Source organism: Rathayibacter sp. AY1F4 (assembly GCF_002931775.1).
Lineage (GTDB): Bacteria > Actinomycetota > Actinomycetes > Actinomycetales > Microbacteriaceae > Rathayibacter.
Genome location: NZ_PSVE01000024.1, coordinates 18,640 through 59,047, shown reverse-complemented (window position 1 = coordinate 59,047; position 40,408 = coordinate 18,640). Strand labels below are relative to the sequence as shown.

Here is a 40,408-nt window from a genome sequence, read left to right as displayed (position 1 = left end):
CCTCTGTGACCCCCTCCCTCCCCACCGCGCCGCGGGGGAGACGCCCCGCGGCGCGGTGGGGAGGGAGGGGGTCACAGAGGTCAGAACTCCCCGAGCCAGGCTTCCTGTGCCTTCTCCAGGGCGTCGTCGACCGACTGGTCGCCGGTGAGGGCGCCCTGCAGCTGCTCGTCGAACTCGCGCATCAGCTGCTCGGCGACCGGGAGCCCGACGAACTCGTTCGCCGGGTAGCCCGCCGAGTAGATGTCGAAGGCCTGCTTGTAGAGGTCGTCGCTCTGCGAGAAGTCCGGCGTCGACGTCGTGTTGCCGGGGAACGCGTTCGCGAGGGTGGAGAGGGTCGAGTTGGTCTCGGAGCTCATCAGGAACGAGACGAGCTTCGCGGCCTCGGCCGGGTGCTCGCTCGCGGCGGAGACGCCCAGACCCCAGGAGGCGTAGGGGATGCCGCGCTCGCCGCTGAAGCCGTCCTCGGCCGGGATGGCCGAGATGCTGAACGTCAGATCGGGGTTGGACTCGCGGATCGACTCGATGTGCGAGAGCGAGTCGATCATCATGCCGACACGGCCGTTCGTGAACTCCTCGACCTTGTCCTGCTCCTTCATCGTCGCTGCCCCGGGCGCGATGACGCCGTCCTCGTTCAGCTGGGCGATGTAGTCGATCGCGCTGGTGACGTCGTCGTTGGTCAGGTCAGGAGCGCCGTCCTTCAGCATGCTGCCGCCGGACGCCCACACCCATGACATGACGTCGTTCTGGATGCCGTTCGGAGCGTCGCTGGAGAGGGGGAGGACCCAGCCGCTCGTGTTGTCGCCGAGAGCGGTGATCGCCTTCGCCGCGGACTCGAACTCGCTGCGGGTCGAGGGCGGAGCGGTGACGCCGGCCTCCGCGAGGAGCGCGTCGTTGGTGAAGAGCGGGTAGACGAAGTTGACGACCGGCACCATCGCGGTCTTGTCGTCGACGACGACCTTCGATGACAGCTGGCTCTCGTCGAAGCCCGCGTCGGAGAGGAGCGGGCCCAGGTCGGCCAGCGCGCCCTGCTTCGCGAAGTCGCTGATCCACGCGCCGTCGAGCCCGACCACGTCGGACATCGTCCCGGCGGCCGCTCCGGCGAAGAGCTGCTCCTTGGTGGACGCGTACGGCCCGCTCAGGAGGTCGACGGTGATGCCGGGATTGGCCTTCTCGAAGTCGTCCATCAGTCCGCGGAGCGCGCCGTCCGGGAGCTCCGGCTCCCACCACTGCGCGAATTCGAGAGTGACGTCTCCTCCGGCGTCGGAGGATCCCCCGCCCTGGCTGCAGCCGGTGACCATCGTCGCGGCGAACGCCGCGCTCACGGTGATGACGACGGCTCTTCTAATCCGAGCACCCTTGCTCATGAGACTCCTCTGCGACTCTGCAGTGTTCTGCTGTTGTATGCGCCTTTGTGCGCTTGTGTTCTGTGAATGTAGCTCCACGTGCACTTGACTGCAAGATACGGCAGGAAACTGCTGCAATGTGCGACATTCGGCGGCTAGCGATGCGGAACCGCTGCGGTTTCCGGCGGTCGAGTTGCAGGTTCGTGCGGCTCGGTGTTAGAAAGCCCCCATGTCCGTCACCGAGCGCACCCCGTCCGCGAACGACGCTCCGCTGCGCCTCCCCGCAGGGCGCAAGGCCGATCTGGCGGCTTACGTGGCCGAGGCGGGGGAGGTGACGGTGGCCGCTCTCGCCCGCCGCTTCGCCGTCTCGGCGGACACGGTCCGGCGCGATCTCGACCAGCTCGACGCCGACGGCTACCTCGTCCGCACCCACGGCGGCGCGGTCTCCCTCTCCGTGATGCCGGCCACCGAGAAGCGCCTCGACGTGCGGCTCGGACTGCAACGCGGCGCGAAGGAGCGGATCGGCGCGCTCGGTGCGGGACTGATCGAGAACGGCGCCGTCGTGATGCTCAACGCCGGCACGACCTCGTTGGCTGTCGCCCGCCACCTGAACGACCACCGCGAGCTGACGATCGCGACCAACAATCTGCGCATCCCCGCCGAGATCGGCTCGAAGGTCTGCCGCGACCTCTTCGTCTTCGGCGGTGCCGTGCGGCTGGGCGGTCAGTCGACCGTGGGGCCCGTGGCCTTCGCCTTCTCGGAGTCCGGCTCCGCGGTCGATCTGCACTGCGACATCGGCCTCATCTCCGTCGGTGCCGTCTCCGCCGAGACCGGCTACTCGACCAGCAACTTCGCGGAGGGGGTGATGATGAGCGAGATGATCGCCCGCTGCGAGCGCGTCGCGATCCTCGCCGATCAGACCAAGTTCGGCCGGAAGCTCTTCGCCCAGGTCGCGGAGCTCGGTCGCGCGGATTATCTCGTCACCGACGCCCCGCCGCCCCCGGAGCTCGAGGAGGCCCTGCGCGACAGGGGAGTGGAGATCGTGCTCCCGGCCGGTGCGGCCGCCCGGGAGCGCTGACCCGCTCCTCACAGCACGTTGATCGCGGTGGCACGCCAGCGCGCGTCCGTGCCTTCGAGCCGGATCGCGACGGCCCGGCTCCGTGCGCGGTGATGCACCAGCACGACTCCCTCGACGACACCGTCCCGCGGCTCCGTGACGATCACCCGTCCGACCGTGAACGGGACGCGCTGCGCCGTCCGCTTCCGCAGGCTGCGGGCGCGAGCCGCGAGCACGACCCGCTTCTGCAGGTGGTGGTAGACCTCGTCGCTCAGCCACCGCGCGATCTGGTCGATCTCGCGCGAGCCCTCGAGGATCTCGATCACGAGGTGCGTGAGCCGGGCGAGCAGGGGCTCCGGGTCGGGCAGCTCCGCCCGGGTCGCAGGCTGCGGGGCGAAGAACTCCGCGAGGGTGAGCCGCTCCACGGCCGCCTCGGGGTCGAGGGGGAGGGTGCGGTAGTCGAAGGCGTGGAGGGGAAGGCTCATGCGGCGATCTCCTGGGGCAGGACGAGCTGTTCACGGGTCCGGGTCACCTCTCTGCTCGACGGGCGGGGCGCGCTGGGTCGGCACGCGAGGACGACCTCATCGAAGCGGTCGAGGGATGCTCATGGAGTGCAGAGGCGCAGACTGTGGATAATCGTCGGCCGTCCCGAGCTGTGGACAGCGAGCCCGGCGTGCACCGCCCGGCCGCGCCCTAGGCTTGTCGGGTGTCGACCCTCAGTGACCTCGTCCTCTCCCACGGCCGATCCGACGAAGCGGACGTCGAATGGCTGCACCTGCTCGTCGGCGACCTGCAGCTGCTCGCCGACCTGGCCTTCGCCGACATCGTGCTCTGGGTGCCCACGGCCGACGCCAGCTTCGTCGCCGTCGCCCACGCGCGCCCCAGCAGCGCGGCGACGCTCTTCTACCGCGACTTCGTCGGGCAGAGGATCAAGTCGGAGTGGCGCGCCCAGGTCGTCGAGGCGTTCGAGACCGCGCGGATCGTCGACACCTCCGCCCCGGACTGGTTCGAGGAGACGCCCACCCGCGTGCGCGCGGTGCCCGTCCTGCGCCGCCTGGGCGCCTCCGACGGCGGCACGACGGACCGCCCCATCGCGGTCGTCACGCGCCACACCAACCTCAGCGAGACGCGCACGCCGAGCCGGCAGGAGCTGACGTTCAACGACTGCGCGAACGACCTCTTCTCGATGATCGCCTCGGGCGACTTCCCCGATCTGGGCGCGCCGACCGGTCCTCGTCGCGGGGCGCCGCGCGCGTCCGACGGACTGATCCGCCTGGACGTCGACGGCGTCACCACGTTCGCGAGCCCCAACGCCCTCTCGGCGTTCAACCGCATCGGCTTCGCCGACGAGCTCGAGGGGGAGTCGCTCGCCGAGGTCACCACGAAGCTGATCGCGGGGAAGGTCGTCATCGACGAGTCGCTCCCGCTGGTCGTGACCGGCCGGGCGCCGTGGCGCACCGACATCGAGGCCCGCGGAGTGACGGTGTCGCTGCGCGCGATCCCGATCCGCGACCGCGGCGAGCGGGTCGGGGCCGTCGTCCTGTGCCGCGACGTGACGGAGCTGCGCCACCAGGAGCGGGAGCTCATCACCAAGGACGCGACGATCCGCGAGATCCACCACCGCGTGAAGAACAACCTGCAGACCGTGGCCTCGCTGCTGCGGATCCAGGCCAGGCGCACCCACTCCGACCTCGCCCGGGAGGCGCTCACGCAGGCGATGCGCCGCGTCGCCGCCATCGCGGTCGTGCACGACACGCTCTCGGAGGGGCTGAACCAGAACGTCGACTTCGACGCGGTCTTCGACCGAGTGCTGCTGCTGATCGCCGAGGTCGCCTCGACCCACAACACCACGGTGCACCCGAAGCTGACGGGGAGCTTCGGCAACCTGCCCAGCGAGTACGCGACTCCGCTCGCCCTCGCCCTGACCGAGCTGGTCACCAACGCCGTCGAGCACGGCCTGGCCGGACGGGAGGGCGACGTGGAGATCGTCGCCTCGCGCAGCGACGACGAGCTCACGGTGAAGGTGCGCGATACGGGCGTCGGGCTGCCGGAGGGCAAGGTCGGATCGGGCCTGGGCACGCAGATCGTGCGCACGCTCATCCAGGGCGAGCTCGGCGGCACCATCGACTGGCACACGCTGGTCGGGCGCGGCACCGAGGTCACCATCGAGGTGCCGCTGCGGTGGCTGGAGCGCGCCCGCTCCTGAAGCCGGAGACGACGCGACCCCCGCTGCCGAGAGGCGACGGGGGTCGGGGTCGTTCGTGCCGCCGAGCGGCTCGTGCGCCTAGGAGGCGCGGCGTGCGCGGGCGGCGCGGCGCTTCAGGGCGCGACGCTCGTCCTCGCTGAGGCCGCCCCACACGCCCGAGTCCTGGCCGGTCTCGAGGGCGTACTGGAGGCAGACCTCGGTGACGGTGCAGCGTGCGCACACCGACTTCGCCTTCTCGATCTGGTCCACGGCCGGGCCGGTGTTGCCGACCGGGAAGAAAAGCTCGGGGTCTGCGGTGAGGCAAGCGGCCTTGTCGCGCCAGTCCATGCGGGTGCTCCTTGTGTGAAGGCGTGCGTGGAGGAACCACGCAGTGTTCGGGTGGGATGATCGATCCACGCCGACGATCCCGACCAGTACTCGACCTCCGCGCCCTCACCGGCGCACGCCACGAGGCCCCGTGCTGGAGCGCGGGGTGGATCGGGGTGGTGGACGGGAGAACGCTCGGTTCTTGCCGGTGCACTCGACGCGATGCGCGAGCACTGCGTCGGCCACCCGGCTCCAGTGCTGGTCATCCGGCTCGCCCCCGTGCCTGACGGCGCGGCGGGATCGGATGTTCACATCGGCGGAAACCCACGACCCTGTGAGCGGTGAAACGAACTGGACTAGCCTGTCACGGGGATGAGCCCGAATCAAGAGTCCTGGATGGGATGTGCCTGTGACCGCTGATGCGAACGGGTCCCGCGGACCCCGCCCGACCACCTCCCGGCCGCTCGGTCTGGTGGTGCTGATCGTGGTCCTGGCCCTCGAGACGCTCGCCGTCGCCGCGGTCGCGGCATGGCTCGTGCTCGAGCTGCTGACGACCCGGGCCGACACGGTCGGCGGAGGGATCGCCATCGTCGTCCTCGCGCTGATCGCCGTGTGCTGGGCTGCCGCGACGACGCTCGGCGCCGCGCGACGGCGAGGCTGGATGCGCGCGTCGGCGCTGACGATCCAGCTGGTGATGATGGCCGTGGCGCTCGGCGCCTTCCAGGGCCAGTACGCCGTGCCCGACATCGGCTGGGCGCTGCTGGCGCCGGCCGTGGTGGCCGTCGTCGCGCTGTTCCTCCCGAGCGTGGTCGCCGCCACTCGTCGCGATCCGGCCGTGTAGCCGGACGGCTGGCGCGCCGCCGCTCGCGGGTGCGACGCTGGAGGGACCCCCTCCTCGACACGGAAGCGACGCGCATGGACTCCACCCGACTCGGCTCCAGCGGCCTGCAGATCTCCTCGATCGTCCTCGGCTGCATGAGCTTCGGCGCTCCCGACCGCGGGGCCCACGGCTGGAGCATGGGCGAGGAGGAGTCGCGGACCTTCCTCCGGCGGGCGCTGGAGCTCGGCATCACCACGTTCGACACGGCGGACGTCTACTCCGACGGCACGAGCGAGGAGTTCGTCGGCCGGGCGCTCGCGGACTTCGCGGTCCGCGAGGAGGTCGTGATCGCCACGAAGGTCCACGGGCGGATGCGCCCCGGCTCCAACGGCGGCGGCCTCTCGCGGCGGCACATCCTCAGTGCGATCGACGACAGCCTCCGGCGTCTCGGCACGGACTACGTCGACCTCTACCAGATCCACCGCTGGGACCCCGAGACGCCCATCGAGGAGACGATGGAGACGCTCCACGACGTCGTCCGCTCGGGCAGGGCGCGCTACATCGGCGCCTCGAGCATGTGGGCGTGGCAGTTCGCGAAGGCGCAGTACACCGCGGATCTGAATGGCTGGACGCGGTTCGTCTCGATGCAGGACCAGTACAACCTGATCCAGCGCGAGGACGAGCGCGAGCTGCACCCCTTCTGCGTCGACCAGGGAGTCGGCGTGATCCCGTGGTCGCCGCTCGCCCGGGGCCGGCTCACCCGCGACTGGGACGAGACCACGGCGCGCACCGAGACCGACGTCTTCGGCGGCACCCTCTACCGCCAGCAGGAGGAGGCCGACCGGCGGACCGTCGCGACCGTCGCGCGCATCGCCGAGCAGCGCGGCGTGCCCCGTGCGCGGGTGGCGCTCGCCTGGGTCCGGCAGCAGGAGGCGGTCACCGCTCCGATCGTCGGAGCCACGAAGCTCCACCACCTCGACGACGCGGTCGCGTCGCTGGACGTGGAGCTGACCGCCGACGAGCTGGAGGCGCTGGGCGCCGACTACGCACCGCGCGCCAACGAGGGGTTCTGACCCGGCCGATGCGCCACCGCTGATCCGCCCGAGCGGTCTCCGCTACGCTTCCTCTCGAAGATGACGGAAGCTCGGATCAGGAGGCGGCATGGCGAGGAGTGCCGGGGATCCGCTGGGGGCGCGCTACCGCCTGCTCGAGCGGATCGGCTCGGGCGCCGCGGGCGAGGTGTGGCGCGTCGCCGACGCGCAGGGGCCGGACCGCGCGGCGAAGCTCCTCCGCGGTGAGCACGTGCACGACGCGGGCCTGGTCGAGCGCTTCGTCCGTGAGAGGTCGGTGCTCACCCGTCTGCGGCACCCGCACGTCGTGGAGGTGCTCGACCTCGTCGTGGAGGGGGAGACGCTCGGGATCGTGATGGAGCTCGTCGGCGGCGGATCGCTGCGGGAGCTGCTGAGCGACGAGGGCACCCTCCCGGCGGTCGATGCGCTGCCCGTGGCGGCCTCGATCCTCGACGCTCTCGCCGCCGCGCATGCGATCGGCACGGTCCACCGGGACGTGAAGCCCGACAACGTCCTGCTCGCGGAGGGTGCGGACGATGCGGGCTCCGCCGTCCGCGTCTCCGACTTCGGCATCGCTCACGTGGTCGCCGAGGGGCCGCGCGCGACGACGGGTGTCATCGGGACGCCGGAGTACCTCTCGCCCGAGATGCTCGCCACCGGAGCAGCCGGCCCGCCGAGCGACGTCTACTCGACGGGGATCCTGCTCTACGAGCTGCTGTGCGGCCGGACCCCGTTCGCGGGCCCCGGCGCCGACGTCGCGGTCGCCTACCGGCACGTCGCGATGCTCCCGCCGCCGCTGGATCTGCCGCCGCGGCTCGCGTCGCTCCTGGACCGGATGCTCGCGAAGGATCCGGCGTCGCGGCCGACGGCTGCGGAGGCGGCGGGGATCCTGCGACGCCTCTCCCCGCCGCTGGCCGGGCTGCTGGCGCTGCCGCTCGCGGCGGGCGTGGCGGAGTTCGAGGAGGCCGAGCGCCCGGGCACGGTCCTCCGCGGGATGGCGGTGGAGATGTCGTCGGAGCCGGTGGAGGAGGGGCCCGCTCCCGAGCTCGGCCCGTCGTCGCAGGCGACCGTGCTCCGCCCGGTGCCGCGCCGCGAGCTGCGCCTGGCGGAACGGCCGTTCGAGGCTCCAGCTCGGCGGGGGCGCGGCGGACGTCTGCGGATGATCCTCGCCGCCGTCGGCGCCGGCGTCCTGCTCATCGGGGCGGTGCTCCTCGCCGTCCAGCCGCGCGGCGGAGCACCAGCCTCGGCACCGTATGCCGACCTGTCGGCCCGGCAGCAGGACCGGCCGCTGCCGACGGGCCTCGGAGTGACGCGATCGGCCACCTGGGACGCGGAGCGACGGGCCGTGGTCGTCGAGATCTCCTACTCCGCCCAGAGCGCGCCCCTCTCGGGGTCCTTCCTCGAGGTGCTGCCGGGCCCGGACGCCGCGGCGGCGTGCCCCGCGGCCAGCTGGTCCGGAGTGACGGCGGTGCGCAACCGGCCGAGCGTCACCGGAGTCGGGGTCGGCTGCGGTTGGAGCCTGACGGACCTGCACGTCCCGGCGCAGGGGATCGTCGACGTCACGGCGACCGTGCCGATCGCGGTGGCCGAGCAGAGCGCCCTGGACGGGTGGCTGGCGGCGGCCGCGTCTGCGACGGCACAGGCCGTGGCCGACCCTGCGGTCACCGGGACGGCGTATCCCGTGCAGCGGCTGCGGGATGTGCGGATCGAGACTCCCGCGCGGACGGTCGGCCGGACCCCGCTGCCGGTGACGCTGGTGCCGGTCTGGCCGAGCGGGGCCGACCCCGTGAACCCCCTGCTCGCGACGCCGTCGTCCGCGCCGGCGAGCAGCATGCTCGACGCGATCGCGGGCGGAGTGGCGGGCGTGCGGTTCAGCGACGGCTGCGGCGGCGCGGTCGCCGTGTCGTCCGACGGGCTGACGGTGACCGCCCTCACGGTGACTCCGTCCTGCGAGCTGCGCGCCCGAGTGGGCGCGTTCTCGGACCTCTCGAGCAGTCCCTTCGCTATCACCACTCGCGAGTGAGGCGACCTCTCGCGCCAGTGTCGAGCCGTCGACGCCACACGCGCCATCTGCGCGGTCCCGCCTCCCACCATGACGAGACATCCTCATGAAACGACGGTGGAGTGGGGGCGGGCGGGACGGTCCCGTCCGCAGGGGTAGAAAGGTGTGATCCATGTCACGTGTTCTCTCGACCGACGAGGCGAAGTCCGCGATCCAGCAGATCCAGTCGATCGTCAACGGCGGCCTCGCCGATCAGATCAGCCGGCTCGACGCACAGGGGCGGACACTGTCCGATCCGAATGTCTGGGACGGTCCGCTGGCCTCGCAGTTCCGCTCGTCGACCTGGCCGGAGACGAAGTCGGCCCTCGAGAAGGCCAAGCAGGAGCTCGAGGAGCTGCGCAGCCAGCTGGCGACGATCTCGCAGAACATCTTCGCCGCCGGCGGAGGGAGCTGACCGGCCGTCCCGCCCCTGCGTGCTCCGGCGAGCGGGGGCGGGACGTGCTCGTCGTCTCCGCGCTCCTTCCTCCGCGCACCTCCATCGGTGCGTCTCGGAGTGATCGGAGCACTCTCGAGGAGGACGCGCCGACCGACTCGGTGGCGGAGGCGCGATCACCCGCCCGAGGGCGCTGATCAGCCGCCGTCCGCCGGCGTCGGCGAGACCGACTGCACGAAGTGGATCTCGCCGTCGAGGCTGACGAAGCCCCGGCCCACCGTGGGCGGGACGGGGAAGCGCCGCGGGATCTGCGCGCCGAGGAGAGTGCCGTCGTTGTCGACGTCGGGCTGGAGCAGCAGCACGGAGCGGGAGGCCGCCGCCTTCTTCGTCCAGTTCCCGAAATGGCTGCGGAGCTCGCTCGACCGGCCGGCCAGCACGACGCAGAGTCCCGGGCGACCCGACGAGACCAGCCTCATCAGCGCCTGGTCTGTGTCGTCCCAGCGCTCGGCGTCGTCGAGGAGGAGCAGCACGGGGCCCTCCTCCGTCGACAGCGACGCGAGGAGGGTGCGGAGCTCCTCCGCGCCCACGGCGAGTCGGTCGAGGTCCGCGCCCCTCAGCGGGGAGCGTCGATCGCACACTCCCCAGACGGCGACCGAGCCGGCGGCCCGCGCCGCCTCGGCCAGGGCGAGCAGCACGGTCGACTTGCCCGATCGGGCGGGTCCGGCGATGACAACGTGCTCGCCCTCGAAGACCTGGAACGCCAGCGGGGCGAGGTCCGACTCGCCGAGGCCGATCGGGAGCAGCCACGGCTCGCGATCGAAGCGGGCCTCGATCCCGAGTGCGCTCACGGCGACCCTGTCGGGAAGCGTGCCGACCGTGCTCGTCCTGCCGCGCGCATCCGGCCAGGCGGCCGCGAGCTCGGCGATCGCGTCGTCGAGACCGGCCCTCGGAGTCGCGACCTGCGTCTGCAGGAGCGACGAGGTGAGAACGCAGCGCCCCGGCACCGCTGCCGGCGCCTGCACCGGCTTCACCCCGGCGGCGGCGTAGTCCTGCGGGTCGGCGAGGCGGAACAGCCACTTCTGCGTCGTGACCTCCTCCATCACCGAGTGGATCGCCCTCGCCCGGGTGCTCGTCACCGCGAAGTGCAGGCCGAGCTGCGGTCCGTCGGCGTAGGCGCGGCTGAACGCCTCCATCAGAGCCAGGCCCTCCCAGTCCTGGAACTCGTCCTTCAGAGTCGCGAGACCGTCGATGAGCACCAGCGCACGACGGTGGCCCCCGGGCGATGCTCGGCGCCGGCGCACCTCGTCGCGCAGGTGACGGAGGAACCGGGTCTGCTTCTCGTGGGATCCGCCACCTGCTCCGGCGTACGAGACGGTGTGCGGGAGTCGCGCGAGCGGGGCGGAGTCGCGGGAACCGGCATCGAGGACGTAGAGGTCGAGCTCGTCCGAAGGGAAGTGGCGGGCGGCCGTCAGTGCGATCGACGCGAGCACCGAGCTGGTGCCGCTGCCGGGGATGCCGATGAGGAGCAGGTTCCCCTCGCTCAGGTCCCAGCCGGTCGGCGACCGGCGCTGCCGGTCGGGGTCGTCCGAGAGTGCGATGTAGAGGACGTCGCCGACGACGCGGCCGAGGTCGGACTCCTCCGCGCCGAACCCGCTGAGGGCCACGGTGTCCTCGAGCGGCTCCGGCCAGATCGGGCGGGGAGGGCCGAAGCCCGAAGCGGCGTCCGCCTCGACCACCGCGTCGATCAGGAGGTCGAGATCGGTCGGGGCCGTCTCGTCGGCGGCGACCGGGGAGGGGCCCTCGACGGGGACGCCCGTGGGTCCGACCGGGCGGACCTCGATCGCCTCGACGGCCGCCGCCTCCGCGCGACCGGTGACCAGCGCCGTCTGGACGGGCGAGATGTCGTTCTGGCCCCGCTTCACGTACGCCCGGCCGGTCTGGGAGCGGGAGATCCCGGCCGCGCTCGCGACTCCGATCACGTCGACGGAGTCGTCCCGGCTCTGCACCCGGAGGGCGACGCGGAGGTTGGTGTTGGCGAGGATGTCGTCGTTCACCACTCCGGCCGGACGCTGGGTGGCGAGGATCATGTGCACGCCGAGCGTCCGGCCGACCGCGGCGACGCTCACGAGGGACGTCAGGACGTCGGGATGCTCCTTCGCGAGAACGGCGAACTCGTCGACGACGAGCAGGAGCCGCGGCATCGGCTCCGGCGGCGAGGTGGCCCAGTACGCGTCGAGGTCGTCGACACCCTCGCCGGCGGCGGCGAAGAGCCGCTGACGACGCCGCATCTCGGCCTCGAGCGAGCGCAGCGCGCGGTCGGCGAGCTGGGCGTCGAGGTTGCTGATGGTGCCGATCGTGTGCGGGAGCCGCTCGCAGGACGCGAACGCTGCACCCCCCTTGAAGTCGATGAGCACGAAGGTGAGGCGCGTCGGATCGTTCCAGGCCGCGAGGCCGGCTACGAAGGAGCGCAGGAACTCGCTCTTGCCCGAGCCCGTGGTGCCGCCGACGAGGCCGTGCGGGCCGTCGGCGACGAGATCGAGCACGAGCGGACCGTGCTCGGACGAGCCGACGGGCGCGCGCACGCCCCGGGCGCTCGACCACCACCCCCGGACGTCCGCGGCGGTCGGACGATCGGCGCCCAGGAGCGGCGGCAGCCGCACGAGCGCGGGGAGGGCCGCCCCCGCGGTGACGAGCTCCGGGTCCTCGAAGCGCGCCAGGTCGCGGGCACAGCGCTCGGCCGTGGAGGAGGCGAGACCGGCGAGCACCACGTCCTCGACGGTGATCCGCTCGTCGGGCCGGGAGAGGACCGCCGAGGCGTCCGCTCCGACCCGGACGACGACCGTGCAGGAGGCGGGGAGCTGCTCCTCCGAAGCCGCGAGCACGAGGCCGGAGATCCGGGTCGCCGCCTCGCGGTCACCGCGACCGAGTCCGAGGAGCTCGCGCGCCGGAGCGACGCGTCCCTCGGTCAGCACGTCCGAGTCGAGCACCAGGAGCACGCGCGGCGAGTCCTCGTCGCGGAGGGCGCGGAGGAGCTGGGAGCTGCGGTCGCGCCGGTCGGAGAGTCGGCGTCCGCCCCCGGGCAGACGCGTGTGGGGGAGCCAGGAGGCCCAGCTCCAGTCGGAGTCGCGTCGCCGGTCGCAGAACACCCCGATCGCCAGGTCGGCCGGACCGCAGTGGACCGCCGCCTGGCAGAGCAGACTCCTCGCCAGAGCGAGGCCGCCCTCGCGGTCGCCGACGATCCCGACGACGCCCGAGTCCGCGAGATCGATGGATGCCGGCGCGCTCGGGACGACGCTCACCGCGAGGATCGCGCGCACCTCCTCCTCGAGCCGCGGCACTCCGCGCTGATCGAGCGGGGGAGACCACGGGACGTCGCCGACGCCGATGTGCAGGCGGAGCACATCGGCGGAGGTCGCGCGCCGTTGCCACAGCGACGTGGCGGGCAGCGCCGCCCGGCGGATCATCGTCGCCGGGTCGGGCGCGTCCTCCTCGAGGCGGGCCCGTTCGACACGCGCGGAACGGGCGATGTCGTCGCGGAGCGTCTGCAGCGCCTCTCCGTAGCGCTGCTCCTCGGACCGGGTCGCTCGGGCGTGCCGGTGCCGCTGCTCGAACCACATGCCCACTCCGGCCACGGGGCTGAGCGCGGCGAAGAGGGCGTAGCGCGCATCGCCCATGATGAGGACCATCGCGAAGGCGAGGACGAGCGGCGCGGCGACGGTGATCACGCTGAAGGTCGTGGCGGAGGCGATCTCGAGGCGGGCCGGCGGGACGACCGCCTCGCCGGCCGCCGGACGTCCCGGTCGCGGCGGCCGGTTGAAGGGCACGGTCGCCGTCGCGGTGACGTTGTCCGCGCTCCCCGGCTCGGGCGCCAGGAGCTCGGCGGGCGCGGGGCGCAGCAGGAGGGCCGCCCCACCGGCGATCACGACCGCGGCGTCGGAGACGAGGACCCCGTCCCCGGTCGCGGAGACGCCGTCGACCAGGGTGCCGTTGGTGCTGTCGGCGTCGCGCACCCGCAGGCGGTCGCCCTCGCGGGTCACCGAGAAGTGCTCCCAGGAGGCGCTCGCCGTGTCGAGGACGACGTCGGCGTGCGGGGAGCGGCCCACGATCAGCGCACGGGCCCGCGGGATCTCGACCACGGCTCCCGCGCCGAGACCGCCCGACAGCACGGCCGTCCACCCGCGGGCCGCGGCAGGTCGGGGCAGGGGGGAGCGGGCGATCCGCGTTCCCTCGAGCAGCAGCAGATCGGCCAGCCGGGTCTCCACAGGGTGCAGGGCGGTGTCGACGGCGAGGGCCGTCCCGGGCGGGAGGCGGTGCCCGGTTGCGGTGGCGATCAGCTCGCCGAGTGTCGCGGAGTCGCGGTGGCGGCCGAGGTCGATGTCGGAACGGGTGCCGTCGAGGTCGAGGAGGAGTCGCACCGGGGGCTCACGGTCGGGGCTGTCCGGCGAACCAGAGCAGCGGCGGGTCGGCGGGCCGCAGGCCGAGGCGCTGCGGCGAGGAGTGGAGGGGGAGTGCCGGGACGTCCAGAGCGTGCGCGGCGCCGAAATCGAGCGGCGGACCGGCGAGCCCGTCCGCCGGTCCGATCGTGGATCCCCGGAGTGCGGCGGCGACCGCCGCGGGTTCCCTGCTGCCTGCGACGGCCGCGGCTCGCACCAGCGCCACGACGGCGTCGTGACTGGGGGCGTCCGCGACCGCGGCGAGATCGCGGAACGCGCGGTCGCCGAGGAGGGTCGCCCGCGCGGCATCGTCGGCGGTCATCCGCACGGCCCCCAGGAACGCGGAGGCGGCGCGTCCGCGCTCGTCGCCGCGGAGGGAGACCGCGTCACCGGAATCCGTGCCGATCGTCGTCAGATCTCCCGAGAGGGTGCCTCCGGCCGCGGCCAGGGCGGGAGCGAAGGCGGGGCTCAGCGCGTCGGGCGTGAGCAGGATCGGGACGGACGCCCCCGCCGCCTGCAGAGCGGCGACCGCCGTCGCCTGCGCCGCGGCGGGGCCGGACACGACGACGCGCTCGACCGCCTGCTCGCCCTCGAGGTGCGGGCGGGCGGCGGTGATGATCACGTCCGCGGTGGCGCCCGGATCGGCGGTCACCGTCGCGGCGGGCGAGAGACCGGTCGGGGTGCCTCCACCGGTGTCGACGAGGAGTACCCGGGCGCCTCCGCCGGCCTCCTCCACGAGTGCTGCGTCGGCCGAGGCGGTGTCGGGTCCGAGGGACCAGACGCCGTCACCGGGCAGGTCGGGGCCGCCTCCGTAGGGGAGGACGGTCGCTGTCCCCGCGGCCCGAGCGGCGTCCACGGCTGCAGCGGTGTGGGCGCCGTGGGTCGCGAGGACGAGGCCGGACACGCCCTGGCCCGTCAGCTCCTCGACGGCGGCGCGGGCACCCTCGGGCGTCCCGTGGTCGTCGACGGCGACGAGACCGATCTCGCAGCCGCCCATCGCTGACCGGTGCGCGGCGACGACGGCGCCGTTCGCCGCGTCCTTCCACTCCGCGCCCTCGCCCGGAGCCGAGCTGAGCGAGACCACCACCCCGAGCGTCAGCTGCTCGGGCACCCGGGCGCACGAGAAATCGACAGGCAGAGCGGCGACCTCCGTCATCGGGGCCGACTGCGGGGGCAGGAGGGAGACGAGGGCACCGCTGACGCCGAGGAGGGCGACGGCGCCGCCGATCAGCATCGTGGTCCGTCGGGCGGTGCGGGGGTGTTGCGCCGCGCGCCTGCCCAGGCGGGTCATCGCTCGTCCCCGATCCGGAAGGAGTAGACCGTCCGGGTCCGCGTGCCCTCGGGCAGGTCGAGGTGGAACGCGGGAAGCTCATCCCCGGCCCGGAGGGAGGCCCGCTCCTGGGCCTGCGCGAGCAGGATGCCCGAGACCTCCTCGGACCGCACCGCGGCGTAGCCCCGTGCGCTCTGCGAGGCGAGCGCGAGCTGCACGTCGGCGGTGCCGACCTTCGCGGCACTCGTGGTCATCGATCCGAGCAGGCCGGAGCCGCCGACCGTCCGGTCGCCGAGGTCCAGGAGCACCTTGTGCAGATCGGCTGCGAGGAGCGCGGCGGCCGCGTCGGTGTCGCGGGTCGAGGCGTCGATCGTCGTCGCGATGCCGGCCAGGGAGGCGCGCGTCCGCTCGGAGACGGCCTCGCCGATCCGGGCCTCCGCGGTGCGGAGAGCCCGGTGCCCGGCGTCCACCGTCGCCGCACCGTCGGAGCGGATACCGGAGGAGGCCGTGCGCAGACTCGAGACCGACCGGCCGAACATCGCGACGACCGCGTCGGCGTCGGCGCCGGAGCGCGTCGAGATCCGCCGCACCTGCTCGTCGAGGAGTGCGGTGACCGCGGATGCGGCGGCCGTGTCCGCCTCGGCGAACGCCTCCTGGATCGCCGGTGCGAGAGCGTCCTGCTGGGCGCCGAGAGCATCGATGCGGGTGCCGAGGGCGTCGCGCTGAGCGGTCAGCGCGTCGACGCCGGTGCGGAGGGAGGCGAGCAGGCCGGTGAGGCGCGCGTCGTCCGAGCCGGCCGTCGCGCCGGCCTCGGCCACGCCGCTGCGGACCGTGGCGAGCGCGGCGCGCAGGGCGGCGAGGTCGGCACTAGCGCCGGTGCTGCCGACGGTGGAGGCGACGGCGGTCCACGCGTGGACCTGGTCGCTCAGCCGGTCGGCCAGGGGGGCCGGATAGCCGTCGGGAGCGTCGAGGCGGCCCGTGCCGGAGCAGGGCGTCGCGGTCAGGTAGGCGCGGAGCTCCTCGACGGAGCCCCGGGTCACCTCCACGGGTGCGCGCGTCGGGCGCCCGGTCGGCGTGGGTGCGGCAGCAGGGGACTGTGTCGCCGGCGACAGCTCGCAGAGCCGGTCGGCCAGCTCCTGGTTCTGCGCCGACAGCGACCCCGCGCTGGTCGGTGTGCCGAGCTCGTCCAGGGCCGTCGTGGCGGCGGCGCCGACCGAGGCGACCGTCGTCTCCAGGCCCGCGGCGTCCGCGTCGAGCCCGTCCAGCGTCACCGACAGGGCGGCGAGCGCCCGGGTGACGGATCCCTCCGGGTCGGCCAGGGTGTCCACCGAGGCCGACGCGGTGTCCACCCTGCTCGCGAGGGCGGCGAACCCGGCCTGCACGCCGTCCATCAGCTCCGGCTGCAGGGAGTCGACGAGGTCCTGCCCGCGATCGAGCATCCCGAGCAGCACGGTGTCGACGGCGGCTCCGGAGGCGGCGAGGGAGCAGGTGGTCGAGGGTGCCGTGCAGGTCTCGGCGGAGGGCTGTGCCGGCCCCGCGGCAGCACGGAGAGCCGCGACGACCTCGTCGCGGCAGGACTCGGCCGCCGCTCCGTACGCGTCGAGCTCGGCCGTGAGCCGCAGCAGCTCGGAGTGGATCGAGCCGGAGCGGCCGCCGTCGACGGCGACTCCGCATCCGCTGCCCGAGACCGTCGGCGGCGGCACCGCGGCCGATGTGTCGCCCAGCAGGGCGTCCACCGCGTCGATCGCCTCGGACAGCTGCGCCAGCAGGCCGGACTCGGTGCCCGAGACCGTCGACGACAGCTGCGCCCGGAGCGCGCCGAGCTGCCCGGAGAGGCTCTGCATCGAGGCCGCCGTCGAGGCGGCGCCGGCCCGCAGCTCCTCGGCCGTGCGGACACCGAGAGTCTCGGAGGTCGCGTCGAGCGAGGCCCGCACCTCGGCGACGGTGGTGCCGGCCTGCGTCAGCAGGTCGTCCACCGCGGTGACGACCTCGATCGTGCGGCGCTCGAGGGCGAGCGGCGAGGCGTCGGAGGAGTCGAACGCGGCGCCCAGCGCCCCCTCGGTGGTCGGGTCGGTGCTCAGGCCGGGCTGGACCGCCAGGTCGAAGGCGGGGACGGCGAAGTCGGCGACGTCGGCGACGAGGGTCAGCGTCGCCGTCGCGCCACCGCCCGGGGGAGCGAGGAGAGCGGCCCACTGCACGACGGCGTCTCCGTGCTCGTCACGGCTGAGCACGCCGTTGGTGACGGCACCCGACTCGCTCTCGGTGACGACGCGACTCGGCGGGACGCCCGGCAGGACCGCGGAGGCTGCGATCGTCAGCGGAGCGCCGACGAGTGCACTGCGGCGGGCTGCACGACCGGCCGCGTCGAACGCGACCTCCTCGGGCCGGACCGTCAGGTTCTCCACCGCGAGCGAGATCTCGATCCGACCCGAGCGCCCGGCGAGGTCGGCCGGATCGGTGCCCGAGGCGTCGGCGGTGCGCCACGAGGGCCGGACACGGACCGGCAGGTCGGCGGCGACCTCGGAGGGATCGTAGACGGTGGTGGTCGCCGAGGTGTCGGACGGGTCGTCGCCGACGGCGAGGGCCGTCCCCTCGATCGCACGGACACCCCCGTCGGACGAGACGGCGACGGACACCGCCTGCAGCACCCTGGCGGCGGTGAGCGCCGGCTCCGGTGGCGTGCAGCCCGCCAGCACGGCGACCACGACCGCGATCGCCGCTCCGGCCGTCGTCCTGCGAGCATTCGAGCGCACCCTGACCACCCCTCGTCCCGACGGGGCACCGGGCGGTGCCGCTCACGTCTATATGAGAGATGCTCGCAGACGAGCGGAACCCCGAGAGCCGGTGGCGCGCGATGACCTGCACCGCGCGCCCCGGGGTCAGACGAGCTTCAGCTTCTTGCGGAGCGCCTGCACGTGCCCGGTCGCCCGGACGCCGTACTGCGCGAACTCGAGCGCTCCCTCGGCTCCGACGACGAACGTCGAGCGCAGCACGCCGACGACGGTCTTGCCGTAGAGGCTCTTCTCGCCCCACACCGCGTACGCGCGGTGCGCGGTCATGTCGGGGTCGCTCAGCAGCGGGTAGGCGATGCCCTGGGCGTCGGCCCAGCGGCGCAGCGCCTCCGGAGCGTCCCGCGAGATCCCGAGGACCTCGTAGCCGGAGTCGCGGAGGGACGCCGCGTTGTCGCGGAAGTCGCAGGCCTCCGTGGTGCAGCCGGGGGTGTCGGCCTCGGGGTAGAAGAACAGGATGACGCGCCGTCCGCGGTAGTCCGCGAGCGAGACGGGCTCGCCGTCCTGGTTCGGCAGCGTGAACTCCGGAGCGGAGTCGCCGGCGGCCAGGCGCGCCTCGGCGGGGAGGGGGGAGAGGTCGGTCATCGTCTGCTTCCGTCGGTCGTGGCGAAGGTGGTCAGGAGGCGCTGGAGCGAGTCGAGGCGCTCCGGTCCGCTGGCGCCCAGCAGTCCGCCCTCGACCGCCTCGATGATGGCGCAGTCGGGGGAGTCGGGCAGGTGCGTGCAGCCGCGCGGGCAGTCCCGGGCGATCACGGCGAGGGTCGTGAACGCGCCGAGGATGTTGTCGGTGTTCACGTGGCCGAGTCCGAACGAGCGGACGCCGGGGGTGTCGATCACCCAGCCGTGCCGGTCGCCGCGCTCCACGCGCAGCGAGACGGTGGAGGACGAAGTGTGCCGGCCGCGGCCCGTCACGGTGTTCACGCGCCCGATGGCCCGGTGCGCGTCCGGGACGAGCTTGTTCACGAGGGTGGACTTGCCGACTCCGGAGTGCCCGACGACCACGGTCTCGTGGCCGAGGAGGGCGTCGGCGATCTCGTCGACCGGCGGCTCCTCCTGGCTCGAGAGGAACACGCGGAGGTCGAGCCCCTCGAAGTTGCGGAGGAACGGGGCCGGGTCCGCGAGGTCGGTCTTGGTGATGCAGAGCATCGGAGTGATGCCGGCGTCGAAGGCGGCGACCAGGTAGCGGTCGACCAGCCGGGTCCGAGGTTCGGGGTCGGCGGCGGCCACCACGCAGAGCATCTGGTCGGCGTTGGCGACGATCACGCGCTCGATCGCGTCGGTGTCGTCGGCGCTGCGGCGGAGGAGGGTCGACCGCTCGCGGATGCGGACGATGCGGGCGAGCGTCCCCTCGTCGCCGCTGGAGTCCCCGACCACGTCGACGCGGTCGCCGGCCACGATCGCCTGGCGCCGCAGCTCGCGGGCCCGGGCCGCCGTGAACTCGTGCTCCTCGGGCGTCCCGTCGCCGATCATCACCGTGTAGCGACCCCGGTCGACGCCGAGCACCATCGCGATCTCGGCGTCCTCGTAGGCGGGCCTGTTCTTGGTCCGGGGCTTCGTGCCCTTCGGGTTCGGGCGCACCCGCGCGTCCGACTCGTCGTACCCGTCGAAGTCGTCGAGAGCACCGTCGGCGTCGAGGCCGCTGTCCGTCCACCACGACACGGGTCAGACCGATCCGGCGAGGGTCGTCCACAGTTCCGGGAACTGCGGGAGGGTCTTCGCTGTCGTCGCGACGTCCTCGATCACCACGCCGGGGACCACGAGGCCGATCAGAGCGCCGGCGTGGGCCATGCGGTGGTCGGAGTAGGTGCGCCAGCGGCCGCCGTGGAGCTCGGCGGGCTCGATGCGCAGACCGTCCTCGAGCTCCGTGACCCGGCCGCCGAGGCCGGTGATCTCGGCGGCGAGGGCGGCGAGGCGGTCCGTCTCGTGGTGGCGGATGTGGCCGATCCCGGTCAGGGTGCTGGGAGTGGAGGCCAGCGCGGCGAGGGCGGCGAGGGCGGGGGCGAGCTCGCCTCCCTCCGACAGGTCGAGGTCCACGCCCAGGATCTCGTCGCCGCCGGTGACCACGAGGTCCTCGCCGTCGCGCTCGACGCGGGCGCCGAACAGCGGCAGGATCCGCTCGAGGTGCGCCCCGACCTGCGTGGTGACGGCCGGCCAGTGGCGCAGCCGGACGCGGCCGCCCGTGACGAGGGCCGCAGCGAGGAACGGCGCGGCGTTCGAGAGGTCGGGCTCGATCAGCACGTCGGCGCCGGCAATGGGCTGCGGCGCGACGGTCCACTCGCCGTCGGCGGGCGTGCCGACCTCGACGCCCCGTGCCGCCAGCGCGGCGACGGTCATGTCGATGTGGGGCCGGGAGGGGACGGCGCTGCCCTCGTGGCGCAGGTGCAGTCCCTCCTCGAAGCGGGCGCCGGCCAGCAGGAGCGCCGAGACGAACTGGCTCGACCGCGAGGCGTCGACGACGACGTCGCCGCCCCGGACGGCCCCGGAGCCGTGGACGGTGAAGGGGAGCGCACCGCGGCCGTCATCGGCGACGTCGACGCCGAGCGCGCGGAGGGAGGCGATCGTCGCCCCCATCGGCCGCTTCGCCGCGTAAGCGTCGCCGTCGAAGGTGGTGGGGCCGAGCGCGAGGCCGGCCAGCGGCGGGACGAAGCGCATCACGGTGCCCGCGAGCCCGCAGTCGATCGTCGTCGAGCCGAGCAGCTCCTCCGCAGGCTCCACGACCAGGTCGGCGCCGAAGCCGCCGGTCGAGCCGGACTCCCGGATCGTGGTGCCGAGCGAGCGCAGCGCCTCGATCATCAGGGCGCTGTCGCGGGAGTGCAGCGGCGCCCGCAGCGTGGAGGGCCCGTCGGCCAGAGCCGCGAGCACCAGCTGCCGGTTGGTCAGCGACTTGGAGCCGGGCAGGCCGACCTCGGCGTCGAGAGCGCCGGCCGCGAGGGGTGCGGGCCAGGCGTCGTCGCCGGGGAGCGCACGGGCGTCGCCGTACGGATCGAACTCGGGAGCGGAATAACGCGAGAAGACCATCGGTTGTCAGGATAGTCGGCGCGCAGGGCGTCGTCAGGAGCGTGACGGAGGCGGAGCATGACGGCAGCACCCCCGGTCCTCCGGAGCAGCAGGCCCGTCGCCCGGAGGCGCCCTCGCGCCGCAACCCCGGTCGTCCGCCGCGCCGCCGCTCTAGAATCGCTCGTGATGACTCGCGACGACGAACCCCGCACCACCCCCGCCGACGAGGCTCCCGAGCCCGCCGACGCGGAGCAGACGATCGTGGAGACCGTCGAGGAGTCGCTGGACGACGCCCCGGTCGAGGATCCCGTCGATCTCCGCTCCCTCTTCGAGCAGCAGGCGCTGCCCTTCATCGACCAGCTCTACGCGGCCGGTCTGCGGATGACGAAGAACCCCTCCGACGCGCAGGACCTCGTGCAGGAGACGTTCGCGAAGGCCTTCGGCGCGTTCCGCCAGTTCGAGCAGGGCACCAACCTGAAGGCCTGGCTCTACCGCATCCTCACGAACACGTTCATCAACTCGTACCGCAAGAAGCAGCGCGAGCCCTACCAGAGCGCGATCGACGAGCTCGAGGACTGGCAGCTGGGCGGCGCCGAGTCGACCACGGCCACCTCCAGCCGCTCGGCCGAGGCGGAGGCGATCGACCACCTCCCCGACACCGCGGTGAAGGAGGCGCTCCAGGCGATCCCGGAGGACTTCCGGCTCGCCGTCTACTTCGCCGATGTCGAAGGCTTCTCCTACCAGGAGATCGCGGACATCATGAAGACCCCCGTCGGGACCGTCATGAGCCGGCTGCACCGCGGCCGGCGCATGCTGCGCGAACGACTCACCGACTACGCACGCGAGCGCGGATTCCGCGCCGCATTCACTTCCGGGAGCACGAAATGACCGACAGCGGCTGCACGAAGGCGAAGGCCGAGCTCGAGGAGTACCTCCACAACGAGCTGTGCAAGGAGGACGCCGCCGACATCCGCGAGCACATGGCGGGATGCGTCGACTGTGCCGACGAGGCGAAGGTCGGCGTGGTTCTGACGGTCGCCGTGCAGCGGGCGTGCAAGGAGACGGCGCCGGAGGACCTCCGCGCCCAGGTGCTCGGCATGCTCCGCGACGAGCACGCCGCGCACTCCCAGGCGCCCGCCCGCCTCTAGGCGCAGCACGACCCGGGGAGCCCCGGCCGTTCGAGACCTCCCGCGCACCGCGGGCCCTCGAGGGGCCGGGGCTCCGTCGTGTCCGGCGGCCTCCGGTCGCCGCGGCACCCGCACGTCGCGAGCGCTTCTGCCGGTCTCTGTGGGCCTGCGGTCAGGCACGGTCCGCCCGCAACGCGACGGGCCCGCCGGAACACGAGGTTCCGACGGGCCCGACCGCGTCGTGCGGACCGCGGATCAGCGGGTGAGCGCCCGCGACAGCAGGTCGGCCTGCTCGGAGGCGTGCCGCTTGGCCGAGCCGGCCGCGGGGGAGGCCGCGGACGGCCGCGAGACCACGCGCATGGACCGGCCCAGCTTCGGAGCGACCTCGAGGGCCATGAACGGCCAGGCGCCCTGGTTCTCGGGCTCGTCCTGCACCCAGACGAGCTCCGCGTCCGGGTACCGCTCGGCGATGCCGCGCAGCTCCTCGATCGGCGCCGGGTAGTACTGCTCGACCCGCACCAGCGCGATGCCGTCGTCGGGCTTCTTCTCGAGCTCCGCCTTGAGGTCGTAGTGGACCTTGCCGGCGTGGAGCAGGACGCGCTTCACGGCGGAGGCGTCCTGGATCCGCGCGTCGTCGATCACCGGCTGGAAACGGCCCGAGGTGAAGTCCTCGACCGGGCTCGAGGCTCCGCGCAGGCGCAGCATCGCCTTCGGGGTGAAGACGATCAGCGGTCGGCGGGGCCGGGAGTAGGCCTGGCGGCGCAGCAGGTGGAAGTAGGACGCCGGCGTCGACGGTCGCGCGACGGTCATGTTCCGCTCCGCGCACATCTGCAGGTAGCGCTCGATCCGCGCCGACGAGTGGTCGGGGCCCTGGCCCTCGTAGCCGTGCGGGAGCAGGAGCACGAGCGACGAGCGCTGCCCCCACTTCTGCTCGGCGGAGGAGATGAACTCGTCGATCACGATCTGGGCGCCGTTCGCGAAGTCGCCGAACTGCGCCTCCCACAGCACGAGCGAGTCGGGCCGCTCCACCGAGTAGCCGTACTCGAACGCCATCGCCGCGTACTCCGAGAGCAGCGAGTCGTAGATCCAGAGCCGGGCCTGCTGCTCGGACAGGTTCATCAGCGGCAGCCACTCCTGGCCGTTCTCGCGGTCGTGGAGGACAGCGTGGCGCTGGACGAAGGTCCCGCGGCGCGTGTCCTGGCCGACGAGGCGCACCGGGGTGTCCTCGAGCAGCAGCGAGCCGAGCGCGAGCAGCTCGCCGAAGGCCCAGTCGATGGAGCCGGAGCGGCTCATCTCCTGGCGCTTCGCCAGCAGCTGCTGGAGCTTGGGGTGCACGGTGAAGCCCTCGGGCGGCGTCGTGAACGCGTCGCCGATGCGGGTGACGACCTCGGTCTTCACGCCGGTCACCTCGGGCTCGCCCGGGTAGTCCTCGCCCTGCTGCGCGTCGGGCAGCTCGAGGTCGGCCACGGAGTCGCCGTCGGCGGTGATCACGGGGATCGCGCCGGTCTGCGCGGCGTGGGTCTCGGCGAACGCGCGCTCCAGGCGGTCCTGGAAGTCCTGGTGGGCGCGGTCGTACTCCTCCTCGGTGATGTCGCCGCGGCCGACGAGCGCCTCGGTGTACAGCTTGCGGACCGAGCGCTTGGCCTCGATCAGGCTGTACATCAGCGGCTGGGTCATCGAGGGGTCGTCGCCCTCGTTGTGCCCGCGCCGGCGGTAGCAGATCAGGTCGATGACCACGTCGCGGTGGAACCGCTGGCGGTACTCGAACGCGAGCTGCCCGACATGGACGACCGCCTCGGGGTCGTCGCCGTTCACGTGGAAGATCGGCGCCTGGATCGTCTTCGCGCCGTCGGTCGAGTAGATCGAGGTGCGGGCCTCGTGAGGGGGAGTCGTGAACCCGACCTGGTTGTTGATGTTGATGTGGATCGTGCCGCCGGTGCGGTACGCGCGCAGCTGCGACATCTGCAGGGTCTCGACCACCACGCCCTGGCCCGCCATCGCGGCGTCGCCGTGGACGAGGATCGGCAGCGTGGTGAAGGTGCCGATGGGCTTGCGGTCCTGCTTGGCGCGGACGATGCCCTCGAGCACGCCGTTCACGGCCTCGAGGTGCGAGGGGTTCGCCGCCAGGTAGACCGGGATCTCCTCGCCCGCCGCGCCACGGAAGGTGCCCTCGGTGCCGAGGTGGTACTTCACGTCTCCGGAGCCCTGGACCGTGCGCGGGTCCTGGGTGCCCTCGAACTCGCGGAAGATCTGGCCGTAGGTCTTGCCGGCGATGTTGGTCAGCACGTTCAGGCGGCCGCGGTGGGCCATGCCGATCGCGACCTCGTCGAGGTGCTCGTCGGCCGCGCCCTGCAGGACGGCGTCGAGCAGCGCGATGAGCGACTCCCCGCCCTCGAGCGAGAAGCGCTTCTGGCCCACGTACTTGGTCTGCAGGAAGGTCTCGAAGGCCTCGGCCTCGTTGAGCTTGCCCAGGATGCGCAGCTGCTCGTCGTGGCCCGGCTTCTCGTAGCCGCGCTCGAGCTTCTGCTGCATCCAGGCGCGCTGCTCCGGGTCCTGGATGTGCATGTACTCGACGCCGACGGTGCGGCAGTACGAGTCGCGGAGGATCCCGAGGATGTCGCGCAGCTTGAGCTGGCGCTTGCCGCCGAAGCCGTCCGTGACGAACTCGCGGTCGAGGTCCCAGAAGGTGAGGCCGTGGCTCTCGATGGCGAGATCGGGGTGCGAGCGCTGCACGTACTCCAGCGGGTCGACGTCGGCCATCAGATGCCCGCGGACGCGGAACGAGTTGATGAGCTCCTGCACGCGGGCGGTCTTGGAGACGCGCTCGGCGAGGTCGACGGCGATGTCCGTGGACCAGTGGATCGGGTCGTAGGGGATGCGCAGCGCGGCGAAGATGTCCTCGTAGAAGCCGCGGCCACCGAGCAGGAGCTCGTGCACGATCTTGAGGAACTCGCCCGAGCCGGCGCCCTGGATGACGCGGTGGTCGTAGGTCGAGGTCAGGGTGATGGTCTTGCCGATGCCCAGCTCGACCAGCGTCTTCTCGGACGCGCCCTGGAACTCCGCCGGGTACTCGAGGGCGCCGGCTCCGATGATGCAGCCCTGGCCCTTCATCAGGCGGGGGACGGAGTGGACCGTGCCGATGCCGCCGGGGTTCGTCAGCGAGAGCGTGGTGCCCGCGAAGTCGCCGGCGACGAGCTTGTTGCCGCGCGCGCGCTTGACCAGGTCCTCGTAGGCCGAGAGGTAGGCGGTGAAGCTCAGCGTGTCGGCGCGCTTGATGCTCGGCACGAGCAGGGCGCGGGTGCCGTCGGGCTTCGGCATGTCGATCGCGATGCCGAGGTTGACGTGCGCCGGGGCGACGACGGCGGGCTTGCCGTCGACCTCGTCGTAGAACACGTTCTGGCTCGGGAAGTCCTTGAGCGCGCGGATGAGCGCCCAGCCGATCAGGTGAGTGAAGGAGACCTTGCCGCCGCGGGTGCGGCGCAGGTGGTTGTTGATGACGATGCGGTTGTCGATCATCAGCTTCGCCGGGATCGTGCGGACGCTCGTCGCAGTGGGGATGCTGAGGCTGGCGTCCATGTTGGTCGCGAGGCTCTTCGCCATGCCGCGGAGCGGGGTGACGACGTCCTCGTCCGGCGTCGAGTCCTCGGCGGAGGGCTTGGTCACCGGAGCGTCGGCCGGGATCGGCTGCGCCTTCGGCTGCTTCGACGTGGTGCGGGAGGCGGGGGTCGACTCGGTGGAGGAGGCCGCGGCGGGATGCGTCACGGCGCCTCCGCCGCTCGACGAGACGCGCTCGGCGGCAGCGGCGGGCTTCGAGGCGGCGGGCGCGGGGGCCGCGGCGGGAGCCGGAGCGTCCTTGCCGGAGTTCGCGAGCTGGGCGCCGTAGCGCTCCAGGATGGGCCACCAGGACTCGTCCACCGAGGCGCGGTCGGCGCTGTACTGCTCGTACAGCTCCTCCACGAGCCACTCGTTGGCTCCGAAGTCCTCCGCGCCCTGCTCTGTTCCTGCTCCGGTCAACTGGCTCGACACAGCCGATCGCCCACTCTCTCCGTTGATTCGTCCTCGATCATCCGGACGGGCCCGTCGCATCCCTCGGCGCCTGCCACCGCGGCGGAGGAGGTCGTCCTCGCACCAGCGGGAACCGGTGCCGTCGCCTGGTCCCGTCCCGGTCGTCAAGCCTAGCCCCGTTCCCTGCACGGCCGACCCGGGGCCGCGCCGGAGTAGCGTTTCCCCCATGCGTTTCTCCGGCGGAACACCCTCAGGCGACCTCACCTACTCGGACGTCTTCCTCGTCCCCGGCCGCTCGTCGGTGACGAGCCGCCTCGACGTCTCGCTCGCCCCGGGCGACGGCACCGGGGCGACGATCCCCGTCGTCTCCTCCAACATGAACTCGGTCACCGGTCAGCGCCTCGCAGCGACGCTCGCGCGCCGGGGCGGGCTCGGCGTCCTCCCGCAGGACATGCCCCTGCAGGCGCTGGACGCCGCGATCCGCTGGGTGAAGCGCCAGCCGGTCGCCTTCTCCGGCGCCCTCACCGCTTCGCCGGCGACGACCGTGGAGGAGGCGCTGCGCATCCTGCCGGCCGTCGCCGGCCACGGCTTCGTGGTGCAGGAGGAGGGCGGCGCGATCCTCGGCTGCGTCCCGGCCTCGCGTCTGGCGACCGCGCTGCCGGACGCGCGTCTGGGCGACCTGGTGCACTCCGCCACGCCCTCGATCGACGCCGACGACGTGCCCACCGCGCGGGCCGCCTTCGACCTCATGGTGGCCGCCGACCTCGACTTCGCCCCGGTGCTGCACCACGGCGCCCTGGTCGGCACGCTGTCGCGCACCGGCGCCCTCCGCTCCACCGTCTACGACCCGGCGCTCGACGCGGACGGGCGTCTGCGCGTCGCGGCGGCGATCGGCATCAACGGCGACGTCGAGGCGAAGGCGCGCGCGCTCGTCTCCGCGGGCGTCGACGTCCTCGTCCTCGACACCGCGCACGGCCACCAGGAGGGGATGCTCCGGGCGCTCCGGACGGTCTCCGCGCTCGATCTCGGAGTGCCGATCGCGGCGGGCAACGTCGTCACGGCCGACGCGGTGCACGACCTCGTCGACGCGGGAGCGGACATCCTCAAGGTCGGCGTCGGCCCCGGCGCGATGTGCACCACCCGGATGATGACCGCGGTCGGCCGCCCGCAGTTCTCGGCCGTCCTCGAGACGGCCGAGCGCGCGCACGAGCTGGGCGCCCACGTCTGGGCGGACGGCGGGGTGCGCTACCCGCGCGACGTCGCCCTCGCGCTGGCCGCGGGCGCCGCCTCCGTGATGATCGGCTCCTGGTTCGCCGGCACGATCGAGGCGCCGGGGGAGCTGCGCAGCGACGCGGCCGGCCGGGTCTACAAGGAGAGCTGGGGCATGGCCTCGGCCAAGGCGGTGCAGGAGCGCTTCGACCGCCTCGACGCCTACGAGCTCGCCCGCAAGCGCCTCTTCGCCGAGGGCATCTCCTCCTCCACCATCTACCTCGACCCGTTGCGGCCCTCGGTCGAGGACCTGCTCGACATGATCACCTCGGGGGTCCGCTCGTCCTTCACCTACGCCGGCGCCCGGAGCGTGGCCGACTTCCACGAGCGGGCGCACGTGGGCCTGCAGTCGGCCGCGGGCTACGAGGAGGGCAAGGCGCTGCCGGTCAGCTGGTGAGCGGGCGCCGCGTGCTAGAACCGAGCCCATGACCATCGTCGACAACGCCGTGTACGTCGACGGCCGCCGCATCCGGAACCCCGACTCGCTCGAGGACACCTTCGAGCTGATGCGCGACGAGCACGGCATGGCCTGGATCGGCCTCTACCGCCCGACGCGCGAGGAGGTCGAGGCGGTCGCCGAGGAGTTCGGGCTGCACCCGCTCGCCGTCGAGGACGCGCTGAGCGGGCACCAGCGGGCCAAGCTCGAGCGCTACGACGACGGGCTCTTCGTCGTGCTGCGGCCGGCGCGCTACGCGGACGCCGCCGAGACGGTCGTCTTCGGCGAGCTGCACGTCTTCGTCGGCCCCGACTTCGTGGTAACCATCCGGCACGCCGACTCCCCGGACCTCGCCCGCGTGCGCCGCCGCCTGGAGGAGGATCCCGCCCTCCTCGCCCGCGGGCCCGAAGCGGTGCTCTACGCGATCCTCGACCAGGTCGTCGACGAGTACGCGCCGGTGGTGTTCGGCGTCCAGGGCGACGTGGACGAGATCGAGGACCAGCTCTTCGGCGACGACTCGGACGACGGGCTCTCCGAGCGCATCTACCGGCTCTCGCGCGAGGTCATCCACTTCCAGCGCTCGGTGCAGCCGCTGACCGCCCTGCTGCACGAGCTGCTGCAGGAGTCGACGCCCGTGGAGGGGGAGCCCTCGCCCTCGCCGGAGCGGATCGAGCTGCGCCGGTCACTCCGCGACGTGCTCGACCACACCATCCGCGTGACGGAGGCGGTCGACTCCCTGCGCGCGATCCTCGACAAGGCGCTCACGGTGCACTCGACGCTCGTCTCGCGCCGGCAGACCGAGACCGGGCTCGCCCAGAACGACGTGGTCCGCAAGATCTCCTCGTGGGCGGCGATCCTCTTCGCCCCGACGCTCGTGGCCGGCATCTACGGGATGAACTTCGACGACATGCCGGAGCTGCACTGGCGGCTCGGCTACCCCTGGGCGCTGGGCCTGATGGTGCTGTTCGGCTTCGCGCTCTACGCGGTGTTCAAGCGGAAGAAGTGGCTCTGAGCCGCCGCGTCGGAGCACGCCCGGCGGCGCTCCGCGGCGGGTAGACTCGGCGCCACAATGGACGACCCTCCCTCTGCGCATCCGGCCTGTTCCGCTCACTGCCGTGCTCCTCGGACTCCCGCTCGACGCTCCGGTGCCGCCGCTCCGCCGGCCCGCACCGTCCGGCCCTCCTCGCACCTCCCTCTCGTGACCGGGGGCGACCACCGTGGGAACTGAGTGGCTCCTCCTCGGCGTCGGCCTGCTGCTGACCCTGGGCACCGGCGTCTTCGTCGCCAGCGAGTTCGCGCTGGTGAACCTCGACCGGGCCGACCTCGAGGCCCGTCGCGACCGCGGCGAGACGCGCCTGGGCATGACCATCGCGGCCCTGCGCGTCACCTCCACGCACCTCTCGAGCGCGCAGCTGGGCATCACCCTCACGACGCTGCTCACCGGCTACACGATGGAGCCCGCCCTCTCGACGCTGCTCCAGGAGCCGTTCAGCGGACTCGGCATCCCGGAGGAGGCGCTCGCGCCGGTCATGACGGTGGTCGCCATCGTCATCGCGACCCTGCTGTCGATGATCCTCGGCGAGCTGGTCCCCAAGAACTTCGCCCTCGCTCTGCCGCGGGCGACCGCGAAGCTCGTCGTGCCGCTGCAGACCGCGTTCACGACGGTGTTCCGCCCGGCCGTCGCCCTGCTGAACGGCAGCGCGAACGCCCTGCTGCGCCTGGTCGGCATCGAGCCGAAGGAGGAGCTCTCGGGCGCCCGCAGCGCCGAGGAGCTCTCGAGCCTCGTGCGCCACTCCGCCAGCGCCGGACTGCTCGAGGAGGACACGGCCGACCTGCTCGGGCGCACCCTCCGCTTCTCCGCCCTCACCGCGGGCGACGTGATGACGCCGCGCCTGCGCCTGTCGACGGTCGAGCGCGCGAGCACCGCGCAGGACGTGCTCGACCTCGCCCGCACCACCGGGTTCTCGCGCTTCCCGATCACGGACGACGACATCGACGACATCGTCGGAGTCGTGCACGTCAAGCAGGCCGTCGCCGTGCCCCGCGGCAAGAGGTCCGACGTGCCGGTCACGGCGCTGCGCTCCGAGCCGCTCCGCGTCCCCGAGACCATGAAGCTCGACGTGCTGCTCACGGAGCTGCGCGGACGCGGCTTCCAGCTCGCGGTCGTCGTCGACGAGTACGGCGGCACGGCGGGCGTCGCCACGCTCGAGGACCTGGTCGAGGAGCTGGTCGGCGAGGTCGCCGACGAGCACGACCGCTCCCGGGCAGACGTCGTGAAGCTTCCCGGCTCCACCACCTTCCCCGGCATGCTCCGCCCCGACGAGGTCCTCGACCGCGCCGGCGTGCACATCCCCGAGGAGGGCCCCTACGAGACGGTCGCCGGTTTCGTGATGAGCGAGCTCGGCCGCCTCCCCGCCGTCGGCGACCGGGTCGACGTCGAGGGCGGCTCGCTGCGCGTCGAGCGCCTGGACGGCCGCCGCATCGACCGCCTCCGCTTCACGCCCGACCCCGACGCGGACCCGGACGGGATCCCCGACCCGCTCGCCGACGTCGCCCGCGGACACCGCGGACGGAAGGAGTCCGACGATGAGTGACTGGGCCGGAATCGCCTGGCTCGTGGTGCTCCTCGCCGCGAACGCCTTCTTCGTCGGAGCGGAGTTCGCGGTCATCTCCGCGCGCCGCTCCCAGATCGAGCCCCTCGCGGAGAGCGGACGCCGCAGCGCGATCACCGCGCTCGCCGCGATGGAGCACGCCACACTGATGCTCGCGACCACGCAGCTGGGCATCACCGTCTGCTCGCTGCTGATCCTCAACGTGAGTGAGCCGGCGATCCACCACCTGCTCGAGGTGCCGCTGCACGCCGTCGGCATCCCGGACGAGCTCTCCGGCACCGTCGCCTTCGTCATCACGCTGCTGATCGTGTCGTTCCTGCACGTGGTGCTCGGCGAGATGGTCCCCAAGAACATCTCGTTCTCGATGCCCGACCGCGCCGTGCTCCTCCTGGCGCCGCCGCTCGTCGCCATCGCCCGGGTCCTCCGCCCGATCATCGTCGCCCTCAACGCGGTCTCCAACGGAGTGCTCCGCCTCTTCAAGGTGGAGCCCAAGGACGAGGCGAACAGCACCTTCACGCTCGAGGAGGTGCAGACGATCGTCGACCAGTCCACCCGCGAGGGCACGCTCCGCGACTCGACCGGGACCCTCCTCGCCGCGTTCGAGTTCACCGAGAAGAAGGTCCACGACGTCGCCCTGCCCCTCGACGGGATCGTCAGCCTCCCCAGCGGAGCGACCCCCGCCGACGTCGAGCGCGCCGTCGCCAAGCACGGCTTCTCGCGCTACGTGATCCTCGGCGAGGACGGCACCCCCGAGGGCTACATCCACCTCAAGGACGTCCTCGACCTCGACGGCGACACGGAGGGCGCCAAGTTCCGCCTCCCCGTCCCCGCCAAGCGCATCCGCCAGCTCGCCTCGATCTTCGAGGCCACCGACCTCGAGGACGCCCTCGCGATCATGCGGCGCACCGGCGCCCACCTCGCCCGGGCGTTCGACGAGCAGGGCCGCGCCACCGGAGTGCTGTTCCTCGAGGACATCATCGAGGAGCTCGTCGGCGAAGTCGACGACGCCACCCGCCGTTAGGCGCGGGCCGCGGAGGGGCCGTCTGCGGCGTTGTCGTCGGGCGCGATACCGCCGGTATCGCTTCCTCCTCCGCCTTGCATCCGACCCCTCCGCGGCCCGCGCCCGCGGGTGCTGGTGGGGGCGTTGTCGTCGGGCGCGATGCCGCCGGTATCGCTTCCTCCTCCGCCTTGCATCCGACCCCTCCGCGGCCCGCGCCCGCGGGTGCTGGAGGGGGCGTCGTCGTCGGGCGCGATGCCGCCGGTATCGCTTCCTCGTCCGGCTTGCATCCGACCCCTCCAGCACCCGCGCCCCTCTGGAGCAAGGGGAGAGGGGTGCGGCTGCGCCGGCACGGTCTGTCGGGACGCGCGGCTGCGCCGGCACGGTGCGGGGAGGGGTGCGGCTGCGCCGGCACCGGGCGGGAACCGGGCGGCTCCGTCGCAGGGCGACGTAGGGTGGCGGGATGGGTGAGCGGGTCGGGACGGCGGAGGCGGCGCGGAGCATCAGGGTGCCGCGGGAGGACGACGACAAGTACACGCGCGGGGTGCTGGGGATCGCGACCGGGTCGGAGCGGTACCCGGGAGCGGCGGTGCTCGGCGTCGAGGCGGCGGTGCGGACGGGAGTCGGCATGGTCCGCTACCTCGGACCGGAGCGGCCCGGGGGCCTGGTGCTCGCCCGGCGGCCGGAGGTCGTGACCGCGGTGGGGCGCGTGCAGGCCTGGCTCGTCGGCTCCGGCACCAGCGCCGAGGACCGCAGCGACGAGGAGCGGCGCACCCTGATCGAGCAGCTGCACTCGGGAGTCCCGGTGGTGCTCGACGCGGGCGCGCTCGACCTGATCGACGAGGCCGCAGGCCCGGTCGTCATCACGCCGCACTACCGCGAGCTCGCCGGAGTGCTCGGCCGAGCGGGTCTGGACGCGGACGCCGCGACGATCGCCGAGGCCCCGGGGGAGTGGGCGCGCCGGGCGGCGGACCGCCTCGGAGTCTGCGTGCTCCTCAAGGGCGGCACCACCCACGTCGTCGCGGGCGGCGTCGAGCTCGAGGTCTCCGGATCCACGCCCTGGCTGGCGACCGCGGGCAGCGGCGACGTCCTCGGCGGCGTGCTCGGCGCACTCCTCGCCGGTCGGGCCGCGGACGCCGAGGCGGCCGGGGCGACTCTGACCGCGGAGGACCTCGCCCCCGTGGCCGCCGCGGCCGCCGTCCTGCACGCGGAGGCCGGACGGAGCGCCTCCGCCGGCGGCCCGATCGCCGCGCTCGACATCGCGGAGCACCTGCCCGGAGTGGTCGCCGCACTCCTGCGCTGACACGCCCGTCGGACGAGCGCTGAACCGAACCGGGACCGCCGCCGTTGTCCTGGAGGAAGCGACGCCCGCGGCCCGGCTCACCGGCTCCGCACCGCCGCCTCATCGGGTGCTCGAAGCGAGCACCTCTACCGTCGGATCCGCCGCGTCCGCCTCGACCAGGAGAACAGACATGACCGCGAAGACCACGACTCCCGCCCGCTACGCCCTGACCCTCCTCGCCGGCGCCGGCACCCTCGCCGCGCTCGCCGCCTGCTCCAGCACCACCACGACCGGGAGCGACGCCGCCGACGCGGCGACCACCACCGCTCCGAGCACCGCCACCAGCTCCGCCCCCGAGGCCACCGGCGCCGCGTCCTCCGCCGCGAGCGGCAGCAGCTACGCCGACGGCACCTACGAGGCCGAGGGCGCCTACACCTCGCCCGGAGGGAACGAGAAGGTGGGCGTCTCGCTGACCCTCGCCGACGGCGTCGTCACCGACGTGACCGTGACCCCGGAGTCGGAGAACCCCACCGGCCAGCAGTACCAGTCGCGCTTCGCGGGCGGCATCGCGGGCGAGGTCGTCGGCAAGCAGCTCGACGAGCTGAAGGTCTCCAAGGTGTCGGGGTCCTCCCTCACCTCCGGCGGCTTCAACGACGCCGTCGAGACCATCAAGGCCGATGCCACGGCCTGACGCCCCGACGGTCCTCGGCCACGCGTGGCGGTTCGACGCGATCGGCACCGGCTGGCAGATCGACACCGCCGAGCCGCTCGGGCCCTCCCACCGCTCGCGGGTCGAGGCGCGCATCGCGGAGTACGACCGCACCTGGTCGCGGTTCCGTGACGACTCCGCCGTCTCGCAGCTGCGGGTCGGAGGCGAGCACGTCTTCCCCGACGAGGCGGCCGACCTCTTCGCACTGTACGACGTGCTCGACGAGCTGACCGGCGGGGCGGTCACCCCCTTCGTCGGCGGCTCTCTCGAGCAGCTCGGCTACGACTCCGCGTACACCCTCGTCCCGCGAGGACCCGCCGTCCCCGCTCCCTCCTGGGCCGCCGCCCGACGCGGGGCGGCGGGACTGCGGGTCGAGCCCGGGACCGTCGTCGACGTCGGCGCCGCGGGCAAGGGCCAGCTCGTCGACCTCGTCCTCGGGGAGCTCGACGGAGCCGGGCCCGCCGTCGTCGACGCGAGCGGCGACCTCCGGGGCATCGGAGCCGGACCCGTCCGGGTCGGCCTCGAGCACCCGTGGGACCCGAGCAGCGCACTGGGAGTGGCGGTGCCCGGCGACCGCGCGCTCTGCGGCTCGGCGAGCAACCGCCGCGCCTGGGGCAGCGGCCTCCACCACGTCCTCGACGGGCGGACCGGAGCTCCGGTCGAGACCGTCGTCGCCACCTGGGCGGTGGCCGACACGGCCCTCGTCGCCGACGGGCTCGCGACCGCGCTGTTCGTCTGCCCGCCCGAGACCCTCGCCGAGCGCTTCGACTTCGAGTTCGTCCGCGTCCGCAGCGACGGCACCCTCCACTACTCGCCTTCCTTCCCCGGAGAGGTCTTCCGATGATCGGCACCTTCGACCGCGCCCTCGGCCGTGTCACCACCTACCGGCTGGTCTGGATGACGCTCGCCGCGCTCCTGCTCGTCGCCGTCGGCTACGCCGCAGCCGGCCTGATCTTCTCGACGCCGCTCGAGATCCTCGGCACGACGCTGGTCGCCGTCGCCTCGACGGCCCTGGTCAGCGCGGTCCTCGCGAGGCTGTTCCGGAGCCGTGCGCACCTGGAGTCCTCGCTCGTCACCGGTCTGCTGATCGCCTGCCTCCTCTTCCCGACGGCCGATCCCCGCGGGCTCGCCGTGATCGCGCTCGTCGGCGCGATCGCCGCCGCGTCCAAGTACGTCCTCGCCTGGCGGGGCCGCCACCTCTTCAATCCGGCCGCGGTCGCCGTGCTGATCATCGGCTTCACCGGGCTCAACGCCGGAGCCTGGTGGATCGCCAGTGGCGCGATCTGGCCGTTCGTCGTCGTGGGCTCCCTCCTGATCGTCGCGCGGGTCCGCCGCTGGGCCGTCTTCGCCGTCTTCGTCGTCGTCGCCGGCGGGGTGTCCGTGCAGCAGGCGGTGCAGAACGGCCAGGACCTCGGCGCCGCGGCGGCCCTGGTCCTCACGGCCTACCCCTTCGTCTTCGCCGGCGCCTTCATGCTGACGGAGCCGCTCACGCTCGCGCCGCGCCGCTCGCAGCAGCTGATCATCGCGGTCGTCGCAGCGCTCGTGGCGAGCGTCCCCTTCCACATCGGCGTCGTCTCCGCCACTCCGGAGCTGGGCCTCGTGGTCGGCAACGCCCTCGCGTTCGCCTTCGCGTTCCGCCAGCGTCGGCGGCACACGCTCGAGCTCTCCTCGACTCGCGTGCTGGCGCCGGGCATCGCGGAGTACCGCTTCCGCTCCCGCTCGCCGCTGACCTTCGAGCCGGGCCAGTGGCTCGAGCTCGACCTGCCGCACCGCGCCGACAGCCGGGGCAGCCGGCGCACCTTCTCGGTCTCCTCCGCTCCGTCCGACGGCGAGATCGCGATCGCCCTGCGGATGCCGGAGAAGGCGAGCAGCTTCAAGCGCGCACTCGCCGCGCTGGAGCCCGGCGACTCGCTCCGGGCGACCAGCGTCGGCGGTGACTTCGTCCTGCCTGCCGATCCCGCCGTGCCGCTGCTGCTGGTGGCGGGCGGTATCGGGATCACCCCGTTCTCCAGTCAGCTCCGCTCGCTCGCGGACGGTCCGCGGCGCGACGTCGTCGTCGTGGTCGCCGCGCCGAGCCTCGCCGAGGTCGCCTACCGCGACCTGCTGCAGGAGTCGGGGGCCCGGGTCGTGCTCTGCTCGAAGGAGGCGCCGACCGACCTGCCCGCACGGTGGTCGCACGTCACAGGCCGACTGACCGCCGAGCTGCTCGCGGACGCGGTGCCGGATGCCGGCCGCCGCGTGGGCTACGTCTCCGGGTCGCCGTCGTTCGTCGACTCGGTCCGCGGCGCCCTGCGCGGTGCCGGGGCGAAGCGGATCCGCACCGACGCGTTCGCCGGCTACTGAGTTCATCGGGTCGTGACGCCCGCGGGCTGCTGACGCCTGCGGGCTGCTGACGCCTGCGGGCTGCTGACACCCGCGGGCTGCTGACGCCCGCTGGCCGCTGACGCCCGGCGGCGACCGACGCCGCCGGGGGACCGATGCCCGGCGGAAGCGGCGCTCTCAGGCGGGCTCAGGTGCTGCCAGGGTCCCGTTCAGCGGCCCCTCTACAATGACGCGGTGCCGTCCTCCCCTCCTCGAGCGTCCTCCCGCCCCCTCGCCCGGCTGCGCGAGAACCGCGACTCCGTCGCCGTGCTCTGGGGCGCCTTCGCGCTGGTGCACGTGGTGCTCTCCCTCCTGGCGCTGTTCGCTCCGGGTCTGCCGATGGGCGACGTCAGCATCGTCTACAAGGAGTGGATGAGGACCGCCGTCGAGGGCGGCGGCATCGCCGGGATCGACACGGGCTGGGTCTACCCGATCGTCGCCTGGGGCCCGATCGCGGCCTCCTGGCTCTTCGGCTCGGCGGGCTACGACCTGATGTGGCTCGTCCTCGTCGCGCTCGCCGATGCCGCCGCCTTCGCCCTGCTGCTGCGCGGTCGGTCGGCACCGCGCCTCGCCGCGGCGCGCTGGTGGCTGCTGTTCCTCGTCCTCCTCGGGCCGATCGCGATCGGCCGCATCGACGCCTTCACTGCGCCGCCGGCCATCGCCGGGATGCTCTGGGCGGCGACCCGTCCGGGCGTCGCGGCGCTGCTGCTGACCGTGGCCACCTGGATCAAGGTGTGGCCGGCCGCGATCCTCGCCGCTGCCGTGCTGGTCCTGCGCGGACGGCTGCGGATGATCCTCGTCCCCGCGGTCGCCTCCGTGATCATCGTGCTCGCGGTCGTCCTCGTCGGCGGCGGGGACCAGGTCTTCAGCTTCGTCACCGATCAGACCGATCGGGGCCTCCAGATCGAGGCCGTCGTGAGCACTCCCTGGATGTGGCTGTCGGTCCTCCCAGGATCGGGGAGCTACGTCTACTACGCCGCCGACATCAACACCTTCGAGATGCACGGGCCCGGCACCGAGTTCGCGGCGAGCCTGATGACCCCGCTGCTCGCTCTGGCCATGCTCGGCGTGGCCCTGCTGGGTGCCCGTGCTCTCGCCCGCCGGGCGGACCCCGCCAGGCTGTTCCCGCTGCTCGCGCTGACCTTCGTGGTCGTGTTCATCGACACCAACAAGGTGCTCTCGCCGCAGTACATCGTCTGGCTCGCGCCGCCGGTGATCGCCGGGCTGATCGCGTGCCGCGACGGCGCGTTCGACCGGCCCGCGAAGCTGACCCTCGTCACTGCGGCTCTGACCCAGGTGGTCTACCCGTACCTCTACCTCTTCCTCCTCTGGTCGCACTGGTGGATGGTGCTCGTGCTGACCGTGCGGAACATCCTCCTCGTGGTGCTGCTCGGCTGGCTGCTGCGCGAGCTGTGGAGGACGGGGACGGCGCGGGTCATCGCACCCGGCGCCACGACTTCCGCATCGTCGCTGACCGGCGAGACCCGCCTGGCGCCCCAGGGCTCGTAGGCTCGGAGGGCGCGGGCCGGCACGCGGTGCGCGCAGTCAAGGAGGCTCCCATGCTCGTCGCATTCTCGGTCGCACCGTCCGGGGGCGAGGCGCCCGACGCGTCCGTCCACGACGCCGTCGCCGCCGCCGTCCGCATCGTCCGCGAGAGCGGCCTGCCGTCGCGGACGACCTCGATGTTCACCGAGATGGAGGGGGAGTGGGACGAGGTCTTCGACGTCGTCAAGCGCGCGACGGAGGCCGTCGGAGCGTTCGGGACGCGCGTGTCGCTCGTCCTGAAGGCGGACATCCGCCCCGGCTACTCGGGCGAGATCGACGGCAAGATCGCCCGGCTGAACGACGCGCTGGGGGAGTAGCGGGTCCGCGCCGAGACCTCTCGTGTCCGGGCTTTCTCGAATCGATTCGACATCCGCCCGATCCTGAGTAGCCTTGACCGGTGACGCTCTCGCCCGCTCGGACCCGCCTCGCCCTGCTCGCCCTCGCGATGGGGGGCTTCGGCATCGGCTCGACCGAGTTCGTCGCGATGGGGCTCCTCCCGCAGCTCGCCGCCGACCTCCTCCCCGGGGTCTGGGCCGCGAGCCAGGAGCAGGCCGTCTCGCAGGCGGGGATGCTGATCTCGGCCTACGCGCTCGGTGTCGTGGTCGGCGCCCCCACCATCGCCGCCGCAGCGGCGCGCTGGCCGCGCAAGAGGCTCCTCCTGACCCTCCTCGTCGCCTTCACCGTCGGGACGATCGGCTCGGCGCTGCTCCCGAGCTTCCCGCTCGTCCTCGCCGCGCGCTTCGTCGCCGCGCTCCCGCACGGCGCCTACTTCGGCATCGCCTCCCTGGTCGCCGCCGACCTGATGGGTCCCGGCAAGCGCGGCAAGGGAGTCGCGTTCGTCCTCTCCGGGCTCACGATCGCGAACGTCGTCGGTGTGCCCTCGATCACCTGGGTCGGGCAGGTGGCCGGCTGGCGCAGCGCCTACCTCGTGGTCGCGGTGCTCTTCGCGCTGACCGTCGTGGCCGTCCAGCTTCTGGTGCCCGCGCAGCCCGGGAATCCGGCGGCGACCGTCCGCAACGAGCTGCGGGCGTTCGGGCGCCTGCAGGTCTGGATGACCCTCCTCGTCGGCGCCATCGGCTTCGGCGGACTCTTCGCGATGTACAGCTACATCTCGCCGCTCGCGACCGAGGTGACGGGCCTGCCGCTCGGCGCGGTCCCGTGGATCCTGGTCGTCATCGGCCTCGGGATGACCGTCGGCAACCTCGTCGGCGGCTGGGCCGCCGACCGCGACGTGCGGCGGGCGCTGGTGGTGTTCTTCGCCGGCGTCGGCGTCTCGCTGATCGGGCTCGCGCTGTCGGCCTCGTCGGTCGTCGGGCTGGTGGTGTTCGCGTTCCTCTCGGCGGGCTTCTCGGCCGCCGCGTCGCCCGCGATCCAGACCCGGCTGATGGACGTGGCGCGCGACAGCCAGACGATCGCGGCCGCGCTCAACCACTCCGCGCTCAACATCGGCAACTCGGTGGGTGCCGCGCTCGGCGGCCTGACGATCGCCGCCGGACTGGGCTATCTGTCGCCCATCTGGGTCGGCGTGGGCCTGACCGCGGCAGGAATCGTGCTCGCCCTCGGCAGCATCGCGATCGACCGCGCCCGGGGCACGGTCTACCCGGTCCACCGCGAGCCCGCCCAGCCGGGCACCGGCGGCATCCCGGTCGACGCGCTGTAAGCAGAGCGCGGCCCGGGCCTCTGGGAGACTCTCGGCATGCGCGCCGTGAGCTACTCGTCCTTCTCCGCCCTCCCCGCGATCATCGAGGTCCCGGAGCCCGTCTGCCCCGTCGACGGCGTCGTCGTCCGCGTCGCGGCGACCGGGGTGTGCCGAAGCGACTGGCACGCGTGGAAGGGGCACGACGACTCGGTCGTCCTTCCGCAGATCCCCGGGCACGAGTTCGCCGGGACGGTGATCGCGACGGGAGCCCAGGTGTCGCTCTTCGCGGTCGGTGACCGGGTCACAGCGCCGTTCGTGTTCGCCTGCGGCGACTGCGAGCAGTGCCGGGAGGGGGCGACGCAGGTGTGCCTCCGGCAGCAGCAGCCGGGATTCACCCTCGACGGGTCGTTCGCCGAGGCGGTGGCCGTGCCGGGTGCGGACCTGAACCTGGTGCGCCTGCCCGACTCCGTCGGCTTCGTCGAGGCGGCCGGTCTCGGCTGCCGCTTCGGGACCGCGTACCACGCCCTGCACGAGCGCGGCCGGGTCGCCCCGGGGGAGTGGGTCGCGGTGCTGGGCTGCGGCGGAGTCGGCCTCTCCGCGGTGATCGTCGCGCTCGCGGCCGGGGCCCGTGTGGTGGCGTCGGACGTCTCCGCCCCGGCGCGGGAGGCCGCAGCCGCGCTCGGGGCGGTGACCGTCCCCGGAGGCGAGGGTGCCGCCGAGGCGATCCGGGCGGCGACCGGAGGAGGTGCGCATCTGGCGATCGACGCCGTCGGAAGCAGCGTCACGGCGGAGGCGTCGATCGCCGCCCTGCGTCCGCGCGGCCGGCACGTGCAGGTGGGTCTGCTCCTCGGGCCCGACGCCGCACCGGCGATCCCGCTCGGCCGGGTCATCGCCCAGGAGCTGGAGCTGCTGGGCAGCCACGGCATCGCCCGGAGCGGCTACACGGCCCTCCTCGACGACATCGTCGCCGGCCGTCTGCGCCCCGCCGACTCCGTCGGCCGCACCATCGCCTTCGAGGACCTGCCCGACGCCCTCGCCGCGATGGACGCCCCCGCCGCGATGCCCGGCATGACGGTCGCCGTCCTGGCCCCCTGACGCGGGCCTGCAGCAGCACGGGCAGTCCCGGTCCGGTGGGTCTCGATGCCCCGCGTCCCGCGGCCTCTCGACCAGCAGCGACCCGTTCTCCGTGCCTGGCGGTTCTCGATAGGCCGCGTCCCGCGGCTACTCGACCGGCACGACTCAGGCACGCCCGCCCGGCTCGACCGCAGGAGCAGGTGGCCGCCGCTCGACGAGGTGGAGCCCGTCGACAGTGATCAGCGTGTCAGCGGATCGATGCCGGGCGACGCACCTCGCTCTGCGGAACGCGCCACGTCGTGAAGCCGACTGCGCCGTGGCGGGCGGGGACCGCCGCGCCTTTCGTGGAGCCCGCCGACAGCGATCCGCGTGTCAGCGGATCGATGCCGGGCGACGCACCTCGCTCTGCGGAACGCGCCACGTCGTGAAGCCGACCGCGCCGCGGCGGGCGGGGACCGCCGCGCCTTTCGTGGAGCCCGTCGACAGTGATCCGCGTGTCAGCGGATCGATGCCGGGCGACGCACCCCGCTCTGCGGAACGCGCCACGTCGTGAAGCCGACCGCGCCGCGGCGGGCGGGGACCGCCGCGCCTTTCGTGGAGCCCGTCGACAGTGATCCGCGTGTCAGC

Annotated in this window: 30 protein-coding genes; 20 read left to right on the top strand and 10 right to left on the bottom strand. The window is 73.1% G+C overall.

Annotated elements, in window-relative coordinates:
- Positions 1-80: 80 nt before the first annotated feature.
- Complete coding sequence (locus C5C59_RS14065) at positions 81-1,364, bottom strand: sugar ABC transporter substrate-binding protein (protein ID WP_104239350.1); 1,284 nt, start codon at positions 1,362-1,364, stop codon at positions 81-83.
- Between the two features lie 208 nt (positions 1,365-1,572).
- Here C5C59_RS14065 and C5C59_RS14060 point away from each other — a divergent pair, with 208 nt between their 5' ends.
- Positions 1,573-2,421 (top strand): DeoR/GlpR family DNA-binding transcription regulator, encoded by an 849-nt coding sequence (locus C5C59_RS14060; protein ID WP_104239351.1) that lies wholly within the window; start codon positions 1,573-1,575, stop codon positions 2,419-2,421.
- A gap of 8 nt (positions 2,422-2,429) precedes the next feature.
- Here the strand turns inward: C5C59_RS14060 and C5C59_RS14055 are convergent, their stop codons facing one another.
- A complete protein-coding gene (locus tag C5C59_RS14055; protein ID WP_219812326.1) occupies positions 2,430-2,885 on the bottom strand; it encodes an Rv3235 family protein in 456 nt (151 codons plus the stop codon).
- A gap of 221 nt (positions 2,886-3,106) precedes the next feature.
- Here C5C59_RS14055 and C5C59_RS14050 point away from each other — a divergent pair, with 221 nt between their 5' ends.
- Positions 3,107-4,606, top strand: a complete 1,500-nt coding sequence (locus tag C5C59_RS14050; protein WP_104239352.1) for a sensor histidine kinase — start codon at positions 3,107-3,109, stop codon at positions 4,604-4,606.
- A gap of 78 nt (positions 4,607-4,684) precedes the next feature.
- Here the strand turns inward: C5C59_RS14050 and C5C59_RS14045 are convergent, their stop codons facing one another.
- Positions 4,685-4,933 (bottom strand): WhiB family transcriptional regulator, encoded by a 249-nt coding sequence (locus C5C59_RS14045; RefSeq protein ID WP_055788231.1) that lies wholly within the window; start codon positions 4,931-4,933, stop codon positions 4,685-4,687.
- 388 nt (positions 4,934-5,321) lie between these two features.
- Between C5C59_RS14045 and C5C59_RS14040 the strand changes: the two genes are divergently transcribed.
- The 4 genes from C5C59_RS14040 to C5C59_RS14025 all read left to right on the top strand — a co-directional run bounded on the left by C5C59_RS14040 (position 5,322) and on the right by C5C59_RS14025 (position 9,258).
- The gene (locus tag C5C59_RS14040; RefSeq protein ID WP_104239353.1) at positions 5,322-5,753 is read left to right on the top strand and encodes a hypothetical protein; all 432 of its coding nucleotides are present in this window, start codon (positions 5,322-5,324) and stop codon (positions 5,751-5,753) included.
- 74 nt (positions 5,754-5,827) lie between these two features.
- Positions 5,828-6,805: an aldo/keto reductase gene (locus C5C59_RS14035; protein ID WP_104239354.1), complete on the top strand. Its 978-nt coding sequence runs from the start codon at positions 5,828-5,830 to the stop codon at positions 6,803-6,805.
- Positions 6,806-6,893: 88 nt separating this feature from the next.
- Positions 6,894-8,825: a serine/threonine-protein kinase gene (locus C5C59_RS14030; RefSeq protein WP_104239355.1), complete on the top strand. Its 1,932-nt coding sequence runs from the start codon at positions 6,894-6,896 to the stop codon at positions 8,823-8,825.
- A gap of 151 nt (positions 8,826-8,976) precedes the next feature.
- Positions 8,977-9,258 carry a pyrophosphorylase gene (locus C5C59_RS14025; RefSeq protein ID WP_104224124.1) on the top strand — a complete coding sequence of 94 codons (282 nt, stop codon included), beginning with the start codon at positions 8,977-8,979 and terminating at the stop codon, positions 9,256-9,258.
- Positions 9,259-9,434: 176 nt separating this feature from the next.
- Here C5C59_RS14025 and C5C59_RS14020 read toward each other — a convergent pair whose 3' ends face one another.
- From C5C59_RS14020 to aroA, 6 genes are all read right to left on the bottom strand, one after another.
- Positions 9,435-13,652 carry an FtsK/SpoIIIE domain-containing protein gene (locus tag C5C59_RS14020; RefSeq protein WP_104239356.1) on the bottom strand — a complete coding sequence of 1,406 codons (4,218 nt, stop codon included), beginning with the start codon at positions 13,650-13,652 and terminating at the stop codon, positions 9,435-9,437.
- Positions 13,653-13,659: 7 nt separating this feature from the next.
- Positions 13,660-14,904: an ABC transporter substrate-binding protein gene (locus tag C5C59_RS14015; protein ID WP_181134911.1), complete on the bottom strand. Its 1,245-nt coding sequence runs from the start codon at positions 14,902-14,904 to the stop codon at positions 13,660-13,662.
- A 53-nt stretch (positions 14,905-14,957) separates the two neighbouring features.
- On the bottom strand, positions 14,958-17,693 hold the full coding sequence (locus C5C59_RS14010; RefSeq protein ID WP_146083122.1) for a hypothetical protein: 2,736 nt from the start codon (positions 17,691-17,693) through the stop codon (positions 14,958-14,960).
- A 126-nt stretch (positions 17,694-17,819) separates the two neighbouring features.
- On the bottom strand, positions 17,820-18,314 hold the full coding sequence (gene bcp / locus C5C59_RS14005) for a thioredoxin-dependent thiol peroxidase (RefSeq protein ID WP_104237854.1): 495 nt from the start codon (positions 18,312-18,314) through the stop codon (positions 17,820-17,822).
- Positions 18,311-19,387 carry a ribosome small subunit-dependent GTPase A gene (gene rsgA, locus C5C59_RS14000; RefSeq protein WP_104251296.1) on the bottom strand — a complete coding sequence of 359 codons (1,077 nt, stop codon included), beginning with the start codon at positions 19,385-19,387 and terminating at the stop codon, positions 18,311-18,313. The genes bcp and rsgA overlap by 4 nt, the downstream gene beginning before the upstream one ends.
- 3 nt (positions 19,388-19,390) lie before the next feature.
- A complete protein-coding gene (gene aroA / locus C5C59_RS13995; RefSeq protein ID WP_104237857.1) occupies positions 19,391-20,746 on the bottom strand; it encodes a 3-phosphoshikimate 1-carboxyvinyltransferase in 1,356 nt (451 codons plus the stop codon).
- A gap of 165 nt (positions 20,747-20,911) precedes the next feature.
- On the opposite strand from aroA, the gene C5C59_RS13990 reads away from it, so the two are divergent.
- Entirely contained in the window at positions 20,912-21,613 is a 702-nt protein-coding gene (locus tag C5C59_RS13990; RefSeq protein ID WP_104237851.1) for a sigma-70 family RNA polymerase sigma factor, read from the top strand.
- Positions 21,610-21,873: a zf-HC2 domain-containing protein gene (locus C5C59_RS13985; protein WP_104224116.1), complete on the top strand. Its 264-nt coding sequence runs from the start codon at positions 21,610-21,612 to the stop codon at positions 21,871-21,873. The genes C5C59_RS13990 and C5C59_RS13985 overlap by 4 nt, the downstream gene beginning before the upstream one ends.
- A gap of 234 nt (positions 21,874-22,107) precedes the next feature.
- Here C5C59_RS13985 and C5C59_RS13980 read toward each other — a convergent pair whose 3' ends face one another.
- Positions 22,108-25,878 carry a multifunctional oxoglutarate decarboxylase/oxoglutarate dehydrogenase thiamine pyrophosphate-binding subunit/dihydrolipoyllysine-residue succinyltransferase subunit gene (locus C5C59_RS13980; protein WP_181134910.1) on the bottom strand — a complete coding sequence of 1,257 codons (3,771 nt, stop codon included), beginning with the start codon at positions 25,876-25,878 and terminating at the stop codon, positions 22,108-22,110.
- A gap of 205 nt (positions 25,879-26,083) precedes the next feature.
- On the opposite strand from C5C59_RS13980, the gene C5C59_RS13975 reads away from it, so the two are divergent.
- The 12 genes from C5C59_RS13975 to C5C59_RS13920 all read left to right on the top strand — a co-directional run bounded on the left by C5C59_RS13975 (position 26,084) and on the right by C5C59_RS13920 (position 39,802).
- The gene (locus C5C59_RS13975) at positions 26,084-27,523 is read left to right on the top strand and encodes a GuaB1 family IMP dehydrogenase-related protein (protein ID WP_104232785.1); all 1,440 of its coding nucleotides are present in this window, start codon (positions 26,084-26,086) and stop codon (positions 27,521-27,523) included.
- Between the two features lie 28 nt (positions 27,524-27,551).
- Complete coding sequence (gene corA, locus C5C59_RS13970; RefSeq protein ID WP_104224113.1) at positions 27,552-28,574, top strand: magnesium/cobalt transporter CorA; 1,023 nt, start codon at positions 27,552-27,554, stop codon at positions 28,572-28,574.
- Positions 28,575-28,779: 205 nt separating this feature from the next.
- On the top strand, positions 28,780-30,156 hold the full coding sequence (locus tag C5C59_RS13965; RefSeq protein ID WP_104225499.1) for a hemolysin family protein: 1,377 nt from the start codon (positions 28,780-28,782) through the stop codon (positions 30,154-30,156).
- Positions 30,149-31,195 (top strand): hemolysin family protein, encoded by a 1,047-nt coding sequence (locus C5C59_RS13960; RefSeq protein WP_104224111.1) that lies wholly within the window; start codon positions 30,149-30,151, stop codon positions 31,193-31,195. The genes C5C59_RS13965 and C5C59_RS13960 overlap by 8 nt, the downstream gene beginning before the upstream one ends.
- Before the next feature lie 439 nt (positions 31,196-31,634).
- Positions 31,635-32,474 (top strand): ADP/ATP-dependent (S)-NAD(P)H-hydrate dehydratase, encoded by an 840-nt coding sequence (locus C5C59_RS13955; protein WP_104237848.1) that lies wholly within the window; start codon positions 31,635-31,637, stop codon positions 32,472-32,474.
- A gap of 169 nt (positions 32,475-32,643) precedes the next feature.
- A complete protein-coding gene (locus C5C59_RS13950; RefSeq protein ID WP_104224453.1) occupies positions 32,644-33,144 on the top strand; it encodes an FMN-binding protein in 501 nt (166 codons plus the stop codon).
- Entirely contained in the window at positions 33,131-34,006 is an 876-nt protein-coding gene (locus tag C5C59_RS13945; RefSeq protein ID WP_104237847.1) for an FAD:protein FMN transferase, read from the top strand. Before C5C59_RS13950 ends, C5C59_RS13945 begins: the two co-directional genes overlap by 14 nt.
- The gene (locus tag C5C59_RS13940; RefSeq protein ID WP_104237846.1) at positions 34,003-35,505 is read left to right on the top strand and encodes an oxidoreductase; all 1,503 of its coding nucleotides are present in this window, start codon (positions 34,003-34,005) and stop codon (positions 35,503-35,505) included. Before C5C59_RS13945 ends, C5C59_RS13940 begins: the two co-directional genes overlap by 4 nt.
- A 213-nt stretch (positions 35,506-35,718) precedes the next feature.
- Positions 35,719-37,032 (top strand): glycosyltransferase 87 family protein, encoded by a 1,314-nt coding sequence (locus C5C59_RS13935; protein ID WP_104237845.1) that lies wholly within the window; start codon positions 35,719-35,721, stop codon positions 37,030-37,032.
- A gap of 50 nt (positions 37,033-37,082) precedes the next feature.
- The gene (locus C5C59_RS13930) at positions 37,083-37,385 is read left to right on the top strand and encodes a thiamine-binding protein (RefSeq protein WP_104237844.1); all 303 of its coding nucleotides are present in this window, start codon (positions 37,083-37,085) and stop codon (positions 37,383-37,385) included.
- Between the two features lie 128 nt (positions 37,386-37,513).
- Entirely contained in the window at positions 37,514-38,728 is a 1,215-nt protein-coding gene (locus C5C59_RS13925) for an MFS transporter (protein WP_104237871.1), read from the top strand.
- A gap of 36 nt (positions 38,729-38,764) precedes the next feature.
- Positions 38,765-39,802 (top strand): alcohol dehydrogenase catalytic domain-containing protein, encoded by a 1,038-nt coding sequence (locus C5C59_RS13920; protein ID WP_104251295.1) that lies wholly within the window; start codon positions 38,765-38,767, stop codon positions 39,800-39,802.
- Positions 39,803-40,408 lie beyond the last annotated feature (606 nt).

Excerpts from the sequence above, each read along its gene's own strand:
- C5C59_RS14065 (WP_104239350.1), bottom strand. The coding sequence starts at position 1,364 with ATGAGCAAGGGTGCTCGGATTAGAAGAGCCGTCGTCATCACCGTGAGC.
- C5C59_RS14060 (WP_104239351.1), top strand. The coding sequence starts at position 1,573 with ATGTCCGTCACCGAGCGCACCCCGTCCGCGAACGACGCTCCGCTGCGC.
- C5C59_RS14055 (WP_219812326.1), bottom strand. The coding sequence starts at position 2,885 with ATGAGCCTTCCCCTCCACGCCTTCGACTACCGCACCCTCCCCCTCGAC.
- C5C59_RS14045 (WP_055788231.1), bottom strand. The coding sequence starts at position 4,933 with ATGGACTGGCGCGACAAGGCCGCTTGCCTCACCGCAGACCCCGAGCTT.
- C5C59_RS14035 (WP_104239354.1), top strand. The coding sequence starts at position 5,828 with ATGGACTCCACCCGACTCGGCTCCAGCGGCCTGCAGATCTCCTCGATC.
- C5C59_RS14030 (WP_104239355.1), top strand. The coding sequence starts at position 6,894 with ATGGCGAGGAGTGCCGGGGATCCGCTGGGGGCGCGCTACCGCCTGCTC.
- C5C59_RS14025 (WP_104224124.1), top strand. The coding sequence starts at position 8,977 with ATGTCACGTGTTCTCTCGACCGACGAGGCGAAGTCCGCGATCCAGCAG.
- C5C59_RS14015 (WP_181134911.1), bottom strand. The coding sequence starts at position 14,904 with ATGCTGATCGGCGGCGCCGTCGCCCTCCTCGGCGTCAGCGGTGCCCTC.
- bcp (WP_104237854.1), bottom strand. The coding sequence starts at position 18,314 with ATGACCGACCTCTCCCCCCTCCCCGCCGAGGCGCGCCTGGCCGCCGGC.
- aroA (WP_104237857.1), bottom strand. The coding sequence starts at position 20,746 with ATGGTCTTCTCGCGTTATTCCGCTCCCGAGTTCGATCCGTACGGCGAC.
- C5C59_RS13990 (WP_104237851.1), top strand. The coding sequence starts at position 20,912 with ATGACTCGCGACGACGAACCCCGCACCACCCCCGCCGACGAGGCTCCC.
- C5C59_RS13985 (WP_104224116.1), top strand. The coding sequence starts at position 21,610 with ATGACCGACAGCGGCTGCACGAAGGCGAAGGCCGAGCTCGAGGAGTAC.
- C5C59_RS13975 (WP_104232785.1), top strand. The coding sequence starts at position 26,084 with ATGCGTTTCTCCGGCGGAACACCCTCAGGCGACCTCACCTACTCGGAC.
- corA (WP_104224113.1), top strand. The coding sequence starts at position 27,552 with ATGACCATCGTCGACAACGCCGTGTACGTCGACGGCCGCCGCATCCGG.
- C5C59_RS13960 (WP_104224111.1), top strand. The coding sequence starts at position 30,149 with ATGAGTGACTGGGCCGGAATCGCCTGGCTCGTGGTGCTCCTCGCCGCG.
- C5C59_RS13955 (WP_104237848.1), top strand. The coding sequence starts at position 31,635 with ATGGGTGAGCGGGTCGGGACGGCGGAGGCGGCGCGGAGCATCAGGGTG.
- C5C59_RS13950 (WP_104224453.1), top strand. The coding sequence starts at position 32,644 with ATGACCGCGAAGACCACGACTCCCGCCCGCTACGCCCTGACCCTCCTC.
- C5C59_RS13945 (WP_104237847.1), top strand. The coding sequence starts at position 33,131 with ATGCCACGGCCTGACGCCCCGACGGTCCTCGGCCACGCGTGGCGGTTC.
- C5C59_RS13940 (WP_104237846.1), top strand. The coding sequence starts at position 34,003 with ATGATCGGCACCTTCGACCGCGCCCTCGGCCGTGTCACCACCTACCGG.
- C5C59_RS13930 (WP_104237844.1), top strand. The coding sequence starts at position 37,083 with ATGCTCGTCGCATTCTCGGTCGCACCGTCCGGGGGCGAGGCGCCCGAC.
- C5C59_RS13925 (WP_104237871.1), top strand. The coding sequence starts at position 37,514 with ATGGGGGGCTTCGGCATCGGCTCGACCGAGTTCGTCGCGATGGGGCTC.
- C5C59_RS13920 (WP_104251295.1), top strand. The coding sequence starts at position 38,765 with ATGCGCGCCGTGAGCTACTCGTCCTTCTCCGCCCTCCCCGCGATCATC.